Genomic DNA, 56,764 nt, shown 5'->3' with positions numbered 1-56,764 from the left:
GCCGAGACGACCCCGTTGTCCGCCCTGTTCTTCGCGGACATCTGCCGCCAGGCCGGCCTGCCCAAGGGCGTCGTGAACATCCTCACCGGTTACGGGGACGCGGGCGCGGCGCTCGTCGAGCACCAGGACGTCGACAAGGTGGCGTTCACCGGCTCCACGGCGGTCGGCAAGCGGATCGCCCGCTCGGTCGCCGGCACCTCCAAGAAGGTGACCCTCGAACTGGGCGGCAAGGGCGCCAACATCGTCTTCGACGACGCCCCGGTCGACCAGGCCGTCGAGGGCATCGTCACGGGCATCTTCTTCAACCAGGGCCAGGTCTGCTGCGCCGGCTCGCGGCTGCTCGTGCAGGAGTCGATCCGGGACGAGCTGCTGGACGCGCTCAAGCGGCGGCTGTCCACGCTCCGGCTCGGCGACCCGCTGGACAAGAACACCGACATCGGCGCGATCAACTCCGCCGAGCAGCTCGCCCGGATCACCGCGCTCACCGAGACGGGCGAGGCCGAGGGCGCCGAACGCTGGACCGCCCCCTGCGAACTGCCCACCGCCGGCTACTGGTTCGCGCCGACGCTGTTCACGAACGTCACCCAGGCGCACACCATCGCGCGCGACGAGATCTTCGGCCCGGTGCTGTCCGTGCTGACGTTCCGCACCCCCGACGAGGCGGTCGCCAAGGCCAACAACAGCCAGTACGGCCTGTCGGCGGGCATCTGGACGGAGAAGGGCTCCCGCATCCTCGCGGTGGCGAACAAGCTCCGGGCGGGCGTCGTCTGGGCCAACACGTTCAACAAGTTCGACCCGACCTCGCCGTTCGGCGGCTACAAGGAGTCGGGCTTCGGCCGCGAGGGCGGTCGTCACGGCCTGGAGGCGTACCTCGATGTCCGATAACCGTCCGAACCGTCTGAGCGTGTTCAAGACCTACAAGCTGTACGTCGGGGGCAAGTTCCCCCGCTCCGAGAGCGGCCGGGTGTACGAGGTGACGGACTCGAAGGGCAAGTGGCTGGCGAACGCCCCCCAGTCCTCCCGCAAGGACGCGCGGGACGCGGTCGTGGCCGCCCGCAAGGCGTTCGGCGGCTGGTCGGGCGCGACCGCGTACAACCGCGGCCAGGTCCTCTACCGCGTCGCGGAGATGCTGGAGGGCCGCCGGGACCAGTTCGTCCGCGAAGTGGCGGAGGCGGAGGGCCTGTCGAAGTCCAGGGCGGCGGCGGTCGTGGACGCGACGGTCGACCGCTGGGTCTGGTACGCGGGCTGGACCGACAAGATCGGCCAGGTCGTGGGCGGGGCGAACCCGGTCGCGGGCCCGTTCTTCAACCTGTCGACGCCCGAACCGACCGGAGTGGTCGCGGTCCTGGCGCCGCAGGAGTCCTCTTTCCTGGGGCTGGTCTCGGTGCTCGCCCCGGTGATCGCGACCGGCAACACCGCGGTCGTCGTCGCCTCGGCCGCGTCCCCGCTGCCCGCCCTGTCCCTGGGCGAGGCGCTGGCCACCTCCGACGTGCCGGGCGGCGTGGTGAACATCCTGTCCGGCAGGACGGCGGAGATCGCGACGCCGCTCGCCTCCCACCAGGACGTCAACGCCATCGACCTCACGGGCGCGGACCCGGCCCTGGCGAAGGAGCTGGAGGTCGCGGCGGCGGACAACCTGAAGCGCGTGCTGCGTCCACAGCCTGTGGACGGGGAGGGCGCCCCCGACTGGTCGGCCGATCCGGGCACCCACCGGCTGACGGCCTTCCTGGAGACCAAGACGGTCTGGCACCCGACGGGCGCGCTGGGCGTGTCGGGCTCCTCGTACTGAGCCGGGGCCGGGCCGAGGCCCGGCACTGCGCACCGCGGTGCTCCGGCAGCACGGCGGCGGCCCGCTCCCCGGAAGTCCGGGGAGCGGGCCGCCGCCGTCTCCGCGCGCCGACGTCAGCCGTTCAGGAGACCCGCCGCCTGCCCTGCCACCGGCAGGTCCTTCACCGTCCCCCCGCTGGTCAGCGGGTCGGTGACGACGCCCGTGGTGAGCGGCTTGAAGTCGGCGATCTGCGTGCCGACGGTGTTGTCCAGCGGGTCCGTGCCGGTACCCGCCAGCGGGTCGAGCCGCAGCTGCGTGACCGGCGCGATGCCGCTCCGAAGCGGCTGTTCGACCGCTCCGGTCACCGCGCTGCCCGCCGCCTCGACGCCGGTGTCGGCACCCGTGGCCGGTACGAGGGGCAGCGGAGCCGCCTGGGCCGCCGCGCCTCCCGCGCCCAGCGCGGCGCCCGCTGCGGTGATGGTCAGACCCGCCCTCAGCAGGGCGTGGCGCCGGGAGGTGTTCAGTGCGTGACGTGCCATGAGTTCCCACCTGATCGATACGGCCGAGTAAGCAATTGATTGCGTAGCGTAGTTGAGGTGTGATGCTCGATACCAACACGACCACCGGGGGATCCCCTGCCCGGGTCAATGCCTCACACTCGTGTCCTGTGAATTCCCAACCGATCCCGACTCGTGTCGTGCTGCTCACCGGACCGTCCGGCTCCGGCAAGTCCCACCTCGCCGCCCGCACCGAACTGCCGGTGCTGCGGCTGGACGACTTCTACAAGGAGGGCGACGACCCCACGCTGCCGCTCGTTCCCGGCAGCACGGACATCGACTGGGACTCCGTACGGTCCTGGGACGCCGACGCGGCGGTCGCGGCGATCCAGGAGCTGTGCCGCACCGGACGCACGGACGTCCCGGTGTACGACATCTCCACGAGCTCCCGGGTCGGCCGGGAGACCCTCCACATGGCGCGCACACCGCTGTTCGTGGCCGAGGGGATCTTCGCGGCGGACATAGTCGAGCGCTGCCAGGAGCTCGGTGTGCTCGCGGACGCGCTGTGCCTGCGCGGCCGCCCGACGACGACGTTCCGCCGCCGGCTGCTGCGGGACCTGCGGGAGAGCCGCAAGTCCGTGCCGTTCCTGCTGCGGCGCGGCTGGCGGCTGATGCGGGCGGAGCGGCGGATCGTGGCCCGGCAGGCGGCACTGGGCGCCCACCCCTGCAACAAGGAGGAGGCGTTGGGGCGGCTGGCGGCCGCGGCGGCCGGCCGCTGCCGCCGCACCCCCACGGCACGCGGAACGGTGTGACGGCCGACGCCCCGCACGGTCGTACCCCGCGCACACCCCCACAGGCCACGCCCGCGCACACCGTCACGGGCGACGCCCGCGCACACCGTCACGGGCGACGCGCCCCGCACACCCCCATGCGCGACGACCCACCCCTCACACACGCCGACGGGGGCGGACAGGCCCCCCAGCCCGTCCGCCCCCGCGGTGTTTCCCTTCCCCCTGTACTGCGCCGCCTCCCCCGAAGCGGCGCCCCCGTGGTTCCCCCGTTCCCCCCGCCCTCAGGCCACCAACTCGCCGAAGGACTCCTGCTGGTCACGGCCGAAGCTGAGGACCTCGTCCTCGCGCAGCCGGCGGAGCGACCGCCAGATGCTGGACTTCACCGTGCCGACACTGATGCCGAGTATGGACGCGATCTCCGGGTCGGTGCGGCCCTCGTAGTAACGCAGGACCAGCATCGTGCGCTGGAGTTCGGGCAGCCGGGCCAGCGCCTGCCACAGCACGGCGCGCAGCTCCGTGCCGCGCATCGCGTCCGTGTCGCCGGGCGTCTCCGGCAACTCCTCGGTCGGGTACTCGTTGAGCTTGCGCCTGCGCCAGGCGCTGATGTGCAGATTGGTCATGGTGCGGCGCAGATAGCCACCGACCGCCGCCTTGTCGCTGATCCGGTCCCAGGCGCGGTACGTCGAGAAGAGGGCGCTCTGCAGCAGGTCCTCGGCCTCGAACCGGTCGCCGGTCAGGTGATAGGCGGTCGCGTACAGGGAGGCGCGGCGCTCCCGGACGTAGGCCGTGAACGCCGTGTCGACGTCCTCGGCCCGTGCCGGTGCCTTCCGCTCCCCCGTGACCTCCCCGTACGCGGTTTCCCCGTGCTTCCCCCCCACGGACGCGTCGACCACCGCCATCCAGGGCCGTCGGCCCTGGTCGGCGGACGCGGACGACGACGTGTGCGAACGCCCGGCGCCGCGGGCGCACCCCCGTGCTCCCCCGTGTTCCCGGCCCCGTTCCAGCAGGGCCGTGCCCGCTTTGGCACCGGACTTCTCGGCGCTCCGGCCGACATCGTGGAGACGCGTGACAACTGCGCTTGCGGTGATGCTGTGAGTTGCGTTCATCTCGCGCCCCCCATCGGTGGAGTCCGGCCGTTCCGTGTGCCAACGAGCTTGCCGGGGCAGTTTCATCACGCTGTCCCCCGACTGTCACAGCCGTGTCACAGGGCCTGTCGTCGTCGCGTGACCCGCCCGGCGGGTGTACGTGTGGGCGCCGGCGGTCGAACTGAGGCTCCACCATGGGCCAGAATGACCATCGTGCCTTTCCTGTTGCTGATCGAGGACGACGATTCCATCCGCACGGCCCTCGAACTCTCGCTGTCACGCCAGGGCCACCGTGTGGCCACCGCGGCGACGGGAGAGGACGGCCTCAAACTGCTGCGCGAGCAGCGACCGGACCTGATCGTGCTGGACGTGATGCTGCCCGGTATCGACGGCTTCGAGGTGTGCCGTCGCATCCGGCGCACCGACCAGCTGCCGATCATCCTGCTGACGGCGCGCAGCGACGACATCGATGTGGTGGTCGGACTGGAGTCCGGTGCCGACGACTACGTGGTGAAGCCGGTGCAGGGCCGGGTGCTCGACGCCCGCATCCGGGCGGTGCTGCGCCGGGGCGAGCGCGAGTCCACCGACTCCGCGGTCTTCGGGAACCTGGTGATCGACCGGTCCGCGATGACCGTGACGAAGAACGGCGAGGACCTCCAGCTCACGCCGACCGAGCTGCGGCTCCTGCTGGAGCTGAGCCGTCGGCCGGGCCAGGCCCTGTCGCGGCAGCAGTTGCTGCGGCTGGTCTGGGAGCACGACTACCTGGGCGACTCCCGGCTGGTGGACGCCTGTGTGCAGCGGCTGCGCGCCAAGGTGGAGGACGTGCCGTCGTCGCCGACCCTGATCCGTACGGTTCGGGGCGTGGGCTACCGACTGGACTCGCCTCAGTGAGCGGTGTCGCCGAACGGAGCCTGCTCGCGGGGCTGCGCTGGACGAGCCTGCGTCTGCGCCTCGTCGTCGTGTTCGGACTGGTGGCGCTGACCGCCGCGGTGTCGGCCTCGGGCATCGCCTACTGGCTGAACCGCGAGGCGGTGCTGACGCGTACCCAGGACGCGGCGCTCGGGGACTTCCGGCAGGAGATGCAGAACCGGGCGGCGTCGCTGCCGCTGCGGCCGACCAAGGACGATCTGCAGAACGCCGCCGTCCAGATGGCGAGCAGTTCGCCCGGGTACAGCGTGCTGCTGGTCGACGAGCGCGACGCCGGCAAGCCCATCGTCGGCAACTCCGACCTGGACACGTTCACGCTCGACAACGTCCCGACGCCGCTGCAGAAGGCGGTGACCGAGGAACAGAAGGTGGGCGCGGACAACACGTACGAATACCACCTGTTCTGGCAGCGGACCAGCATCCGCGGCACGCCGTACCTGGTGGGCGGTACGAGGCTGACCGGCGGCGGCCCGACCGGTTACATGCTGAAGTCGCTGGACCAGGAGCGGCAGGACCTGAACTCCCTCGCCTGGTCGCTGGGGATCGCCACCGCGCTCGCGCTGATCGGTTCGGCCCTGCTGGCGCAGGCGGCGGCGACGACCGTGCTGCGGCCCGTGCAGCGGCTCGGCGACGCCGCACGCAAGCTCGGCGAGGGCAAGCTCGACACCCGGCTCGTGGTGTCCGGCACCGACGAACTCGCGGATCTCTCCCGGACGTTCAACAGAACCGCCGACGCGCTGGAGAAGCGGGTCGCGGACATGAGCGCGCGGGAGGAGGCCAGTCGACGGTTCGTCGCGGACATGTCGCACGAACTGCGTACCCCGCTCACGGCACTGACCGCCGTCACCGAAGTGCTGGAGGACGAGGCGGACGGTCTCGACCCGATGATCGCGCCCGCGGTGCATCTGGTGGTGAGCGAGACGCGGCGCCTCAACAACCTGGTGGAGAACCTGATGGAGGTCACCCGCTTCGACGCGGGTACGGCCCGGCTCGTGCTCGACACGGTCGACGTCTCCGACCAGGTCACCGCCTGCGTCGACGCGCGTGCCTGGCTGGACGCGGTGGACCTGGACGCCGAGCGCGGCATCATGGCCCGGCTCGATCCGCGTCGGCTCGACGTGATCCTGGCGAACCTGATCGGCAACGCGCTCAAGCACGGCGGCTCGCCGGTACGGGTCGCGGTGCGGACCGAGGGCGACGAACTCGTCATCGAGGTCCGCGACCACGGCCCCGGCATTCCCGAAGACGTCCTGCCGCACGTCTTCGACCGTTTCTACAAGGCCAGCGCCTCGCGCCCGCGCTCCGACGGCAGCGGTCTCGGTCTGTCGATCGCGATGGAGAACGCGCACGTCCACGGTGGCGACATCACGGCCTCGAACTCGCCGGACGGCGACGGCGCGGTGTTCGTCCTGCGGCTGCCGCGCGACGCCGAGTCGCTCACCCGTTCCGGGACCGAGGGGGCCGACGGCACCGGCGGGGACGACACGAGGTGCTCGGACGAGGAGGACGACGCGACGTGATGGGCAGCAACCACCGTGCACGCCGTTCGGGGGCGGCGCTGGCCGGGGCCGCGCTCACGGCCGTGCTGGCCGCGGGCTGCGGGATCAGGACCACGTCCGTGCCGGTGGACGCCGGTCCCGCGCCGTCCCGCGTCCCGTGCTCGATACCCGCGCAGGACGTGACCGCGCAGGCCCTCCAAGGCATACCCATGCAGATCCATCTGGTCTGCTCCTCGCAGCTGGCCACGGTGGACCGCACCGTCCAGGTCGACGAGGCGACCACGGACCGGACCCGCGTCGCGCGGGCGCTCCTGGAGGAGTTGCGGCGCAGACCGTCCGACGACGAGCGACGGGCCGGGTTCACCACGGCCGTCCCGGAGAAGCTGCGGATAGGCGCGGCGCGCGTCGGCGACCCCCAAGGCACGCTGCGGCTGGGCGAACAGCCGGAGGACCTGCCGACCGAGGCACTCGCACAGATCGTGTGCACGTTCGCGGAGAGCACGACGCTCGCGCCGAACGGCACGGTGGTCCTGGGCGGCCCCGGGAAGTACCCGGCGCGCGGCTACCTCTGCACCGCGGAGACGAAGGCCAGGCCGCAGACGGAGACGCCGCTGACGGCCCCCACGGACGCGGGCACCGGCCAGGGTCAGGGCCAGGGCACGGGCGCGAGTACGGAGACGGACACCGACGCGGGAGCGGGGACGGGGACGGGCGACTGAGCCGGGGCCCGGAACCGATCCCACCGCCCGACGCGTCTAGGGGGGCGTGCGTCAAGGTTCGGACAGCCAGACTGTCATCCGTTTCCGCGCGGCCGGGATCGTTCTCCTCCTCGCGCATCTGCTGTTCGTCGCGTGGCTGACCCTGCGTCCGCTCGATGTGCCGTGGATGACCGCTTCGAATCTGCGACCACTCGCCGGCATCAGAGCCGACCTCTCCCTCGGCCCGGTCGAGGCCGCCCGCCGGATCGGCGAGGGGCTGCTGCTGCTCGCCCCGCTCGGCGTCCTGCTGCCCATGGCCGGGGGCCGGCTGTTCGTCTCCCCGTGGGCCTCGATGGCCCGTACGGTCGCCGCCGGAGCACTGATCTCGCTGGGCATCGAGCTGGCGCAGACCGGGGTGCCCGGACAGCGGGTCGACGTGGACTCGCTGCTGCTGAACACCATCGGCGTGGCGCTCGCCCACCTGCTGGTGGTGCCCATGTGCCGGGCGCGGCTGCGACGCAGGAAGCGGCGGCGGACGAAGCCCGTTACGCGCACGGCGGACGAGACGACTCAGGGCTCGACCCCGACGATTCCCAGGGTCGGAATGGCACCGTAGAGCGACGTTTTGCCCCCGTTCGCCGAGCGACGATGGACGCATCGGGAGCACGACGGAACTGCTCCCCACCAACGGTTCGCGAAGGAGCCCACCATGGCCGCACTTGCCCGCCCCCGAGACGGACGCATGATCGGCGGAGTGTGCGCTGCGCTGGCACGGCGCTTCGGCACCTCCGCGGGAACCATGCGGGTGATCTTCCTGCTGTCCTGTCTGCTGCCGGGGCCGCAGTTCCTGCTGTACCTGGCGCTGTGGGTGCTGTTCCCCTCCGAGGAGGAGTCGTCGGCCACTGCCTGGTGACCCCGTAGCAGGACTCCGCAGTACAGGCGGCGGCACCCGGGACGGTACGCACGACACGAACGACACGCCTTTGACACGACACACCTGTGGGGCGGGCAGCCGAATCCGGAAGCCCGCCCCACAGGCGTGTGCCACACGTGCCCGTTACGGGATCAGCCGAGCGGGATGCCGCCGGTCGAGAGGCCGCCGGTCTTCGCGCCACCCGCCGGCAGGCCGCCGAGGAGGCCCTTGACCGGGGTGGTGACATCGCCGACGAGCTTCTGCTGGCCGGTGCCGAGGAGCTTGGTGGCGGTCTCCTCGACCGGTCCGGGCTTGGCGGCGGCACCGAGAGCGGAACCGGCGACCGGAAGCGCGGTGGCCGCGGCGTCGGTCGGCAGCACTGCGGCGGAGGCGGTCCCCGCGGTGACGGCGGCGAAAGCGGCACCGAGCGCGGCGACACCGAGGGTCCTGGCAGCAGAATGCTTCATGGGGAGTTCATCCTTGGGGAGGGGGACTGAGCGACTCTGGACGAGCAGTTCTGAAAAGTAGTCAGCTCGCCACCCCTCCCGCAAACATCCCGCGCAGCGAAAACGGCCGGTGAATTCCGCGCGCCCGCACGGACCGGCCGTCTTCGAAACCGCGTATATCACTCCCCCGGAGAGGAAGAAGCGCTGGTCGCGGCGGTCTGCTGGAAAAGCCACTCCGACTTGAGCTCGGCGTAGCCGGGCTTGATCACATCATTGATCATCGCCAGACGTTCATCAAAAGGAATGAACGCGGACTTCATCGCGTTGACGGAAAACCATTGCATGTCGTCGAGCGTGTATCCGAAGACCTCGCTCAGCTTCTCGAATTCATGGCTCATGGTCGTGCCGCTCATCAGCCGGTTGTCCGTGTTCACGGTGGCACGGAAATGAAGCTTCCGGAGCAGCCCGATGGGGTGCTCGGCGTACGAGGCGGCGGCCCCGGTCTGGAGGTTGGAGGTCGGGCACAGCTCCAGCGGGATGCGCTTGTCCCGTACGTACGAGGCGAGGCGGCCGAGCGTCACACTGCCGTCCTCGGCGACCTGGATGTCGTCGATGATGCGGACGCCGTGGCCGAGCCGGTCGGCGCCGCACCACTGGATGGCCTGCCAGATCGACGGCAGACCGAACGCCTCGCCCGCGTGGATGGTGAAGTGGTTGTTCTCGCGCTTGAGGTACTCGAACGCGTCGAGGTGCCGGGTGGGCGGGAAGCCCGCCTCGGCTCCCGCGATGTCGAAGCCGACGACGCCCTGGTCGCGGTAGCGGTTGGCGAGTTCGGCGATCTCCAGGGAGCGGGCGGCGTGCCGCATCGCGGTGAGGAGCGCGCCGACGCGGATGCGGTGGCCGTCCCGGCGAGCGCGCCGCTCGCCCTCGCGGAACCCCTCGTTGACCGCCTCGACGACCTCTTCGAGCGTCAGACCGGCCTCCAGGTGCTGCTCGGGGGCGTACCGCACCTCGGCGTACACCACACCGTCCGCGGCGAGGTCCTCGGCGCACTCGGCGGCCACCCGGACCAGCGCCTCGCGGGTCTGCATGACGGCGCAGGTGTGCGCGAACGTCTCCAGGTAGCGTTCCAGCGACCCGGAGTCCGCCGCCTCGCGGAACCAGACGCCGAGCTTGTCCGGCTCGGTCTCGGGCAGTCCGGCGTATCCGCTCGCGAGGGCGAGATCGACGATCGTTCCGGGGCGCAGACCACCGTCGAGGTGATCGTGGAGAAGGACCTTGGGGGCACGCCGGATCTGATCCCGGCCGGGCACGTGCGGGGTGGGACTCATCATTCGGGCACTCTAGCTCCTACGCGCGTAGAATGTCGCTCGTCGATACGTAACAGTGACCGCGAAGACGGGTGGAGTACACCCGTCCTTCTGACACTGTTCTGTCATGGCACAGCGCGCGCTCCCCCTACCCGCCGCGAGACTGGGACGGGCCGTCGGCACGGCCGGAGCACCGACCGCGGTCAGCGGCGTGGTCCTGCTGCTCCCGGACGGCGAACCCGCCTCGCACCGCCGCCCTTCCCTCTTCTCGTACGCCTTCCAGCTCCCCCTGGCCCGGACCCTGGCCCGCGCCGGCCGCACGGACGGCCTCGCCGTCCACGTGGTCCACTACCGCTGCCGCGGCTGGAACACGACCGACGCCCGGCTCGCGGCGGACGCCGAATGGGCGGCGGACGAAGTCGTACGCCGCTACGGCGACGTCCCCGTCTGCCTCGCCGGCCACGGAATGGGCGGCCGGGCCGCCCTCCGCGCGGGCGGCCACACGGCGGTCAACTCCGTTCTGGCGATGGCCCCCTGGCTCCCCCCGAACACGACGGACGAACCGAATCCGGAACCAGAACCGGTCAAGCACCTGCTCGGCCGACGGGTCCTGCTCGTCCACGGCACGAACGACGCCCGTACCGACCCCGAACTCTCCTTCCACCTGGCCGCACGCGCGAAGAAGACCAACCGCGACACCTGCCGCTTCGAGGTCCACTCCGACGGCCACTCCCTGCGCCAGCACCGCGCCGAAGTCACGGCCCTGGCCACGAACTTCATCCGCGGCTCGCTCCTCGGCCACCCCTACGCCCGCCCCGTCGCCGACGCCCTCGCGGCCCCACCGCCACTGGGCCTGCGGATGCCCCTGGCGGCGGGGTTCGGGAAGTCGCTGCGAGGGTGAGGGCTCCCGCTGCGGCGACACCCCGTCTGCCCGGCGCCCGGGGAGCCTCATCATGAGTTCAACGCCCGGCGAGCCGCACTGACGAGGTTCTGCGCGTCAGCGCCGTACATGGCGGATTCTCGAAGTGTCTTCCAGGTCCGCAGGTAGGTGTCCACGCTGGATTCGTCGTCGATCCACAGCTCCGCGTGCCAGTTCTCGACGACCACCTCGCGGTCGTCGTAGATCCAGAAGGCGGTGGCCGGGGGGATCCTGAGGGGGGCGGACAGAGGGATGATCCCCAGCTGCACCGTGTCGAGGCCGATGGCTCCGGCGAGGCGGTCGAGCTGGGCGGCGAGCACGGATGGCGGGCAGACGAGGGCATGCAGGGCGGCTTCCCACAGGATGAGGTGAAATCGCTTCGAGGAGTCGTACAGCGCCTGTTGCCGCATCATGCGGGACCGGACCGCTCCCTCGGTGTCACGTGGCGACCTCTGCAGTTCTGCGTACCTCGTGAAGATCGACCGGGCGTAGTCCGGTGTCTGGAGAATCCCGAAGATCATGGAGCATTCCCAGCCACGGAAGACGGAGGCGTCGGCATGAGCGCACAGGTGGGTGTCCTGGACGGGCTTGTGCCCTGAGGCAAGCTGCCGCCGCCATGACCGGATGTGGGACTCGAAGCCCCGGAGGCGTGCGAGCAGCTCGTCGTACGCCTCGGGCCGGCCGGTTGCGTTCGCCCACTTGCGCAGATCATCGGGCGTCGGAGTCTGCCTGCCGTTCTCCAGCCTGCTGACCTTGGACTTGTTCCACCCATGCCGCGGGGCAGGGTTCACGGAGATCAACGCCCAGGTGCTCGACGCTCCCCAGCTTGGGCACATTGGGACACTCCTTTTCCGCGGGCTCGTTCCGTGACTGAACGTCGGTGGTGGTTCTCGTAGACGCCGAGATTCAAAGGACCATCCCCGCACGCGCGGGGAGCACCCAGGCAGCCCGGAGAAGAAGCTGACGGTGGAGGGACCATCCCCGCACGCGCGGGGAGCACGACTGGCAGGTGACGGGGACCGGGTCGGGCGGGGGACCATCCCCGCACGCGCGGGGAGCACTCGGAGGATGACGCGGGCCGTAACTGGGCCCAGGGACCATCCCCGCACGCGCGGGGAGCACAACCCTTCACTACCCTTCACTATGGTTGCAAAGGGACCATCCCCGCACGCGCGGGGAGCACACCGAGATTCCCGAAGAGAGGCAGGCAGCGGCGGGACCATCCCCGCACGCGCGGGGAGCACAGTTCCTGACCTGCCAGTTTAGGTGGCGGGACGGCCGATTTTACTCACTTCCTTGAATCGCGACATTGCGACCAAAAACCCATCTGTCCCACCGATTCGTCACTCCTTCAGCTTGCACGAAGCTCATGCGGCAAAGCGGCCAAGCGTCATGGAGACTACTCGGCAACTGCCAGCGCAGTCGTGAGCGGTCCGGAGCCTTGGGAGGTCCCCACCGCCGACGGAGGCGATGCGGGGGCTACGGCAGGTCGACGACCATCACGCCGCGCAGCTGGCGGTGGAGGCGGGAGGCGAGCATGCCGGGGAGACGGGGGCTGCTGTACGGGGAGAGTACGTCGTTCTCGGAGGTGTGCCATCCAGTGTCGGCGAGTTGGTAGAGGGTGCCCGAGACGCCGTAGAGCTGGGGCTTGCGTACGCGCAGTACGGCGTACTCGGCACGGCGGAGGAACGGGCACTGCCGTACGGACACGCGGGCGTGCTCGACGCACAGGGGCGGCATGGAGGTGATGGACCTCTCGGGCCAGGTCCGCGGCGAGTCCGGGCGTCGCCAGTCGAGGAACAGCCATCCCTGTTCGTTTCGGTCGGCCGGTTCGCCGCAGACCTGGCACAACAGGCGTTCCATGCAACGGCGTTGCCGACTTGTATGCATGGAGGCGTACACAGGGCGCCCCACCGGGGACTCCGACATGCGAACCCACAGGTTTCCGTGATGGTCCCGGTCGCCCTGGCGAGGCTTCCGATAGGCGAGTTGGGGTCCGCGCGCAGCGAAATCGACCTTCAACTCCGATACGGAAACGGTCAGTTCGTCACTACGCAAAGCAACGAACGGGGTCAGCAATGCCACGGCTTTCCTGATCTTCTGTCGGTGGTCGGCGGGCGCCGATCTTCTCTCTACGGTCTTCGGGCTACGCCTACGGGGCGGAGCGCACCCGACTGCCGCCGTCTTCACGACATGCCGTCTTCACGACATGGGGCAGCCGGGCGGGGCGATGAGGGACTGCACGTTGATCAACGCGTCCGCCTTTCGGGTGAAATCCGGTATGAGCAAGGGGCGGGCCGTGAGCCTGTACCAACACGCCCCGTCCCGAACGACGAACTCGAACTCGCCTCCCGAGGCGATCCGGTCAAGCGCCTCGCCCCGGCACTTGTCGTCGGCGGCCCAGGCGCGCAGCTCGGCCGGTGCGTCGCGTTCGGCCGGGGGCACCGCTCGTAATGCTGCTCGGGGAATCCACGGGGCGCCGGGGTCCGGGTCCAGTCCGTTCGCCAGTCGTTCGGCCTGGCCTCGCAGCCAACGGAGGGCGAGCCGCGGGGACGCGACGAGCGCTCCCCCGAGATGGACGGTCGTCCGCGCGTCACCCGCGTACACCTCTGCAAGGACCGGCGCTGTCACAGCAGTTCGCCACGGCTGCGACGATTGGCGCGGGTGATCTCGGCGCGCAGTCGCTCTATCGGGTCGGCGGGGCGGACGCGGGCGGGCTCGGCTTCCCACTCGGCGCCGCCACCGACCGGCCGCAACGACCAGTACGGGCCGGCGGTTCCACGGAACTCCCCCACCCGCACACCATGCGAGGTATCCACCATGAGCGTGCCGAGGGCCGGGAGTTGTGGGGGTTCCTGTCCGCTGCTCGGGGGGCCGCTCTTTGCAGGCACGACCGCTCCTCTCTGTAGCGCTTCCACTACGGGAGCGCTCAGCATCGGCCTACAGTGAGCAGGTATTCAACGTCCCGTTCAGGGAGGGCACATTGGTAAACCGCAATGAGCTAAACCCGGAGGCGAGCCCGGAAGCAGCCTTTGGCGCACGGTTACGCAGCTCACGGGAGGAGCGCGGCTGGAGGCAGGACGACCTCGGTGAGCGAATCGGGTATTCCGGGCGGCATGTCTCGGGAGTTGAAAATAGGCGTAAGTCGCCAACCCGCAAGTTCGCGACCGCCGTTGATGCCGCGTTCGGAATCGAAGGAACGGCCGACACATTCGAACGCGCCTGGCGTGAGATCCGGCACGGTGTGCTGCTTCAAGGTTTTCCTGAGTACGTCGGGCTTGAGGGCCGGGCGGCGGAGATCAAGCTCTTTGAGTCGGGCCTGATACCTGGCCCGCTTCAGACGCGCGAGTACGCCCAAGCCCTGGCCGACAGCGCCGTTGAGTTGGGTGCCATCACACGTGAACAGGCGGATGAACGGGTGTCGTTCCTCATGGAGCGACAAACGGCGCTGGTACGCACCTTGCCGCCCTTGGTGGTCGCGGTGCTGGACGAAAGCTGCATCCACAGACCTATCGGCAGCCCCGCAGTCATGGACGCACAGTTGCAACACCTGATCGACTTCGCCGCGCAGCCGAACACCATGCTCCAGCTTGCCCCTTACAGCCTTGGCGAGCGTCGCCCCTTCGACCGGCTGGTGAACCTGCTGACCCTTCAGGACCGATCCGTGGTCTCCTACGTCGAGTCACAGACACAGGGACATCTGGACCGCGAACTGCCGTCCGTGTTGCCGCTGGTGAGGGCCTACCATCAGTTGCAGGCCGTATCTCTGTCACAGACAGCTTCCGTGGACCTGATTCACGAGCTACGAAAGGGCACCCCGTGACAACCGACTCCGCGTCCCTCTTTTGGGTCAAATCCTCCTACAGCAACAACGGCGGTTCCTGTGTCGAGTGGGCCCCGCGCAGCACGTCCACCACCGGGATGGTTCCCGTTCGCGACTCGAAAGACCCGCGCGGCCCGGTGCTGTCCGTCCCTGCCCACGCTTTCGCATCGTTCGTGGCGGGTGTCAAGGCCGGAGAGTTCGGCACGGACTGACCACCCGATCCCGTACGCACCGATCTCGACCACGGTGACAGCCCCGCCACACCCCCGGTTCGGGAGGAACGGCGGGGCTTTGCTCATGCTGCGCGGCCGTACGTCGCGGGGCGGCACGAGCCGTGTCGTCAAACCCGCCTGTTGTGCGACGCCCCTCCTGTGGCACGTGCCCGCCGTCAGTCCGGCAGCAGGTGTCCCCGGCGCGACAGCAGGAAGCGTTTGAACGCCGCCACGGGCGGGGTGTCCGGGTGGCCGTCGAGCCAGGCGACCCCGATCTCGCGGGCCGCCCTCGGGGCCGTCACCGTCAGTTCGACGACGCCGGGGCGGGCCACCGCGGGCGGGGGCAGCAGGGCCACGCCGAGGCCGGCCGCGACGAGGCCGCGCAGGGTCTCCGCCTCCTCGCCCTCGAAGGCGACCCGGGGCCTGAAGCCCGCCTGGGCGCACAGGTCGTCGGTGATCCGGCGCAGGCCGTAGCCCGGTTCGAGGGTCACGAACTTCTCGTCGGCGGCCTCCGCGAGGCGGATGCGGCGGCGGGTGGCGAGGCGGTGGTCCTCGGGGACGACGAGGCGCAGCCGCTGTTCGTCGAGGCGGCGGGCCACCAGGTCGGGGGCGTCCGGGACGGGTGAGGTGAGGCAGAGGTCGAGGCCGCCGGACCGGAGGCGTTCGATCATCGCCTCGCCGTAGTTCTGGACGAGCTGGAAACGTACGCCGGGGTGGTCGGCGCGGAAGGCGCGGAGCAGGGCGGGCACGGTCTCGGAGCCCATGGTGTGCAGGAAGCCGAAGGCGACCTTGCCGGTGGCCGGGTCGGCGTCGGCCCGTACCGAGTCGGCGGCCTTCTCGACCTCGGACAGGGCCCGCTCGACGGAGGCCAGGAAGGTGCGGCCCGCGGGAGTGAGCGCGACGGTACGGCCCTTGCGGGCGAACAGGGCGACCCCCAGGTCCTGTTCGAGCCTGACCATCGACCGCGAGAGCGTCGACTGCGGCACGCCCAGCTCGTGCGCGGCACGGGTGACGTGCTCGTGGCGGGCCACCGCCGCGAAGTGGGCGAGGCGTGGTGCGAGGACGGCCCGAATGTCTTCTTCGTAACTGCTGGGTGACAGCCGTGGCTGTGAGCTGGGTTCATGCACCATGGGATTAATTATGTCCGTTTCATGCATTGGACGCATGAAACGGTGGGCCCTACGTTCGAAGCATGCCTCCTGCCAGTACCGGGGCGGCCACGATCACCGTGGTCGCCTCGCCCCAGCCGTCCCCCGCCGCCGACGCCCCCGTACCCGCCGCCGCGACCGCCGTCGCGGGGCCTGCGGCCACGGCCGGTCCCGCCGAACCGGACCGCCTCGAACCCGGCCGCCCCGGCTATCGCCGGATGAGCTTCGCCCTCTTCGCCGCGGGTGTCGCGACCTTCGCGCTCCTCTACTCCACGCAGGCCCTGCTGCCCGCCGTCTCCGCCTCGCTGGGCGCCACGGCCGGGCAGGCCAGCTGGACGGTCTCCGCCGCGACGGGCGCGCTGGCGCTGTGCGTGCTGCCGCTGAGCGCGCTCTCCGAGCGGTTCGGGCGGCGGCAGATGATGACCGCGTCGCTGACGGTCGCCGTACTGGTCGGGCTGCTCGTGCCCTTCGCCCCCTCGCTGGGCTGGCTCGTCGCACTGCGCGCCGTACAGGGCGCGGCACTGGCCGGGCTGCCCGCCTCCGCGATGGCGTACCTGGCGGAGGAGGTGCGGCCCAAGGCGCTGGTGGCCGCGATCGGACTGTTCGTGGCGGGCAACAGCATCGGCGGCATGAGCGGCCGGATCCTCACCGGCTGGATCGCCCAGCTGTGGGGCTGGCGGGCGGCGCTCGGCGCGGTCGGGCTGCTCGCCGCGGCCTGCGCGGTCGCGTTCCACTTCATGATCCCCAAGGCGCGGCACTTCACCCCGGGTTCGCTGAACCCGAAGGCCGTGGCGCGGACGGTGCGCGGGCATCTCGCCGATCCGCTGCTGCGTCGGCTGTACGCGATCGGCGCGCTGTTCATGACGGTGTTCGGCGCGGTCTACACCGTGATCGGCTACCGGCTGGTGGCGGAGCCGTTCAACCTTCCGCAGGGTGTCGTCGGCTCGATCTTCCTCGTCTACCTCGTCGGTACGGTCTCCTCCGCCGCGGCCGGAAAGCTGGTCGCCCGGCTCGGCCGCCGGGGCGCGCTGTATCTGGCCGTCTCCACGACCGCCGCCGGACTGCTGTTCTCGCTCGCCGACGACGTGGCCCTCGTGCTCCTCGGACTGGTGCTGATCACGGCGGGCTTCTTCGCCGGACACGCGGTCGCTTCCTCGGCCGTGAGCCGTACGGCGACGAAGGGCCGGGCCCAGGCCTCGGCGCTCTACCAGTCCGCGTACTACCTGGGGTCCAGCGCGGGCGGCACGCTCGGCGCGGTCGCCTTCCACGCCGCCGGCTGGTCCGGAACGGTCTCACTGGGGCTGCTCGCGGTTCTCGGCGTCGTCACGGTCACGCTGTACGGGTCGCGGGCCGCACGGCGTCGACCGGGTCCCGGCAGCGTGCCCGCAGCACCGACGGCGACGTCCGTAAGCCCCCGGCACGGCACCTGACCAGGCACGTCGGCACCTGTATCGAACTGAGACATTCGGCGCACAACCAACCACTCCTCGACGCGCGTCTAGTGCTGTGGCCGGAAGCACCTGTCTGAGCGCGAAGAGGAGTTCGGCGGCATGAGAGTCGCAGGGAAAGCACGAGGGGTCCGGACGCGGCGCGTACTCGCGGTGTCCGTGGCCGGTCTGACGGCGGTGCCCGCCGTCGTCCTGGGCACCGGCGGATCCGCGCAGGCCGCGTCCTGCACGGCATCCACCGGGCCGTACCAGAAGCAGGTCGAGAAGTACCTGCACCGGCCGGTCGACGGCAAGCAGTCGGCCGCCGACTGCAAGGCGATCCGGTCGTTCCAGAACACCTACGGGGTCACCCCCGCGATCGGTTACGCCGGTACGGTCACCTGGCGCACGATGAAGACCCTCACCGCCCAGAAGGCGGCCGGCAAGACCCCGAACAAGGACAAGAAGTGCCCCACGAACAAGGGGCGCATCGCGTGTGTGGACCTGACCCGGCAGCTGAGCTGGATCCAGGACGGCGGGAAGCTGAAGTTCGGTCCGGTGCCGGTGCGGACCGGGCGGGACGGGTACGAGACCCGTACCGGGCTGAAGAAGGTCTACTGGCGGCACATCGACCACGTCTCGACGATCTACCACGTGTCGATGCCGTACTCCCAGTTCTTCGACGGCGGGCAGGCGTTCCACTCGGTCGGTCTGAAGATGTGGAACAACCCGGGGTCGCACGGCTGCGTCAACATGCGGGACGCCGACGCGAAGGCGTACTGGAAGCTGCTGAAGAACGGCGACGACGTGTACGTGTACGGGCGCAAGCCCGGCACCTGAGCCCATCGGCCCCTGACCGCTTCCGCACCTGAGCCCGTCGGCACCCGCCCGATTCCGCACCCGGGCCCGCCGGCACCCGAGTCCGTCCGCACCGCGTCGTCCTCGCCGTCCCGTACGCGGTGCGCCGGGGCGGGCACGGCTTGGCCTCTTCCCACCCCCGTTGTCAGTGGGCTCCGATAGCGTCCGAAGTACCGAAGTGATCGGTGTCACAGGGCAACAGGGGTGGAGCGATGAGTGATCTGACGGTGCCGGCGGGGACGGCGGACATCGACAGCCTGCTGGAGGGACACCGGATCGAGCTGACCGGCTACTGCTACCGGATGCTCGGCTCGGCCTTCGAGGCGGAGGACACCGTACAGGACACATTGGTGCGCGCCTGGCGCAACTTCGAGAAGTTCGAGGGGCGTTCGTCGCTGCGCTCCTGGCTGTACCGCATCGCCACCAACGTCTGCCTGGACATGCTGAACGCGGGCAGCAAGCGCGCCCGGCCGGTCGACCTGTCGGGCCCGACACCGCTCGCCGACGCGGCGCTCAACCCGCTGCCGGAGAACACCTGGCTGGAGCCGATGCCGGACGGGCGGATCCTGCCGTCGGTCGACGACCCGGCGGAGGCCGCGGTGGCGCGCGAGTCGGTGCGGCTCGCGTTCGTCGCGGCGTTGCAGCATCTGCCGCCCAAGCAGCGGGCCGTGCTGATCCTGCGCGAGGTACTGGCCTGGAGGGCGAGCGAGGTCGCCGAGCTGCTCGACACCTCGGTCGCCTCGGTGAACAGCGCCCTCCAGCGGGCGCGTGCCACGCTCTCGGAGCACGCGGGCAAGCCCGTCGACACCGCGAACCCGCTCGACGAGGAGCAGCGCAAACTCCTCGAACGGTACGTCGCCGCCTTCGAGGAGTACGACATGGCGGCGCTGACCGCGCTGCTCCACGAGGACGCCGTGATGACCATGCCGCCGTTCGACCTCTGGCTCCGGGGGCACGCCGACATCACCGGCTTCATGCAGACCATCGGCGCGGCCTGCGCGGGCTCGCGACTGGTGGCGACGGAGGCGAACGGCACCCCGGCGTTCGCGCACTACAAGCCGAATCCGGACGGCCCGGGGTTCGTGCCGTGGGCGGTGCAGGTCATCGACATCTCGGAGGGCTCCATCACGGGGATGCACTGTTTCCTGGACACGCCCCGCTGGTTCCCGCTGTTCGGGCTGCCGGACCGGGTGGACGCCGACGCGGTGTGAGACCCGGCCCACGCGGCATGGGACGCGGCCGACGCGGCATGGGACGCGGTGCACGGAAACGGGCTCGTGGCGGGCTGGGTGGTGCCGGTGGCCGGGGGCTGGGCGCCACGCAGCGGCTCGGCGGGCCCTCCGCCACCTACGGCCCCTCGCCGGGTGCGCCCCGGGTCCCGGACCTCGCCCCCCGTACGTCACGGCTCCGGCCCCGGCGCCCGGGCCCCCGGTCCGGAGCCGCGGCCTTCGGGGGGCGGCCCGCCTGCCCCGGGCCCCGGCCCGCGGTCCCCACGTTCCGCCCCGTGGTTCACGTCCAGCACACCGGACAGCCCCAACAGGTCGAGCAGGGCGAGCAGTTCGGGGGGTGCGTTGCGCAGGCGCAGGCGCTTGCCGCCCGCCCGCAGGGCGACGAGTCCCAGGCGTGCCACGGCCTCGACCAGGACCAGGTCCACGCGCGCGACACCGCCCACATCGCAGTCCACCCGGTCGTCCGGGACACGTACGGCACCCTCGGCGTCGTACAGCAGGGACTCCAGCTCGGCGCAGAGTCCCGGTACCGCGACCCGCGTGACGCGGCCGGTGACGACGAGCACCTTCGGGGTCATCGATTCCACGTCGGACAGACCGGTCCCGCGGCCGAAACTCATCGCTTCCGTTTTCCGTCCGCTCGGCGCCGTGTGGCCTCATCACCGCCCCGTGGCGGGCCGCACCCCGCCCTCCGGGTCCCGTTCGGTGCCCGCAAGCGCTCCGTCAGCGAACAACTTGCGTCAACTACGTTTATCTATACGCCACCTGTGAACCTGTGCGATCAATTCCCCCTCTAGCTACACGACCGGTCTGTACCAGCGGTCCGACGGTTCGGCCTTTTGCCGCCCGGCTGTTCAGCCTTGAGCTGCTCGGTTGTTCGGCTGCCACGGCCGTGCCGTCGGACCGACTGACCAGTGGCCCTCGTGGGCCGCCTGATTCTCCAGGGGGAGAGTTGCGCAAACACGTGAGAAGCGCGTGTGTCTCGACCATCGCCGCGGCCGCCGCCGTGGCCCTCGCGGCGGGTATGACCACCCCGGCCGCGGCCCAGCCGACGCCCGCCCGGTCGGCGGGCACCGCCGCCGGGGCGACGCACGAGCTGACGCTCATCACCGGCGACCGCGTCACGGTGGACGCCAAGGGCCGGGTGCTGCGGTTCCTGCCCGCGAAGGGGCGTGAACACATACCCGTGCAGCGGCAGATGCGCGACGGGCACACCCTGCTCGTCCCCGCCGACGCCCACCGGCTGATCAACTCCGGGAAGCTGGACCGCCGGCTGTTCGACATCACCGAGCTGAACCGCGCGGAGATCCGCAAGGCCCAGAAGTCCGGCCTGAAGCTGATCGTCTCCTACCGGGGCGCGCGGGCGTCGGCCGCGAAGGCCGAGGTCCACGATGCGGGCGCCACCCGGGTCGGCCGGACCCTGAACTCGCTGAACGCCGAGTCGGTGACCACGCCGGTGGACGACGCCCAGGAGATCTGGCAGGCGCTCACCAGCAAGCCGTCGCGCGGTGTCCAGCGCACCACGGCCGCGGGGATCGACCGGGTCTGGCTGGACGGCGTACGCAGGGCGAGCCTCGACAAGAGCGTCCCGCAGATCGGCACCCCGGCCGCCTGGAAGGCGGGCTACACCGGCAAGGGCGTCAAGATCGCCGTCCTGGACACCGGTGTGGACGACACCCACCCGGACCTCAAGGGCCAGGTCCTGGAGGCGAAGAACTTCTCCACCTCGTCCGACGCCAAGGACCGGTACGGCCACGGCACGCACGTGGCGTCGATCGCCACCGGTACGGGCGCCAAGTCCGGCGGGAAGTTCAAGGGCGTGGCCCCGGACGCCAAGCTGCTCGCGGGCAAGGTGCTCGACGACAACGGCTTCGGCGACGACTCCGGCATCCTGGCGGGCATGGAGTGGGCGGTCGCGCAGGGCGCGGACGTCGTCAACCTGAGCCTCGGCGGCGGGGACACCCCGGAGGTCGACCCGCTCGAAGCGGCCGTCAACAAGCTGTCGGCCGACAAGGGCGTGCTGTTCGCCATCGCGGCGGGCAACGAGGGCGACGACCCCGGTACGGTCGGCTCCCCGGGCAGCGCGGACGCCGCGCTGACCGTCGGCGCGGTCGACGACAAGGACCAGCTGGCCGACTTCTCCAGCCGCGGCCCGCGCGTCGGCGACGGTGCGATCAAGCCCGACGTCACCGCTCCCGGCGTGGACATCACGGCCGCCGCCGCCCCCGGTTCCGTCATCGACCGGGAAGAGGGCCAGAACCCGGCCGGCTACCTGACGATCTCCGGTACGTCGATGGCGACCCCGCACGTCGCGGGTGCCGCGGCGCTCCTCAAGCAGCAGCACCCGGACTGGAAGTACACCGAGCTCAAGGGGGCCCTCACGGCCTCGACGAAGCCGGGCGCGTACACCCCGTTCCAGCAGGGTTCGGGCCGGATCGCCGTCGACCGGGCGATCGCCCAGACCGTCGTCGCCGACCCGGTGTCGCTGAACTTCGGCGTGCAGCAGTGGCCGCACACCGACGACACCCCGGTCACCAAGCAGATCACGTACCGCAACCTGGGGACGACGGACGTCACCCTCGACCTCGCGGTCACCGCCACCGGGCCGAAGGGCGAGCCCGCCCCGGCCGGCTTCTTCACCCTCGGCAAGGACAAGGTCACCGTCCCCGCGGGCGGCACCGTCGACGTGCCGCTGACCGTGGACACCCGGCTCGGCGGCAACGCCGACGGCAGCTACTCGGCGTACGTCGTCGGGACCGGCGGCGGCCAGACCGTCCGCACCGCCGCCGCGGTCGAGCGCGAGATCGAGTCGTACGACCTCACCCTCAAGGTCATCGGACGCGACGGCAAGCCCGCCACGTTCTACGAGAACGACCTGGCCGGACTCTCCGGCCCGGCGTTCGGCACCTGGCTCCACCCGACGGGCGAGAACGGCACGGCGAAGGTGCGCGTGCCCAAGGGCGGCTACATGCTCAACACGGCTGTCCACACCGACCCGGAGGACAGCACCAAGGGCACCGACTGGCTGACCCAGCCGAAGCTGGACATCAGCAAGAACACCAGCGTCACCCTCGACGCGCGCACGACGAAGCCGGTGGAGATCACTCTGCCCGTCACCGGCACGAAGGACCTGCTGGCCGCGCCTGAGCTCCAGTTCAACACCGAGCAGACCGGCTACGGCTACGGCTGGTACCTGAAGTCGTACAAGGGTCTGCGCACCGCGCACCTGGGCCCGAAGGTGACGGACGGCTCGCTCTCCCAGCAGTGGATCGGTACGTGGACCAAGGGGGCCGCGACCCGGTACGACATCGCGGTCGGCGGGCCGGTGACCCAGGCCGCGACCGGGTACAAGCGGAAGTTCACCGCCGGTCAGATGGCCAAGGTGAACCTCGCTCTCGGCTCGTCCGTCAAGGGCAAGACCGGTGCGGTCGGGGCATGGGGCCTGCTCCCCGGTTCGTCCGGCTCCTGGGGAGACTTGTCCACGCACAAGATCCCCGGCATCGTCACCGCGTACGTGTCCACCGCCGACAAGGTGAAGTGGTCCTTCGACTTCCTGCAGGAAGGCGGGGTGGACCCGGACGGCTACCCGGACATCGAGTCCAACTACACGCTCGGCGACCCGCAGACCTTCAAGGCGGGCGGCACGTACACCAAGAAGGCCAACACCGCGGTGTTCGGCCCCGCGCTCGGCACCGACCTGGGGCTCCTCCGCGACGGCGACGAAATCGGCGGGCAGGTGCTGCTGACGGCCGACGGAAGCGGCAACCTCGGGGCGCAGTCCTACAGTTCGGTCAAGACCGTGCTGTACCGCAACGGCAAGAAGCTCGTCCAGAACGAGAACCCGCTGGAGGGCGAGCCCATCTCCGTGCCGTCCGGCGCGGCCGACTACCGGCTGACCACCTCCGTGCGGGTCTCCCCCAAGGTGTCGGCCGTCTCCAGCCGTGTCGACGCCAGTTGGACCTTCCGGTCGAAGAAGACCGGTGCCCCGACCGCGCTGCCGGTCTCCACGGTCCGCTTCACGCCCAATGTGACGCTGGACGGCAAGGTCACCGCGGGCAAGACCGCCTCCGTGCCGGTGCAGGTCCAGGGCACGGCCGCCGGTAAGAACCTCAAGTCTCTTACGGTGTACGTCAGTTACGACGGCGGCAAGACCTGGAAGAAGACCGCGGTCAAGTCGGGCAAGCTCTCGGTGAAGAACCCGGCCAAGGGGAAGTCCATCTCCTACAAGGCCGACGTCGTCGACAAGAAGGGCAACAAGTCCTCGGTGGCGATCTACAACGCCTACTTCGGCAAGTAGGAACGACCGGTACACGGGAACGGCCCGTCCGGGCGGAGGAATCCGTCCGGACGGGCCGTTGCCGTTCCCCGGACGGGAGTGGGGTCCCGTCCGGTGGTCCGGGGCGCGATGCGCGCGCCTGCGCGTTACGCGATGCGCTCGCGCACGACCGGCGTCGGGGTGAAGTCGGTGCCCTCGGGGGCGATGTCGTACGCGCCGGGCAGGGCCTTCAGGGCGTACTCGAACTTCTCGGGCGTGTCGGTGTGCAGGGTCAGCAGCGGCTGCCCGGCCGTGACCGGGTCGCCGGGCCTGGCGTGCAGTTCGACGCCCGCGCCCGCCTGCACCGCGTCCTCCTTGCGGGCCCGGCCGGCGCCGAGCCGCCAGGCGGCCACGCCGATGTCGTACGCGTCCAGCCGGGTCAGCACGCCGGTGGCCGGGGCCGTGACCACGTGCCGCTCGCGGGCGACCGGGAGCGCGGCGTCCGGGTCGCCGCCCTGGGCGGAGATCATGCGGCGCCAGACGTCCATTGCCGAGCCGTCGGCGAGGGCCTTCTCCGGGTCGGCGTCCTCCAGTCCGGCCGCGTCCAGCATCTCGCGGGCGAGGGCCAGGGTGAGGTCCACGACGTCCTTCGGGCCGCCGCCCGCCAGCACCTCGACGGACTCGCGCACCTCCAGGGCGTTGCCCGCGGTCAGGCCGAGCGGGGTGGCCATGTCGGTGAGCAGGGCGACCGTCCGCACGCCGCTGTCGGTGCCCAGCGCGACCATGGTGGAGGCCAGTTCGCGGGCGTCCTCGATGGTCTTCATGAACGCGCCGGAGCCCACCTTGACGTCCAGGACGAGTGCGCCGGTGCCCTCGGCGATCTTCTTGGACATGATCGAGCTGGCGATCAGCGGGATGGCCTCGACGGTGCCGGTGACGTCGCGCAGCGCGTACAGCTTCTTGTCGGCGGGGGCGAGCCCGTCACCGGCGGCACAGATCACCGCGCCGGTGGTGTCCAGCACGTTCAGCATCTCCTCGTTCGTGAGGTGCGCGCGCCAGCCGGGGATGGACTCCAGCTTGTCGAGCGTGCCGCCGGTGTGGCCGAGACCCCGGCCGCTGAGCTGCGGCACGGCGGCGCCGCACGCGGCGACCAGCGGGGCGAGCGGCAGCGTGATCTTGTCGCCGACGCCGCCGGTGGAGTGCTTGTCGGTGGTGGGCCGGGAGAGCGACGCGAAGTCCATGCGCTCGCCGGAGGCGATCATCGCGGCGGTCCAGCGGGCGATCTCGGCGCGGTTCATGCCGTTCAGCAGGATCGCCATGGCCAGCGCGGACATCTGCTCGTCGGCGACCTCACCGCGCGTGTACGCGTCGATGACCCAGTCGATCTGTTCGGGGCTCAGCTCGCCCCGGTCGCGCTTGGTGCGGATGACGGAGATGGCGTCCATGTCCTGGGAGTCCTTCCGGCCTGTACGTACGTGCGCAAGAGTCCCGTATGACTCTACGCGCATAGAGGGTGGCGGCGGGGATGGCCCTGTCCGTGGCCCTCCCGACGCACGGGAGGGCCACGGCGGCCCCGTGCCGCCGGTTACGACCTCGCCCACGATCGTCAGCGGCGTCGCACTGCCAATCGTGAGCGAGGTCGTTACGGCTTCAAATGCCCCGGTCCAAACGCCTGCGGCAGCATCTCGTCGAGCGTGCGCAGCCCGTCCGGCGTCTGAAGGACCAGCTCCGGCCCGCCGAACTCGTACAGCAACTGCCTGCACCTGCCGCACGGCACCAGGATCTCGCCCGCCCCGTCCACGCAGGTGAAGTGGGTCAGCCGCCCGCCGCCGGTGACGTGGAGCTGCGAGACCAGTCCGCACTCGGCACACAGCCCGATGCCGTACGAGGCGTTCTCGACGTTGCAGCCGGACACGATCCGCCCGTCGTCGACGAGCGCGGCGGCCCCGACCGGGTAGTGCGAGTAGGGGACGTACGCACGCGTCATGGCGGACCGTGCGGCGCTGCGCAGCGCCGCCCAGTCGACCTCGGCGGGGACGGTCACTTGCCTTGGCCCTTCCGGTAGACCAGCCCGTCCGCCTTCGGCATCCGCAGCCGTTGTGCCGAGAGCGAGAGGACCAGGAGCGTGGTGACGTACGGGGCGGCGTCGACGAACTGGCTCGGGACCTGGTCGGTCAGCGCGTACCAGGTGAAGAGCAGTGCCGAGACGGCAGCCGAGACGACCGCGGCCACGTACTTCTTACGGTACAGCTGCCAGAACAGCACGACGATCAGCAGGATGGCGAGCAGCAGGAGCATGGCGTGGACGTTCTCGGCGCCGCCGCGCAGCTTGAGGCTGTCGGTGAAGCCGAAGAGTCCGGCTCCCAGCGCCAGGCCGCCCGGCATCCAGTTGCCGAAGATCATCGCGGCGAGACCGATGTAGCCGCGGCCGCCGGTCTGGCCCTCCTGGTAGATGCCGGTGGAGACGATCGCGAGGAAGGCCCCGGCGAGTCCGGCCAGACCGCCCGAGACGACGACGGCGATGTACTTGTACTTGTAGACGTTGACGCCGAGCGACTCGGCGGCGACCGGGCTCTCGCCGCAGGAACGCAGCCGCAGGCCGAACGAGGTGCGCCACAGCACCCACCAGGTGCCGGGGACCAGCAGCAGGGCGACAACGGTCAGCCAGGACAGGTTGGTGATCAGACCGCCGGCCATCCCGGCGATGTCGGAGACCAGGAACCAGTGCCTCTGCTGGAGGTCGAGCAGCCAGTCCGACAGCCCCGGAACGGTGATCCGGTCGATCGCGTCGATCCGCGGGGACTGCTTGGAGGAACCTCCCTCGACGCCGTCGAAGGCGAAGTTGGAGAGGTAGCGGGTGAGGCCGACGGCAAGGATGTTGATGGCCACGCCGGAGACGATGTGGTTCACGCCGAAGGTGACGGTGATGATCGCGTGGAGGAGTCCGCCGAGGGCCCCGCCGAGGATGCCGAACAGCACACCCACCCAGGGACCCCATTGGAAACCGGCCCAGGCACCGAACCAGGTGCCGAGGACCATCATGCCTTCGAGGCCGATGTTGACGACGCCCGCGCGCTCGGCCCACAGACCGCCGAGCCCGGCCAGCCCGATCGGGACGGCGAGTTCCAGGGCGCCCGCGACCTGGCCGACGGAGGTCACGTCGTTGGCGCCGCTGATCAGCCGGACCAGCGAGACCAGGGCCAGGGCGCCCGCGATGATCAGCAGGACGACCGGCAGGGAGAGCTTGCGGCGGCCGCCGCTCTTCTTCGGGGCTACGCTCGCGGCGGAGACTTCGGTGGCGCTCACAGTGCGGCCTCCTTCTCGGTCGTGAGGGCGTGCCCTGCGGCGAGTTCCTCGCCGACCTTCTGCTGCTGGCGGCGGGTTGCGTAACGGCGGACCAGCTCATAGCTGACGACGACCGAGATGACGATCAGGCCCTGCATGATCGTGGCGATCTCCTTCTCGTACCCGAACTGGTCAAGGGAGGAGGAGGTCTTGTCCAGGAAGGCGATCAGCAGGGCGCTGAAGGCGATGCCGAGCGGGTTGTTCCGGCCGAGCAGGGCGATGGTGATGCCCGTGAAGCCGATTCCGGTCGGGAAGTCGAGGCTGTAGGTATGGGTGTCGCCGAGGAGCGTCGGCATGCCGGCCAGACCGGCCACCGCCCCGGATATCAGCATCGAGGTGAGGACCATCCTCTTGGCGTCCACGCCGGACGCCTGCGCGGCGCTCTCGCTCTCGCCGGTGGCCCGCAGGTCGAAGCCGAACCGGGTGCGGTTCAGCACGAACCAGTAGACGATGCCGAGGGCCGCCGCGACGAAGGTGAAGCCGTAGATCTCGCCCGCCTCGTCGCCCAGGGACAGGCCGGGGAACCAGCCGGACTCCGGGATGTCGCCCGTGGTCAGGTTGTTGGACCCGGCCGGCTGCACACCGAAGTTCTTCGGCAGGATCAGCCAGGCGACCAGCGCGGTGGCGATGGAGTTGAGCATGATCGTCGAGACGACCTCGCTGACCCCGCGGGTGGTCTTCAGGAAGCCCGCGATACCGGCCCAGAAGGCGCCGACCAGCACGGCGACAATCACGATGAGCGCGAGGTGGAGCGGCCCCGGCAGATCGACGGAGGCGCCGACCAGCGCGGCCGCCATCGCGGCGAGACGGTACTGGCCGTCCACGCCGATGTTGAAGAGGTTCATCCGGAAGCCGACCGCGACCGCGAGGGCGGCGAGGTAGTACGTACCGGCCTGGTTGATGATCAGTACCTGGACGTCCGCGTACGTCGCCGAGTCGAACATCAGCTGGTAGGGCTCGAAGGGGTCCTTCCCCGAGACGAGCAGCACCACCGTGGTGAGCGCGAAGGCCACGACCAGGGCGAGGACCGGGCCCGCGAAGCCCAGGACCAGCCGGTCCTTGTCGAATTTCTTCATCAGGACTCGTCCTCCGGTGCTGCCTCGAGATGACCGGTGGCGGCGCCGGTCATGGCCGAGCCAAGTTCCTCCGGGGTGATGGTGGCGGGATCGGCGTCGGCGACCAGCCGGCCGCGGTACATGACACGCAGGGTGTCGGACAGTCCGATCAGTTCGTCCAGGTCCGCCGAGATGAGCAGGACGGCGAGTCCCTCGCGGCGGGCCGCGCGGATCTGGTCCCAGATCTGCGCCTGTGCCCCGACGTCCACCCCGCGGGTGGGGTGCGCGGCGATCAGCAGCTTCGGTTCGTGGCTCATCTCGCGGCCGACGATCAGCTTCTGCTGGTTGCCACCGGAGAGGGAGGCCGCGGTGACGTCGATGCCGGGGGTGCGGACGTCGTACTCGCGCACGATCCGCTCGGTGTCGGCGCGGGCCGCCTTGATGTCCAGCAGGCCGCCCCGGCTGTTGGGCTTCTCGGTGACGTGGCCGAGGATCCGGTTCTCCCAGAGCGGGGCGTCCAGCAGGAGGCCGTGACGGTGGCGGTCCTCGGGGACGTATCCGATGCCGCTCTCCCGCCGCTTGCGGGTGGGGGTGTGCGAGATGTCCTCGCCGTCGAGCGTGATCAGTCCGCGGTCGGGGGCTCGCATCCCGATCAGTGTCTCGATCAGCTCGGTCTGGCCGTTGCCCTCGACACCGGCGATGCCCAGGACCTCGCCCTTGCGGATGGTGAAGTCGATGCCGGCCAGCACGTCACGCGTCGCGCCGTCCGGGTCGGTCGCGCCGAGCGCGAGGTTCTCGACCCGGAGCATCGGGACGTCCGTCACCGTGGACTCGCGGGTCTCGGGCGAGGGCAGTTCGCTGCCGACCATCAGCTCGGCCAGCTGCTTGGTGGTGGTCGTGGCCGGGTCGGCGGTGCCGACCGTCGTGCCGCGGCGGATCACCGTGATGTCGTCGGCGACCGACAGCACCTCGCCCAGCTTGTGCGAGATGAAGATGACGGTGAGGCCCTCGGCCTTCAGCTCACGCAGGTTGTCGAAGAGCGCGTCGACCTCCTGCGGCACGAGGACGGCCGTCGGCTCGTCCAGGATGAGGATGCGCGCGCCCCGGTAGAGGACCTTGAGGATCTCCACGCGCTGGCGGTCGGCGACGCCCAGGTCCTCGACGAGGGCGTCGGGCCTGATGCCCAGACCGTACGCGTCCGATATCTCCATGATCTTCCGGCGCGCGGCGGAGCCGATGCCGTGCAGCTTCTCGCCGCCGAGGACCACGTTCTCCAGCACGGTGAAGTTGTCGGCGAGCATGAAGTGCTGGTGCACCATGCCGATGCCGCGGCCGATGGCGTCGGCAGGACTGCCGAACACCGCCTCGGCCCCATCGATCTTGATCGTCCCCTCGTCCGGTTTCTGCATGCCGTAGAGGATCTTCATCAGGGTGGACTTGCCGGCACCGTTCTCGCCGACGAGGGCGTGAACCGTGCCCTTGCGGACGGTGATGTCGATGTCGCGGTTGGCGACGACGCCCGGAAAGCGCTTGGTGATGCCGTGCAGTTCCACGGCGGGGGGACTACTGGACGCGTTGATGACGCACTCTCCTCGGCCGGACAGGAGCGGGGACATGGGGGGACAGGGGCGGGCTGAAGCTATCGCGGCAAGGGGTGATCTACGCGCGTAGTGCTCCCGAATCGTGAGACTCCGACGTGCGACGAAACCGAAAACCCGGCTTCGTGGCCCGTACGGAGCGGACTCGGGGTCCCCGCGAGAAGGACGGGTCCGGTGCGGAGGGAACGCCGCACCGGACCCGTCCGCGTAAAGCGCCCGCGGGCCCGGAGCGGCGATGGGGGCACGCGCTCCGGGCTCACGACGGACCGGTCGTAGACAAAGGCCGTTACGGGGCGGTCTTGACGGTGATCTTGCCTTCGACGATGGCCTTCTTCGCCTTGTCGACCGCGGCGGTGACGTCGGCCATCTTCGTGAAGGCCGGGTTGGAGTCGGCCAGACCGACGCCGTCCTTGTCCAGGCCGTAGCGGACCTCACCGGTCTGCGGCTTGCCGTCCTTGACCGACTTGATCAGGTCGAAGACGGACTCCGGCACGTCCTTGGTGACCGAGGTCAGGATCTGGTCCTTGTAAGCGGCCAGGCCCTTCTGGTTGTACTGGTCGGAGTCGACGCCGATGGCCCACTTGCCCGCCTTCGCGGTGGCCTCGATGGACCCGGAGCCGGCCAGACCGGCCGCCGAGTAGATGACGTCGGCCTTCTTGTCGAGCTGACCCTGGGCGGCGGCCTTGCCAAGGTCGGGCTTGGAGAAGCCGTCGTAATTCGGCGGCTGGGTCAGGTACTGCGACAGGACCTTCACCGACGGGTCGGTGTCCTTCACACCCTGCTCGAAGCCCGCCTGGAACTTCTTGATCAGCGGGGTCTCCACACCGCCGATGAAGCCGACCGTCTTGGACTTGGTCACCTTGGCCGCCGCGACACCGGCGAGGTACGAGCCCTGCTCCTCGTTGAAGACCATGTTGGCGATGTTCTTGCCGGTCTTCGAGGAGTCGTCAATGATGCCGAAGGTGGTCTTCGGGAACTTCGCCGCGACCTTCTCGATGGCGGGCGCGTACGCGAAGCCGACGCCGATCACCGGGTTGTTGCCGGCGCGGGCCAGCGTGGTGAGACGCTGCACCTTGTCGGCGTCCGCCTCGCCGTCCGACGGCTCGGCCTCGGTGCCCTTGAAGCCGAGCTCCTTCTCCGCCTTGGCCAGGCCGGCGTAGGCGGCGTCGTTGAACGACTGGTCGCCGCGTCCACCGACGTCGTACGCGATGGCGGCCTTGGCTTCCTTGGAGTCGGAACCGGCGTCCGACGAGGACTTGCCACCGCACGCGGAGGCAGTGAGCGCGAGGGTCGCGGTGACGGCACACGCAGCGGTGATCTTGGATACCCGGCGCAAGGGAAGGCTCCTTCAAACCTGACCGAAGCGCCTCTTCCGGCGCTGGTTTCGCGGCGATCGTAACGCGCGTAGATGTCAGATAAGGCCCCGTACGGAAGCCGTTATCGGATCGTCGCGAACGGGGGGTGACACCTTCGGTCACGGATGGTTGCCGTGCAGCAACGCGGAGGCAGTGAAGAGCTCCACGGCGACCGTGATGGCCCGTTCGTCGGCGTCGAAATCGCCGCGATGCAGGTCGAGCCGGGCACTGTCGCCGGGGGTGCGGACACCGAGGCGGGCCATGGAGCCGGGGACGTGCTCCAGGTACCAGGAGAAGTCCTCGCCGCCCAGGCTCTGCTCGGTGCTCTCGATCGCGTCGGCGCCGCGGCGCGCGGTCATCGCGGCGGCGAGCAGATCGGTGACGGACGCGTCGTTCACGACGGGCGGGACGCCGCGGACATAGTTGATCAAGGTCTTGGCGCCGTACATCCCGGCGACCTCGTCGACCGCCGCGTGCACCAGGTCGGGCGCCTCGCGCCAGGCGGCCAGCTCCAGGCAGCGCACGGTGCCGGAGAGCTCGGCGTGCTGCGGGATCACGTTGCAGGCGTGCCCGACATGCAGCCGTCCCCAGGTGACGGCGAGTCCGGCGCGGGCGTCGACGCGGCGGGACAGCAGCGCGGGCACCTCGGTGGCGACCTTGGCGGCGGCGGTGACCAGGTCGGTGGTCAGGTGCGGCCGGGCGGTGTGCCCGCCGGGGCCGTCGAGGCCGATCTCCAGCCGGTCGCAGGCGGAGGTGATCGCGCCGACCTTCAGCCCGACCCGCCCCACGTCCACCCTCGGGTCGCAGTGCACGGCGATGATCCGGCCGACGCCCTCCAGTGCCCCGGACGCGATGGCGTCGGGCGCCCCGCCGGGCAGCACCTCCTCGGCCGGCTGGAAGATCAGGCGCACGGGGTTCGGGAGCAGCCCCTCGCGGTCGAGCTCGGCGAGCACGAGCCCGGCGCCGAGGACCGAGACGGTGTGGACGTCGTGTCCGCAGGCGTGGGCCCGGTCGGGGACGGTGGAGCGGTACGGGACCCCCGACTTGGTGTCCGGGATCGGCAGGGCGTCGATGTCCGCGCGCAGGGCGAGCATCGGCCGGGTGGAGTCGTCCCGCGTGCCCACGTCGCAGACGAGTCCGGTCCCGGTGGAGAGGACCCGGGGCCGCAGCCCGGCCTTCTCCAGCCGGGCCTTGATGGCCGCGGTGGTGCGGAACTCCTGGTTGCCCAGCTCGGGGTGCATGTGCAGGTCGCGCCGGAAGGCGATCAACTCGGCGCGCAGGGTGTCGGACAGGGTGCCGGGGAGGGGGTCGCCAGAGGTCGTGGGAACAGCATCGGACGCGCGGGACATCAAGTGGTTCACCCGGTGAAGGGTACGTCTCTTCCCCCTTCAACTGACCATGAAACAAGAAAAGTTCAGCCACACAGACGAATAAATGACCGGGTCGCTGCGTGTGAGCTGACGACGAGGTGGGTAAACTCGCGCATTTCGATCGCCGGGCGCACGCGGGGCGCAAGACGGGCCCGTTCGAGTGAACGGGCCCGCGCCCCTCACCTCGTCCCTCTCACGCTCCTCCTCCGCCTCGCCTCCCTCACCTCCGTGCGTCGGACAGCGCACGCCGCACCGGCAGCAGTGCGAGCCCGAGGCACAGCCCGCCGACCGGCAGCAGGTCCAGGCTCACCGCCATCAGCACCGTCGCGACCAGCACCAGCGGCGGGGTCCGCCCCGGCACCAGGTCCGGGCGGAAGAGGGCGAGCAGGGCGACGAGGGCCAGCAGGCCGAGCCAGAACAGCATCGGCACCACGGCGTAGACGAGCGGCACCACCCCGGGCACGTCCTGCACCCTCTCGAACAGTTCGCTCATGGCGTCCTCGTCCGCCGCGAGGAACCCGACGACCAGGTCGATCCCCGCCTGCACCGCGACCGCCGCCGCACCGGCCAGCCCGATCAGGGCCGCCGCCCCGACCGCCACTCCCCTGCCGCCCAGTACGCCCGCCGCCCTCCACAGCCCCAAGAAGACCGGCACGAACGCCAACACCCCGGCCAGGAACAGCAGATGGGCCGCCGACCACCACACCCCGGGCCCGTAGTCGTCGAGCCCCCGCCCGACGAGTCGCACCACCCCGTACGCCGCCATCAGGACGGGTCCGGCGATCAGGGCCGCACCGACGAAAGGAATATGACGGCCTGTCACTTCACTTCGTTCCATGGGCCGATACTCGCTCCGGGCCGCCCCCTCCCACCATCAGGGATGGACCCCAACAAACCCTGAGCGCGGGCCGCTCCGAGCTCGGGGTGGCACCTTCCCGCCACACCTCCGGCATGGGTGCGCGGACACCGGTTCCTCCGCCCGCCCCGGACCGGCAGCGGGAGCCGAAGAAGAGGGCCGACAGGCGGGCCCGGCGGAGGGAAGACCGACGGAAGGGGCGGCAGAATCGGGCCATCACGCCTCACACCAACCCGAATCGGCGAGAGTTATGTGATTTCGGACTAAAAATTACATTTCAGCCGCTCTGTTCATCGCGATGCCTTCCGCAGGCAACCAACCACACCTTCTCCCCATCATCCTTCACGATCGGTCACATTCACCAGGAGTGGAAACGGTCGCCGACGGGTACGGCGCCGGGACTCCCGCGTCGGCCGGTCGCCCATGTCCGCGTGCGGGGCACCAGGCCCGGCGTCCAGGTCTCGGAGCGTGTCTGTGTCGAAGGTGTCCCGTAGAGCGGCGTTGGCTGCGTTCGGAATCGGTGCTGCCGCTCTTGCCGGATGCCGGGCGCAGGACGGAACCACCCCGGCCACACACGTCAGCAACAGCCCCTCGGTGCCGCGCAGTCGTGCGGTCCCGAAGGAATGGAACAGGCTGCGGGGCGGCACGAAGAAGGTCTCCGACACCGTCGGCCAGATCCAGGGCTACGCGTCGAAGACCTCCGTCGGCCGCGGGGAGTCGATCGACTTCCACCTGTCGTCGCACCGCAGCCAGACGTGCACGGTGGCCGTCCACCGCGTGGGGCACTACGACGGAACGGGCACCCGGCATCTGCTGACCAGCGACCCGGTGCCCGTGCACCCGCGGCCCAGGCCGGCCGCCGAGGGCGACGCCCGGCTCATCGCCTGCGACTGGCCGGCCTCGTGGACGCTGCGCGTACCGGGGTCGTGGGGGTCGGGGATCTACGTGGCGGTCTTCACGACCGAGGACGGGTACGGCAGTTGCACGCCTTTCGTCGTACGCGACACCGAGCGCCGCTCCGACATCCTGATGGTCGTCCCCTTCACCACGTACCAGGCGTACAACCTCTGGCCCTACGACGGACGCACCGGAAAGAACCTGTACCGCGGCTACAGCCCCGAAGGCGTGTGGGGCGCACCCGAGGACCGCGCGTTCAAGGTCTCCTTCGACCGGCCCTACCCGCAGTCCGGTACGCCGCACTGGTTCGAGCTGGACACCAGCGCGGCGCGGTGGGCGGAGAGCGCCGGTTACGACATCACGTATGCCAGCAGCGTGGACCTGCACGAGGGCCGGGTCGACCCCTCGAAGCACCGCGTGATGATGTTCTCCGGACACGACGAGTACTGGTCCAGGGAGATGCGCGACTGCGCCGAGCGCGCCGTCTCCGCCGGAACCCATCTCGCGTTCCTCACCGCCAACAACATCTACTTCCAGATCCGCGTCGAGGACGCCGACGGCGGCGGTCCGAACCGTGTGGTGACCTGCTACAAGGAGACCACCGACCCCGAACCGGGGCCGGGCGGGCCCACGGTGCGGTGGCGCGAGCTCGGTACGAAGCACCGGCACGCGGAGCAGAGGCTGCTCGGCGTCCAGTACAACGGCATACTCAAGACGCCCGCGCCCCTGGTCGTCCGGGAGAGCGGCCACTGGTTCTGGTCGGGCACCGGTCTGCGGGACGGCGACAGGATCCCGGATCTGATCGCCGTCGAGGCCGACGGCTTCGATCCGGCCATGCCCCGGCCCGCGGGCACCACGCAGACGCTGCTCTCCGCGTCCCCCTACGACGACCGGCTGGGCCGGGGCCATACCGTGCAGAACACCAGCCTGTGCGTCGACGAGCGGGGCACGCAGGTCTTCGTCGCCGGAACGTTCTACTGGCCGCTGGCGCTCTACGAGCCCGGCTTCGTGAACCCGCACGTGCAGCGCGCCACCCACAACCTGCTGTCCCGCATGCTGGCGCGCCGGAACGCCTGAGGGCACGGGCGCGCGCCGCGTCCCCGACGAACCGCCCGGGGCACCCCGTGATGGTGCCCCGGGGCACGGTCCGATCACGCGCGGCTGTCCCGCGCCGATTCCCGTCGGGCCCGCGTCGGGCCGCTCTCACGCCTCCCCGACCGCCGTCGCCCGCCAGGGCGCCAGGCGTTGTACGTCGCGGGCGGTCTCCGTGACCCCGGTCAGGAAGCCGTGGGCGCGGGGGGAGGCGGTGTCGCGGAGCCATTCCGGGGCTATGTCGCAGACCGCGACCCTGGCCTCCGTGCCCGTCAGGGCGATCGGCAGGGTGTGGACGACCGTGGAGGGGAAGCTCAGGACGGTGCGGCCGATGGGGCCGCGGCGGGCGATGAGTTCGAGGGGGAGGTCGGGGCGGACGATCTCCAGGCCGGTGGCCGCCTCCAGGGCATGGAGCTTCTCGGCGGACTCGCGGCGGTGGGCGAAGTAGCGGGCGGCCCGGTGGGTGCGGGCCAGGGAGGCGACGATCTCCAGGTAGCGGTCCTGGTCGACCACGCCGGTCTCGACGAGGGAGGTGCCGACCATGTCCGCGCCCTTGGTGAGCCGCGGCGGGCCGAAGCGGGCGCGGGTCCAGGCGAAGGTGTTGGGGGTGACGGTGACGCCGGGCGGGGCCTCGACCGGCATCGCCGTGAAGACCTCGACGGTACGCGTCGCGGAGGGGGTGAAGCGGCTGCGGGCGCGGGCCGTGACCGGGGCCAGGACCAGTTCGCGCGGGCCCGAGCTGCCCTTGCGGTGCCAGCGCACCAGGCGTTCGCCGCGGGCGAGCTGGGCGACGAACTCCATGGTGGCCGTGCCGTCGTCGACCACCGTGAGGCGGCGGGCGCGGACCATGGTCAGCAGGAACTGGACGTAACGGGAGAACGGGTCCCCTATGACGATCCGGTCCGCGCCGCGCAGCAGTCCGGTCAGGGCGCGCAGGGTCTTCAGGGGCGCGCCCGCACCGCCGCGCGCCTCCTGCCATCGGACGTTGACGCCCTCGTCGCGGGCCAGCTCCGCCATCCGGCGCAGCTGGCCGCGCGACATCGGGTCGACCGGGGGGAGGACGACGACCGTGACGTCCGCCAGGACGTGGTCGTCGCCTCCCTCTGCGTAGGCCCACTCCAGGACGTTCAGGAGCTGGACCGGGCTCTCGACGAAGGCGAGGTTCACCGGTCGGCCCGTCAGACCGCGACCGGCTCGGCGGCCGGGGCGGCCTCGTTCTCGGCGACGACGCCCGCGACCCGGCGGAGCTTCTTCATCGGGCCGAGCTCGGACTCGTACACCTTCTTGACACCGTCGCCGAGCGACGCCTCGATGGTGCGGATGTCGCGCACCAGGCGGCTGAGGCCCTGCGGCTCGACGGAGGCGGCCTGGTCGGAGCCCCACATGGCGCGGTCGAGGGTGATGTGGCGCTCGACGAACACGGCGCCGAGGGCGACGGCGGCGAGGGTCGTCTGGAGGCCGGTCTCGTGGCCGCTGTAGCCGATCGGGACGTTGGGGTACTCCTGCTGGAGGGTGTTGATGACCCGCAGGTTCAGCTCCTCGGCCTTGGCCGGGTACGTCGAAGTGGCGTGGCAGAGAAGGATGTTCTCCGAGCCGAGGACCTCGACCGCGTGCCGGATCTGCTTCGGGGTCGACATGCCGGTGGAGAGGATGACGGTGCGGCCGGTGGCCCGCAGGGCGCGCAGCAACTCGTCGTCGGTGAGGGAGGCCGAGGCGACCTTGTGGGCGGGCACGTCGAACTTCTCCAGGAAGGCGACGGCCTCGGTGTCCCACGGGGAGGCGAACCAGTCGATGCCGCGCCGGGCGCAGTGCTCGGAGATGGCCCGGTACTCGTCCTCGCCGAACTCGACGCGGTGGCGGTAGTCGATGTACGTCATGCGGCCCCAGGGGGTGTCGCGCTCGATGTCCCACTGGTCGCGCGGGGTGCAGATCTCCGGGGTGCGCTTCTGGAACTTGACGGCGTCGCAGCCGGCGTCGGCGGCCACGTCGATCAGGGCGAGGGCGTTGTCGAGGTCACCGTTGTGGTTGATGCCGATCTCACCGGTGACGTAGACGGGGCGGCCGGGGCCCGCGGTGCGGGTGCCGAGGGTGCGCAGGCGGGAGGTGCTCATGAGGTGTGTTTCCTTAACTCGGGGTGTGGGTCTTGGGGGGACCCGGGATCACTTGGGGGACTCGGTGGGGTTCGTGAGGGTGGGGCCCAGCAGCCAGGCGGCGATCTCGCGGATCGCGCCGGAGCCGCCCGGCGTGGTGGTGACGGCACGCGCCGCGGCGCGCACCGAGTCGTGGGCGCTCGCGACGGCGACGGGCCAGCCGGCGAGTGCGAAGCACGGCAGGTCGTTGACGTCGTTGCCCACGTAGAGGACACGTTCGGGGGCGATGGACTGTTCGTCGCACCACTGCTTGAGGGCCAGGTCCTTGCGGTCGATGCCGTGCAGGACCGGGATGCGGAGCTTGTGGGCGCGGGCCGCGACGACCGGGTTCTGCTCCGTGGAGAGGATCAGGAGCGGCAGCCCGGCCTTGCGCAGGGCCGCGATGCCCAGGCCGTCGCCGCGGTGGACGGCGACGATCTCGCGTCCGTCGGCGTCGATGAGGACCCGGTCGTCGGTCTGGGTGCCGTCGAAGTCGAGGACGACCGCGTCGACGTCGGCGAGGGTGGGCAGCGGGGAGGGGTCCAGCAGCGGCGCGAGCGCGCGGGCGCGGGCCAGGTCGTGCGGGTCGTCGATCTCCAGGACCCGCTCGGGGTCGGTGCGCACCAGGGCGGTGTGGCCGAAGAAGCGGTGGCGGTGGGCGCGGAACCCGGCGACGTCCATGGCGTACGCGGCGCCGGTCTCCAGCAGGTCCTCGGGGCGGTCCTGGCGCATCTGGCGGACGGACTTGTCGTGGTTGACGCCGTGGTTGCCGTCTTCCAGGGCGCTGCCGTCGCGCCAGAGGAAGCCGTGGAAGGGGGCGACCGTGACCGCCGTGTCGGCTCCCTCGCGGGCGACCGCGGCGGCGACGCCGTCGATGTCCTCCCGTACGGCGAAGGGGCTGGTGCACTGGACCAGCAGCACCACGTCGGCGGCACGGTCGCGCATCGCCTCGTACGCGTCCAGGGCGTGCAGCACCGCGTCCTCACTGCTCGCCCGGTCCCCCGCGATGGCCGCGGGGCGCCGCACGATGTGCAGCCGCTCCGGGGTGCCGGAGGTGTCACCGGCAGCGCGGGCGGCGTCCGCGACGGCCGCGTCGTCGGTCGTCACGACGACGTCCGTGACCTCGTGGGAGGCCAGGCAGGCGCGTACGGCGCGGGCGACCAGCGGTACGCCGCCGACCTGGGCGAGGTTCTTGGCCGGGACGCCCTTGGATCCCCCGCGGGCGGGGATCACGGCGAGCACGGTGGGCGGCGTCATCGCTGCTCCTGGAGTCGGGGTCGGTGGGTGGTGGGGCCGGTGGACGGGTGGGTACGGGGCGGCGGGTCCGGCCGCGGTGGCGGCGGGTCCGGGGATGGTCGGCGAGGCTGCTCCGGAAGCGCCGTTGCCGGACGCGACGGTGGTGGGGCCGGGGGCCCCGGGCGCGGCGGTCACAGCTCGCCCATCCGCCGGATGACGGGTGCGACCCGCTGGACGCCCTGCCGGTACGCGCCCCGCGCCGCCTCCCGTACCGCCTCGCGGACCGCGCCGCGCAGCCCGCCGGTCTCGCGCGGCCGCTGCGTGCCCGGCAGCGGGCGGCCGTCGGGGCCCAGGTGGTGGCGGGCGAGGATGCCGGGGAGGTAGCCGGGGGCGGTGGCGGGCGTGTAGTACGGGGCGATCGCGGGCAGCCGGCCGACGGCGAGCAGGTCCTCCACGCGGGCGCGGGCGGCGTCGTAGGCGGTGGCGTACGTACCGTCGGCGGCGACCCCCTGGCGGGCCAGCCATCCGGCGGCGGGCTCCGGGCGGTGGCCGCCGTCCAGGTGGTCCCAGGAGGTGAGCAGGCCCGAGCCGATGAAGTGGTGGTTGCCGAGGGCCTCGCGGACGCCGAGGTCGGTGAGGACCGCGGTCGGGATGCGCCGGTGCAGGGACTCCAGAGCGGCCGTCGAGGAGACCGTGACCAGCAGGTCGGCGCCGTCCAGGACCTCGCCCATGTGTCCGTACACCAGACGGAGGTTGGGCGGCGGTCCGCCGGGGATCCTCTCCGCGAGCCGCTGGTAGGGGATTTCCTCGATGTGCGTGGTGTGCTCGCCCGGCTTGGACCGCAGCTTCAGCAGCACCTCGCGGTCCGGGTGCAGCCGGGCGTGCTCGACGAGCCGGCGCAGCAGGTACGTGCGTTCGGCGCGGGAGGCCGGAACGGAGGGCTGGGCGGCGAAGACGACGGTGTCGCGGCCCTCCTTCGGGCGGTACGGCTCGCCGCCGAGGAACGGCAGGGCGGCCTCCGTGACGGCCGAGGCGTCGGCGCCGACCCCCTCGTACACCGTGCGGAAACGCTCCGCGTCGTGGCGGGAGTTGGCGAGCACGACGTCCGCGCCGTGCCGCAGCAGCAGCCCGTCGGCGAGCTTCTCGTAGACGACGCCGACGTAGCCGGTGACGACCAACGGCCGGGCCGCCGGTCCCAGCGCGGCCAGCCCGTGCAGCATCGCCTGGACGGCTCCCCCGACGAGGGCGAGGACGAGGACGTCGTACCCCTCGTCCCGTACCTCGTGCAGGAACTCGACGGCCGTGACCTCGCGCACCCGGTCGGACGCTATGCCGACGTCTCCGACCTCGGCGAGCTGGCGCGGGGTCGGGGTGGACCGGCCGCGCAGCAGCAGTCCGCTGATCTCGACGCGCTGCGCCGGACCACCCCGGTCGCCGGCGGTGAGACGGCGCGCGGTGAGCGCGCCCCATTTCCACCGGGTGTCGGAGTCGGCGAGCACGGCTACCCGGAGGGCGGTCGTCTTATCGGTACGTGGAGCCACGCCCCAGAACTTAGGAAGGCATTTCGATTCGCGGCCCAACGCGACCACAACAGCTGGTTAACAGCCCGCCGACGATCGGCGAATCACCCTCACAAAAACCCCGCACCGGGCAAGCAATCGATCCGGTTCATCATTTCGACATTCTTCGTTCACCTGTCGTCCTTTCCGGGGCCAAGGCAAATGACGACCCCGCACCTAGCGTGTGGCAGGTGGTCAAGCTCTCCGTCATCGTGCCGTTCTACAACGTGCAGGCATATGCTTCCGATACCTTGCGAAGCCTGCGGGCCAATGCCCGCGAGGATTTCGAATTCATCCTGGTCGACGACTGTTCGACCGACGGGACGCCGGAGATCCTCGCGCGCGCGGAGCGCGAGATCCCGGGTGCCGTCCTGGTCAGACACGAGACGAACGGGGGCCTGGCCACCGCCCGCAACACCGGGATCGACGCGGCTCGGGGCGAGTACCTCACCTTCCTCGACGGCGACGACTGGGTGGTTCCCGGGTACTACGAGCGGCTGCTCGCCGCCGTCACCGGGCTGGGCTGCGACTTCGTCCGTACGGACCATGTGCAGTTCACGGACCGGACGCGCACGGTCCACCAGGTCCCGCACGGCGTGCGCGACACCGTCATGCGGCCGCGCGACGTGATCCTGCCGGCCGACCGGTCGACGCCCGTGGACTACGCGTACGCCTGGGCCGGCGCCTATCACCGCCGGCTCGTCGAGTCGGGGCTGCTCCGTTTCCGGGACGGGTTGCGCACCGCCGAGGACCGGCCCTGGATCTGGCGTCTGCACCGCGAGGCCGAGTCCTTCGCGGTGGTCGGGCTCCAGGGGGTCTTCTACCGCCGCGGGGTGGCGTCCTCGCTCACGCAGATCGGCGACGTGCGACAGCTCGACTTCATCCGGGCCTTCGACCAGGTGCTCGAAGAAACGGCACAGGATCCGGAGGCCGACCGGCTGCTGCCGAAGGCCGTACGGACCTATTGCGCGGTCATGGCACATCACCTGGAATCCATCGAAAGGTTCGAACCAGCAGTGGCACGGAAATTGCGCACCCTGAGCGCGGCCTCTCTGCGGCGCATGCCCCAGGACATTCTCGCGGACACGCTGAATTCGCTGGGCGACCGCCGTGCGGACCGGCTGCGCCGGGTACGCCGCCGCTCCGTGTCGCGGGAGGTCGCGGCCTGATGTCCGGTACGTACACGGCACCGGTCGGCCGGTCCACCACCCAGATCTTCTCCGCGTGCACGCAGTACGCCGCCGCGACGGTCGTCGCCGCGTTGCGTGCGGGCCTGTTCGGTCCCCGGTCCGAACACCGTCGCATTCTCGTCGTGAGCGACACCTCCGCCTCTCCCGAACTGGGCACACCGCTCCACCGCAGGCCCGGTTTCGAGAAACTGGAGTCCGAATTCGACGACGTGTATTCCTGGAACGAATTCATCCGTCCGTTCCACCCCGCCGGATGGTCGCCCAGGGAGCAGGACGCCTCGCTGTGGCAGCGGGCCGTGCGCAGGGAGTGGCATCTCGGGGACGGGCCCGTCGAGATCGCCTGCGAGTCCATCCAGGCCAACCCCGCCCAGGCCCTCGCCGTGGTCTTCGGCGACAGCCCCGTGCACATCTACGCCGACGGCCTGATGAGCTACGGCCCGACCCGCAGCAGGCTCGACCAGCTGCTCGGCACCCGCATCCGCAGGCTGCTCCATCTGGACCTGGTGCCGGGCCTGCGGCCGCTGCTGCTCACCGAATTCGGCGTCGGGTCCGAGGTCGTACCGACCGATGTCTTCCTGGAGGTGCTGGACGAACTGGCCGGATCTGCGGCCCTCGACGCCTCGCTGGATGCCACGTTCGGCGCCTCTCCCACCTCCTCGGGACCGGCATCGGCACCGGCCCTGCTGCTCGGTCAGTACCTCTCCACGCTGGGCATCCTCACACCCCAGCAGGAGGAGGAGCTGCACGCGCGGATGCTGCGCGGCGCCGTCGCCCTCGGTCACACCCGGGTCGTCTTCAAGCCGCACCCCAGCGCACCGGCCCACTGGGCGCGGCTGCTGGAGCTGGAGGCGGAACGGCTCGGCGCCGACCTGACCGTGCTGGACAGTCCCGTCCTCGCCGAGACGCTGTTCGGGACCATGCGGCCGGCCCTGGTCGTCGGCTGCTTCTCCACCGCGCTGCTGACCGCCGCGTCGTTCTACGGGCTCCCGGTGGCCCGCGTCGGCACCGACACCGTGCTGGAACGGCTCGCTCCGTACCAGAACAGCAACCGCATCCCGCTGACGATCGTCGACGCGCTGCTGCCCGACCTGGAGGATCCGTCCGCCGTCACCGGCTGGTCGCCGCCCTCCGCCGACGAGGTCCGGGGGAAGCCGACCGGGCTGATCAGCGCGGTCGGCTACGCCATGCAGCCGCAGCTCCAGGCCGGGCTGCGGCCCGAGGCCGAGCGCTACCTGAGCCGGTACCGGGACGACATCCGGCGCTACTTCAAGCGGCGCCGGCTGACCGCGCTGGGCCTGCCGGGCGCCGTCCCCCAGCAGCTCGCGTTCATCCCGCGCAACGCGACGGTCCGCCGCCTCGCCCGCAAGGCCCGCACGCTGAGGCGAGCGGCGACGGGCTGACGGGGACCGCCCGAGCACGCCTGAGGGCGGCGGCTGTACGGCCGCCCTCAGGCGTGCTCGGGCGTGGCCCGTGGTCCACTCCCCGCACGCCCCGGACGCGCCTCGCGAGAACGACGACGCAAGGACACCCAGACTTCATCCGATCACCATCATCCGGTGGTGGGCCGCGCGTATCGCACGGGCGTGCGTTCCCACCCATGTCCTCCCTGTTGCGCAATCGCCTGACGAAGCGCGCCCTGCGGCCCGCGCTCAATCTGCTCGACCACCGCATCCAGGTGCAGGTGGACCGCGCCTCCGGACAACTGCGCCGCGAGATCGCCTCGTTGCGCGCGGAATCCGACGAGGGGCGGCGGCTCCAGTACGCCCTGGGGCTGCTGCTCGACGGCACGGGGCGCGGTTCGCGTCGCATCCCGCCCGCCCATGAGATGAACCAACTGGTGCGGGAGATCGCCGACTTGTGCGGGGACGAGACCCACGCCGAGCGCGGGGCCGTCGTCGCCTTCCGTACGCTCGTGGCACTGGAGGCGTGCTCCCCCGTACCGGGCCTCGATGCCCGCGACGATCAGCCGCAGCCCGTCCTCGAAGCGCTCGTCGCAGTCCCCGTCACACGCTGCTGAACGACAGCTTCGCCGCGAACCCGAGGAACAGCAGCCCCGCCGCCGAGGTCGCGCCCGCCGACAGCCTCCTGCGGCGGCGGAACGCGGCGGACAGGCGGGTGCCGCCGAATATCAGCATCGTCAGATAGAGGACGCTGGCTATCTGCAACAGCGTGCCCAGCAGCAGGAACGACAGCGCCGGGTACGCGTATCCGGGGTCGACGAACTGCACGAAGAAGGAGACCAGGAACAGGATCGCCTTCGGGTTGAAGAGGCTGACCACCAGAGCCCGGCGGTAGGGCCGCTCCATCGCCCCGGCGGCCTCCGCCCCCGCGCTCTCCTCCGTCAGCTCGGCCATCCGCCGGTGCCGTTCGCGCCACATCGCCACAGCCGACCGCAGCATGCCGATGGCCAGCCAGGTCAGATAGCCCGCACCGGCGAACTTGACGACGGCGAACAGCACCGGTGTGGTCCGCAACAGCGACGAGGCACCCAGCGCGGACAGCGTCATCAGCACGGTGTCCCCGGTCCACACCCCGGCCGCCGCCACGTATCCGGTGCGCACCCCGCGCCGGGCGGCGACGGACAGCACGTACAGCGAATTCGGTCCCGGCAGCAGCACGATCACTGCCAGACCGGCGAGATAGGTAGGAAGGTCGGTGACACCCAGCATGAACGGAGTGTCGCACGTGGGTACGACACTCCGTCCAGACGGAAGAGGTGAATTCTCGGAGAGGCGGTGAATTCCCGGAGAGAGGGGCCTCAGAACGCGTCCGTCGGCACGTACGCCCCCCACACCTCCCGCAGCGCGTTGCAGACCTCGCCGACGGTGGCCCGCGCCCTGAGCGCGTCCTTCATCGGGTACAGGACGTTGTCCGTGCCCGTCGCCGCCTTCCGCAGCTCGGTCAACGCCGCGTCCACCGCGCCCTGGTCGCGCTCCGCGCGGAGCTTCGCGAGGCGGGCCGCCTGCTCCGCCTCGATCGCCGGGTCGACGCGCAGCGGCTCGTACGGCTCCTCCTCGTCGAGCTGGAAGCGGTTGACACCGACCACCACGCGCTCGGCACTGTCGGTCTCCTGAGCGATCCGGTACGCATTGCGCTCGATCTCGTTCTTCTGGAAGCCGTGCTCGATCGCCTGCACCGCGCCGCCCAGGTCCTCGACCTTTCGCATCAGCTCCAGGGCGGCCGTCTCGACGTCGTCCGTCATCCTCTCCACGACATACGAACCGGCGAACGGGTCGACGGTCGCGGTGACGTCCGTCTCGTACGCCAGGACCTGCTGGGTGCGCAGCGCGAGGCGGGCGGACTTGTCGGTCGGCAGGGCGATCGCCTCGTCGAAGGAGTTGGTGTGCAGCGACTGGGTGCCGCCGAGGACCGCCGCCAGGCCCTGGACCGCGACACGCACCAGGTTGACCTCGGGCTGCTGGGCCGTCAACTGCACCCCGGCCGTCTGGGTGTGGAAGCGCAGCATCAGCGACTTGGGGTTCTTCGCGCCGAACTCCTCCTTCATCACCCGGGCCCAGATCCGGCGGGCGGCGCGGAACTTCGCGACCTCTTCGAGGATCGTCGTACGGGAGACGAAGAAGAAGGAGAGACGGGGCGCGAAGTCGTCGACGTCCATGCCCGCGGCGACGGCGGTGCGGACGTACTCGATGCCGTCGGCGAGCGTGAACGCGATCTCCTGCGCGGGCGAGGCACCGGCCTCCGCCATGTGGTACCCGGAGATCGAGATGGTGTTCCACTTCGGGATCTCGGCCCGGCAGTACTTGAAGATGTCCGCGATCAGGCGGAGCGAGGGGCCGGGCGGGAAGATGTACGTGCCGCGCGCGATGTACTCCTTGAGCACGTCGTTCTGGATCGTGCCCGTCAGCTTCTCGGCGCCGACGCCCTGCTCCTCCGCGACCAGTTGGTACAGGAGCAGCAGCAGGGCGGCCGGGGCGTTGATCGTCATGGACGTGGACACCTTGTCCAGCGGGATGCCGTCGAACAGGACCCGCATGTCGTCGACCGAGTCGATCGCGACCCCGACCTTGCCGACCTCGCCGGACGCGATGGGCGCGTCGGAGTCGTGGCCCATCTGGGTGGGGAGGTCGAAGGCGACGGAGAGCCCCATGGTGCCGTTGGCGATCAGCTGCTTGTACCGGGCGTTGGACTCGGTGGCCGTGCCGAAGCCCGCGTACTGCCGCATCGTCCACGGGCGGCCGGTGTACATCGTCGGGTAGACCCCGCGCGTGAAGGGGTACGAGCCCGGCTCCCCCAGCTTCTCCGCGGGGTCCCAGCCGTCGAGTGCGTCCGGTCCGTACACCGGCTCGATCGGCAGTCCCGACTCCGACTCACGCGTCATCTGCTGTGCCTCCCGCTGAAGCTGCTTCACCAAGCCGCTTGTCGACCACAAGCTACTTACCGGTAATGAGGGGGTTCCCGCGACGGACTGTATCGGCGGGCACGAGGCCGATGGAGGGGCGGACGCTGGGACCTTGCTCACAGCACCCGCCCGGCCCGGGGGCCGCCGTGACCGCTTCCCCCCATCATGCGCGGGTTGCCCCGTCATGTGCGGGCTTTGACAACCGGGAGGGCGGGAATCCGCCCCTGAGGGCTGCCCGGTAATCCATGGTGGATCAGCGCGCGGCGTCCGATGTGGCGCATCGCAGGGCGGAGGGGCGTCGGCATACCGGACGTATGCGGACATTCCGACAAAGCGGCGAGGTGCCACAGCCGTCGTCGCGCGCCCGCCGGGGCTCACGGGACAGCCCTTGGGGACACTGGAACAACCCGGAGGAGCAGGGGGCCGAGATGATACGCAGCACCACGGCAGACGCGTCGCGGGGCGGGGCACCGCTCGGGTCGCCGGACACCGCACCGCCCACCGCGCGGACGGGCGGCAGAGGCCGGGCGGGGCACGGGAGACGGAGCTGGGCAGGGGCCACGGCCAAGGCGACTCTGGCCGTGCTCGCCGCGGCCGTCGCGACCGCCGGCTGCGAGGCGCCGGCCGCCGACGGCTCGGCGCCGCCACCGGCGCCGCCCGGGTCCACGCCGAGCGACGACGCCAAGCCCGTCGCGCGGCGGTCGGCCTCCCCGGACGCGTCGCCCACGCCCCCGAAGGCCGCGCCCTCGTCGGCCTCCCCGACGGCCACCGCGACCGCCGGGCCGACCGCCGCACCCGAGCCGTCGACAAAACCGGACCCGCAGGGCACGCCACTGATCGCGAGCGGCACCCAGGGGGACCGGGTGCGCGAGCTCCAGGCCCGACTGCGGCAGATCGGTCACTTCGACCGCTCCCCCACCGGCTACTACGGCACGGTCACGGCCACCGCCGTGCGGTCCTTCCAGACCAAGCGCGGCCTGGCCGCCACCGGCGAGACGGACACCGTCACCTGGCAGCGACTGCTGGACATGACGCGCCCGCCGACGGCGACCGAACTGCGCCCGCCGACCACCCTGCCCGTCACCAAGCCGGACAAGCGCTGCATGACGGGCCGGGTGCTGTGCATCAGCAAGAACAGCCGCTCGCTGTCCTGGATGGTCGACGGCCGGGTCGTCTCGTCGATGGACGTCCGCTTCGGCTCCCAGTACACGCCGACCCGCGAGGGCACCTTCTCCGTCTTCTGGAAGTCCCGGCACCACGTGTCGACGATCTATCACACGGCCATGCCGTACGCGATGTTCTTCAGCGGCGGCCAGGCGGTGCACTACTCGGCGGACTTCGCGGCCCGCGGCTACGCCGGAGCCTCGCACGGCTGCGTCAACGTCCGCGACGAGCAGAAGATCGCCGCGTTGTTCGCCCAGGTGAAGGAGGGGGACAAGGTCGTCGTCCACGGCTGAGGGCCGTAGTCCTCGGCCGGAAGCGGGGTGGCGCGGGCGGGACAGGGGGAACATGTCCCACCCGCGCCGATGCGCTGAGCCACAGGTACGGGGGGAACCTCGGCTCGTCGCGCTGCCGATGACCAGTCGGCATTCAGTACTGCGTCACGGTCTCGAAAAACGTCACACCTGATGGTGGGCGGCGCTGCCGCAGCCCCGTGCGCACGGCCCGCGACCCGAGGAGTCGGCCGCCGGGCCATCCGCCGCCCGGTACGCCGAGGACGAAATCGCGGACGGGATCGCGGACGGCGAGGGGGACGGTGCCGGGTACGGCGAGGCGGCGGGCGGTGCCACGTAGGGCGAGGCGGACGGTGACGCGGGCCGCCGCGGCGTCGGGGTCACGGACGGCCGCTTCGGAGCGGTGGTGAACCGGGCCGCCGGGAAGGCTTGGTTCCGCCCGTTCCCCTCGCCCCGCCCGTTCCCCTCGCCCCGCTCGTTCGCGACACCCTGGCCCTGGCTCTGACCGTCGTCGTCGCTGTCCTCGCCGGTGCGGTCGCCGTCGCCCGACCCGCCCTGCCCGTCCTGATCACCCTGCCCGTTCCGCCCTTTTTCCTCCTTGGCGAGTATCCGGTCGCAGAACCGCTCCAGGTTCCGGGCACCCTTCGCCATCGCCTCCAGGGCGCGTCTGCCGTCGTCGTCCAGGTCGCCGTCGCGGTAGTCCCGGCACGCCCGCTTCGCCTCGGCGTACCAGCGGCTGGAGGTCCCCTTCCCCGGCTTCTCGGACGCCTTGCCGTGCGGGGAATCATCCGGCCCGCGGCCGGTCGTCCGGCCATCGCCGCTGCCGGGGTCGGCGTCCTCACCGCTCCTGTCGGCGTCCCGGTCGTCGGGGGCGGAGGAACCGGTCCGGGGCGCGGAGGGCGGCGCGTCCGGGGAGACCGGCGGATCGGCAGGCGGGTGCGTGCCGGTGATGTCCTGTGAGCCGACCGCATCGGGAGACGCGTCGGCCGACACGGAACTCGCGGGCGCGGGGGCGTGGCCGCCGAACGGCCCGGGGAGCATGCCCGCGCTCGCGGCCATCGCCACCCCGCCGAGCGCGCAGCCCGCGAAGGAGGCGACCAGGCCGAACCGCACGGGTCTGTTCCGGCGCGGGGAACGGGAGCGGGCACGGCCGCGGCCCGCCGCCGGGGAGCCCGCGGCCGACGGGGCGGTCGAAGCGGGTGTGCCGGTGGCGGAGTGGATACGGACGGGGTCGAGCACGCCGACCGTGACCGGTTCGCCCGCCTCCTCCGCGTGCCCGGTGACCTCGGCGTGCTCCGACGTCTCCGCGCTCGTGGCGAGATCGCCCGCGTTCGTGGGCACGGAAGGCGCGGAGTGCGCGGCGGCGCGGAAGGCGGCGAGCGCCGCGGCCTCGCCCGGCAGTTCGCCGGTGGCCGGGCGGGCGGTCCGGGCGACGGTCTCCAGTGCCGCCGCCAGCTCCTGCGCCTCCGTAGCCTGGTGACCGTCGAGGGAAGCGACCGGTTCGCCGCGAAGCAGGTGCTCCGCCGCGTCCTCGTCAAGCCATTCGTACCGCTCGTCGGCCATCACATGTCCTTCTGCGTCCAAGGACGCGTATGCGTCACACCGGCCGGGGCCGCCAGCCCCTGGTGTGCGGGACGCTGGGCGGGCACGGCACCGAGCTCCGTCGTCCGGCCCGTCGCGCCCTGGTCCGCCGGATCGTCCGCGCGAACGCGGTCCGCCTGTTCCGCTCCTCCCGCTCCTCCTGCTTCTCCGTCGCCCTCGACTCCCACGCCGTTCACACCGCTCGCACCATTCACACGCAGCAGCTCGGCCAGCCGCTTCAGCCCCCGGTGCGCGGCGGTGCGCACCGCTCCCGGCCGCTTGCCCAGCGTCTGCGCCGCGCTCTTGGCGTCCAGTCCGACGACCACGCGCAGCACCACGGCCTCGGCCTGGTCCTGCGGCAGCTGGGCGATGAGCGACATCGTGCTGCCGGTGGCCAGGGCCTCCATCGCCTCGTCGGCGGTGTCGGACGCGGCCGGCCTGTCCGAGAGCTCCGATTCGTCGCCGCCTATGGCGGGACGCCTGCCGCGCATCCGCAGATGGTCCAGGGCGCGGTTGCGGGCTATGCGCGCCGCCCAGCCTCGGAACCGGTCCGCGTCGCCGCTGAAGCGGCCGAGGTCGCGGGCTATCTGCAGCCACGCCTCGGACGCCACGTCCTCGGCGTCCGACTCCCCCACGAGTGTCCGTATGTAGCCGAGCAAGCGCGGCTGCACGGCGCGGTACACGGTACGGAAGGCATCTTCGTCCCCGCCCTGCGCCGCGAGTACGGCTGCAGTCAGCTCGGCGTCGTCCCCCAGCACTCCCTCAACCTGCCCTGCTGTCTTGAATAGCAGCTGGTCATCACTGCCGTGTCACCCTGCGCGACTCAGCACGCTACGACCTTACGCGTGAGTACGTCCACGGCTTGTACAACCTGCAACATTCCTCGGACAGAGTGCGGTGTGACAGAAATCGCCGCGGCGGCGCTGAGTGGAATACGGGGTCGTCCTACGGCCCCGTGGAAGACGACCGGGGCCTCTCCTGTGGGGGGTGGCGGCCCCGGTCGTCGCCCCATTTGACCCCTCTGACCAGGTAATATGCGGGTCACGGACCGTCTGCATAACCAACGCGTGACCAACGCAGCCGCCAGAGCGCCCGAGGTGACACGCTGCCCAGTCCTCGCTCCGGGCCTCCCGGCTCCGCCCTCCTATCTGGTGGGCCGTGGCTCACGGCGGGGGTCACTGCGGCGATCCACACTCCCCGCAGCCGTAGGCGCCGGTCTCTCTGTGCGGGCACCGCGCCCCGGGTGGCTACGCGTGCGTCAGTTCTCTGTGGCCGAAGTCTCAAGGCCCGTGGGGCCTCCGGGGTTCGCGAGGGGACGGGCCGCGTAAGCGATCCGGACGACGCCGTCACCGTGCCGGCTCGTGGAGGCTTCGACGCCGAAGACCTCGCGCATCACGTCGGGAGTGAGGACGTCGAGTACGGAGCCGACGGCCACCGCCCTCCCGCGGTCAAGGACGACGATCAGGTCGCAGAGCCGGGCGGCCAAGTCCAGGTCGTGCAGGACGGCCAGGGTACTCACTCCGGTCGAACGGATCAGGTCGAGCAGTTCGAACCGGGCGCGGATGTCGAGGTGGTTGGTCAATTCATCCAGGACCAGCAGGCGGGGCCCCTGCGCCAGGGCTCGGGCAAGCAGGACTCGTTGGCGTTCGCCCCCGGACAAGGACGCGTACTCCCTGTCGGCGAAGTGGCTGATCCCGCAGCGGTCGATCGCCTCGGCGACGGAACGCCGGTCGTCCGGGCCCTCGCGACCGATCAGCCCGTGGTGAGGTGTGCGGCCCAGCGCCACGATCTCGGTCACCGACAGGCCCCCCGTGCTGCCGGCCGGGTCCTGGAGGACTGCGGCGGTTCGGCGGGCGGCGGCACGGGGCGCGAGGCGCCAGACGTCGTCCTCTCCAACCCTGACGACACCCTGGGTGGGGCGGAGCGACCGGTAGATCGCGCGGAGCAGGGTGGACTTGCCGCTGCCGTTGGGGCCGACGAGGCCGACGACCTCACCGGGGCCGACTTCCAGGTCGACCCCGTGCAGGACAGGGGTCCCCTCCAGTGCGACGTGTACCTGGTCGACGGTGAGCTTCATACGGTGTCCAAGCCCTTGTTACGGCGCAACAGCCAGACGAAGAACGGGGCGCCGAGCAGGGCGGTGAGGATGCCGAGCGGCAGTTCGTTCGGTCGGATGAGGGTACGGGAGAGGAGGTCGACGAGCACGAGGTAGACGGCTCCGAGCAGCGCGGTGAGCGGGAGAAGTCGCCGGTGGTCCGCTCCGACGGTGAGGCGTACGAGGTGCGGGATCATCAGTCCGACGAAGCCGATGCCGCCGGCCACCGCGATGACCGAACCGGTGAGCAGCGCGGTGATGACCAGCAGGACGGCGCGCAGCCGGTTGACGTCCACGCCGAGTGCGGTGGCTGATTCGTCGCCGGCCAGGACGGCGTTGAGCCGCCGTCCGAACAGGCCGAGCAGGGCGGTGCAGCTCAGGACGATCGTCGCGACCACGGGCAGCTGTTCCCACTGGGCTCCGGCGACGCTGCCCAGCATCCAGAACATCACCGTGCGCAGTTCGGTGGGCGTCGCCCAGAGCTGCACGAAGCTGGTCGCGGAGAGCAGGACGTAGCCGACCGCCACGCCCGCGAGGACGAGGCGGGTGGGTGCCAGGCGTCCGCGACGCCGTCCCAGGGCGAAGACCGCCGTTCCGGTGGCGAGAGCGCCGAGGAACGCGGCGCCCGCAACCCCCACTCCGCCGATGCCGATCCCGCCCAAGGTGATGACCAGAACCGCGCCGAAGGAGGCTCCGTAGGAGAAGCCGAGCACGGTGGAGTCGGCCAGGGGGTTGGCGACCAGGGTCTGGAGGACGGCGCCGGCCACCGCGAGGCCGGCGCCCGCGAGGGCCGCGAGGAGGACGCGGGGCGTGCGGAAGCTCCACACGATCTGGTCCAGCGCGGGGTCGGCGACCGCATCATGGCCCGTCAGGTGATGGGCCACGATGCTCCAGACGTCCGCCACCGGTACGGTGACCGCGCCGATGCTGATCGCCGTGATCACGGCGGCGAGCAGTGCGGCGAGCAGGACGAGGACACCGAGGGAGAGGCGCAGTCCGGTCAGAGAGCGTCGGGGTGGAGCGTCTTGGCGATCTTCTCCACGGCCACGTCGTTGCTGGGGCCGAGGTAGATCGAGTCGGACAGCACCACGTACGCGTCGTTCTTCGCCGCCGACCACTGGGGGAACTCCTTGAGCAGCTTCTTGGCGTAGGCCGTCGGGTCGGGGTCGTTGTAGCTGATGACGACGAGGGCGTCCACGTCGGCGGCGGCCACCTTCTCCTTGCTCAGGTCCGCGAAGGAGGTCTTGGAGGCCGACTCGAAGGCGTTGGTGCCCCCGGCCTTGGCGAGGATGTCGTTGTAGATGCCCTTGGCGACGACAGAGCTGAAGTCGTTGCCGCCCATCGTCATGTTGGAGAAGAGGACCAGGACGTTGGGCTTCTTCTCGTCCTTGACCTTCTCCACGACCTCCGCGATGCGCTTGTCGGACTCGGCGATCAGCCTCTCGGCGCGGTCGCTGACGCCGAAGATTTTGCCCATGTCGCGGAGCAGGGCCCGGCTGTCCTCGATCGTCATCCTGGACGTGTCCTGGTCGCAGCCCTGCGGTGAGATGTAGGTGTTGGCGCCCACGTCCTTGAGCTGGTCGCGGGTGGCGAAGCCGTTCTTGGCGTCGAAGCCGTACGCGGTGGTGGACAGGACCAGGTCGGGACGTTGGCCGAGCATCGCCTCGCGGGGGATGTCGAAGGCGTCGTTGAGCTTGATGTCGCCCTTGGGCAGGGCCTTGATCGCGTCAGCGCGGCCGGGCACTTCGGACATGCCGTAGCTCTGCTGGTTGACGACGATGCGGTCCTCAAGCCCCAGGGCCAGGAGCGTGGAGACCTCGGCGACGGAGGCGCCGTTCATGACGACCACTCTGCCGGGTGCCTTGGTGAAGGTCTGCTTCACCCCGCAGTTTTCCAGCGTGACCGGGTAGCCGGCGGCCGAGGACGCGGCGGGCTGCTTGGTCTCCGCCGCCGTCTCGCCCGTCGGGCCCCCGCATCCGGCGGTCGCGGCTCCGACGACGGCTATCACTCCGAGGGCGGCGAACCGCTTGGTGGACATGTGTGCTCCTAGTGTGAGGCCGGCTGTCGGCCAGGGTTCGTATCAAGAGTCGGGCGGCGCCCGGAGCGAGTTCCCAAAGGTCGTGGCGAATCCGGAGCCGACGGTGCGGGCAGTGCTCCGGTAGCCACGCAGTGATCCAGCTGGCGGAAGAAGGCGGCCCGGTCGGTGGCCGGATGGACGGACGGCAGCGGGCCATCGGCCGACGCCAGGCTCTCCCGCACGTTGTCGGCCCGTACGGTCGCGAGCCCGAGGTTCCCGTCCGGCCCGTCCGGACCCTGCGGCAGGGAGTCGAAGAAGGCGAGGACCGCTGCGGCGTCCCCCGTGTTCGGGGGGATCCGCTCTCGCCAGACGTCCAGTGGAAGGGTCTCGATCTCGTAGCCGTACTCGCGCAGCCAGCGGTGCAGGTCCTTCTGGCGCACCGGAGTTCCGGCGTGGTGGTGGACCACGGCGTGGGGGCGGCGTCTGCCGGGTCCGGTCGCCACGATCTCGGCCGCGACCCGGTCGGCGGGGATCCAGGACTCCTCCGGAAAGAGGTCGGGCACGATGCCCGCAGGCACTCCGGCGCGCAGGACGGTCCACAGGAAGTCCTGGCGGTTCACCGTGCCCGCCGCGATCGGGCCGACGACGCGGCCGAGCCGGTGGACCGTGACGGGCAGGCCGCGCTCGGCGGCCCGTTCGAGGAGGCGTTCGGACGCCCACTTCGTCTGCTGGTAGCCGTAGCGCAGTCCTTCGTGCGCGGTGAGGAACGTCTCCTCGAACTCCTCGCTCAGAGCGCGCGGTGGGCCGACCGAGAGCGTGGAGACGTAGTGCACCGGGATGCCGCGCGGGGCCGCCAGACGCAGCAGGCAGCGGGTGGATTCGGTGTTGGCCGGGCGGAGGGCGGTGTAGTCGCGGACGACACTGACCGCCGCGCCGTTGTGGACGATGGCGTCGACGGTGGACCCGAGTTCGCTCCACTGGTCCTCCGTCATGCCTAGTTGCGGCAGGGACAGGTCTGCTGGGAGAGCGGTGACGCGATGGTGCTCCTCCGGTGGCAGCGCCAGGCCGGCCGCTTCCAGAGCGGCGTGGACGCGCGCCAGAGCCTCCTCGGGGCTCTGGCCCCGGACGGCGCACACCACCTCCGCCTCCGTCGACCGCAGAAGCCGTGCGAGGAGGTGGGTGCCCACGAATCCTGTGGCTCCGGTGAGCAGGAACCGCCGGGGTGGCCAGGAGGCCGTCCCTGCTCCGGGGCGGATCTCCAGGGCGAGCTCGGTGTCGGCCGCCAGGGAGGACGGCAGCACGGAGTCGGCCGGGCTGTCGGACACAGGTGTTCCGGCCCCGAGGAAGACGGCGAGGGCGGCGGGAGTGGCGTACTGGAAGAGCGACGCGACCTTCACCTCCCTGCCCAGCTCCGTGGCCAGGCGGTTGGCGGCCTGGATGGCCTGGAGGGACTGAGCTCCGCGTTCGAAGACGTCGTCGTGCGCGGTGAGGTCGTCGGCCGCGAGTACCTGGCGCCACACGCCGGTGACGGTGGCCTCCAGCGTGAGGGCTCGCCCGGTGTCCTCGGCACCGTCAGGGAGCGCGGGGAGTTGGGAGAGCAGTGCGGCACGGTCCGTCTTGCCCGACGCGGTGCGGGGCAGGCGGGTCAGGAACGTGAGCGAGGCGGGGATCAGCGGTCCGGGCAGCCGGGCGCGGAGGTGGTCGCGGACCGCTGACGCTGGTGGTCTCGGTCCGGCGGGAACGAGGTGGGCGGTGACCCTGCGGGTGCCGTCGGGCAGCACCTGACCGACCACGGCCGCGTCGCTGATTCCGGGGTGGGAGAGCAGGGCGCTCTCCACTTCGGCAGGCTGGACACGGTGACCGCTGATCTTGAACTCGTCGTCCGCGCGGCCGAGATGACGCAGGAGTCCGTCCTCGCCCAGCTCCACCAGGTCGCCCGTTCGGTACGCGCGTGGAGAGCCGGGCAGCCGCTTCAGCGGGACGAAGCGCTCCGCGGTCTCCTGTGGCCGGTCGCGGTAGCCGTTGGCGAGGGCGGGGCCCAGCAGACAGAGCTCCCCGTCGACAACGGCCGCCCGGCTGCCGGGCAGGGGGCGGCCCACCGGGGTGTCGTCGGCTGCGAGAGCCGTGTCGTGCAGATCGGCCACCGTGGCGACGACCGTCCCCTCGGTCGGCCCGTAGGTGTTGAGAAGCCGGACATCCGTGCCGACCGCCTTGCGCCAGCGGGCGGCCCTCTCTCGTAGTGCGGCCTCGCCGCCGATGACGACGGTGTGCACCGTGCTTGGCAGTGCGCCGGCCCCGGTGGACAGGGCATAGGCCAACTCGTGCCAGTACGCGGTCGGCAGGTCGAGCACGCTGATGCCCAGGCGATCACACTCGGCCAGGAAGTGCGGGATCGAGTCCGTCATGTCCTGCGGCCTGATGACCAGCGTGGCGCCGGTGCACAGGGTCAGGAAGATTTCCTCGATGCTGGTGTCGAAGTGCAGGGGGGCGAACTGCAGGACGCGGTCGGTGCGGCCCAGGCCGTAGCGGAGTCCGGCCCCTGCGACGAAGTGGGCCAGTGCTCCGTGTCCGACCTCGACGCCCTTGGGCTCTCCTGTGGTGCCGGAGGTGTGGATGACGTAGGCGAGTTCCCCGAACTCCGGTGCGGACATGGGCGGGTGCGTCGATGTGGTGTGCGGCTCGGCATCGACCAGCAGCACGGCGTGGTCCGGGAAGAGAGGCGCGTACGACGCTGTGGTGAGGACCAGGTCGGGCGCGGCGGAAGTGAGCAGCGCGGTGGTGCGGTCTGCCGGGGCGTTCGGGTCGAGGGGGCAGTAGACGGCACCCGCGGCCATGATGCCGAGCAGGGCGGTGACAGCCGCGATGCCGCGGGGCAGTACGACGGCCACCAGGTCGCCGCGGCGCACTCCATGGCCGGCGAGCAGGTGAGCGGTCCGGCGTGCCTCGCCGAAGAGTTCGGCGTAGCCGATGCTTCGGCCGCTCTCCTCCACGGCCACCGCGCTGCCGCGTCGCGCCGCGTGGTCGGCGATGAGGGCGAGCACCGGGCGGGGTGGCGCGGGGAGCGGGTCTCCCTCCAGTACGTGGACCGGCGTGGAGTGTGCCGCGAGCGAGGCGGAGGGCAGGGCGTTGAACGGGCGGTCTGGTTCCGCGACGGCTTCCGTCAGCAGGTCGAACAGGGCGCGCCGGTGACCGGCGACCTCGGCGGCGGTGTACAGGTCGGGGTTCGCGTCCACGGCGAAGCGCAGAGATGTGCCTTCGGAGCGGTCGTACACGTTGAACGCCAGGTCGTCGACGGGTCCGGCCGAGACGTTGTGCACCGTGCTGCGATGTCCGGCGAACCGCAGGTCATAGGCGAACGGCATGATGTTGACGCCCGGGCCGGAGAGCCGCCTCCCCGCGCCCACCAGCCGCAGGTCGCGCCGGATCTGCTCGTAGCGGTAGCGCTGGTGAGGCAGGGCCGAGCGCACCTCGCGGGAGACCGCAGCGACCAGCGCCCGCAGACTGTCGTCCGCGCCGACGGCCAGTCGCAGCGGCAGGACGTTGCGGACCATGGCGGGCACGCGCAGGGACACGGAGCCGAAGCGGCCCATCGCGGGGACGCTCAGCACGATCTCCGGTGCTCCGGTGGCGCGGTGGAGGTGGGCGGCGGTGATGGCGAGAAGGACCTCCGACCAGGACACCGACAGGGCACGGGCCGTGGCCCGCAGCGCCGCTGTGGTCCCGGCGTCGAGATCTCCCTCGTCCCGGAGAAAGGAGGCAGTCGGCAGAGC

General features: G+C 70.9%; 50 protein-coding genes and 1 CRISPR repeat array (2 of these 51 cut by a window edge). Of the genes, 20 read left to right on the top strand and 30 right to left on the bottom strand.

The features are described 5' to 3' along the window. A protein-coding gene (locus AMK22_RS03030; protein WP_073781648.1) for an aldehyde dehydrogenase family protein crosses the window boundary here: on the top strand, positions 1 to 885 show its 3' portion. The gene continues 585 nt to the left of window position 1, outside the view; 885 of the gene's 1,470 nt are visible here — the last part of the coding sequence; its start codon lies off the left edge, out of view; its stop codon occupies positions 883 to 885. Beyond that, positions 875 to 1,789, top strand: coding sequence for an aldehyde dehydrogenase family protein (locus AMK22_RS03025; RefSeq protein ID WP_073781647.1), 915 nt, complete (start codon positions 875 to 877; stop codon positions 1,787 to 1,789). The genes AMK22_RS03030 and AMK22_RS03025 overlap by 11 nt, the downstream gene beginning before the upstream one ends. Positions 1,790 to 1,902: 113 nt before the next feature. On the opposite strand, the gene AMK22_RS03020 is transcribed toward AMK22_RS03025, so the two are convergent. Continuing rightward, positions 1,903 to 2,307, bottom strand: coding sequence for a hypothetical protein (locus tag AMK22_RS03020; RefSeq protein WP_073781646.1), 405 nt, complete (start codon positions 2,305 to 2,307; stop codon positions 1,903 to 1,905). 62 nt (positions 2,308 to 2,369) lie between these two features. Here AMK22_RS03020 and AMK22_RS03015 point away from each other — a divergent pair, with 62 nt between their 5' ends. Continuing rightward, complete coding sequence (locus tag AMK22_RS03015) at positions 2,370 to 3,077, top strand: uridine kinase family protein (RefSeq protein ID WP_073781645.1); 708 nt, start codon at positions 2,370 to 2,372, stop codon at positions 3,075 to 3,077. A 260-nt stretch (positions 3,078 to 3,337) separates the two neighbouring features. Here AMK22_RS03015 and AMK22_RS03010 read toward each other — a convergent pair whose 3' ends face one another. Further along, a complete protein-coding gene (locus AMK22_RS03010) occupies positions 3,338 to 4,162 on the bottom strand; it encodes a SigE family RNA polymerase sigma factor (RefSeq protein WP_073781644.1) in 825 nt (274 codons plus the stop codon). Positions 4,163 to 4,354: 192 nt separating this feature from the next. Between AMK22_RS03010 and afsQ1 the strand changes: the two genes are divergently transcribed. The 5 genes from afsQ1 (at position 4,355) to AMK22_RS02985 (ending at position 8,178) form a co-directional block, all read left to right on the top strand. Further along, complete coding sequence (afsQ1, locus tag AMK22_RS03005) at positions 4,355 to 5,032, top strand: two-component system response regulator AfsQ1 (RefSeq protein ID WP_199883123.1); 678 nt, start codon at positions 4,355 to 4,357, stop codon at positions 5,030 to 5,032. After that, positions 5,029 to 6,588, top strand: a complete 1,560-nt coding sequence (locus tag AMK22_RS03000) for a sensor histidine kinase (protein ID WP_073781642.1) — start codon at positions 5,029 to 5,031, stop codon at positions 6,586 to 6,588. The genes afsQ1 and AMK22_RS03000 overlap by 4 nt, the downstream gene beginning before the upstream one ends. Continuing rightward, positions 6,588 to 7,286 (top strand): hypothetical protein, encoded by a 699-nt coding sequence (locus tag AMK22_RS02995; RefSeq protein WP_073781641.1) that lies wholly within the window; start codon positions 6,588 to 6,590, stop codon positions 7,284 to 7,286. The genes AMK22_RS03000 and AMK22_RS02995 overlap by 1 nt, the downstream gene beginning before the upstream one ends. Positions 7,287 to 7,332: 46 nt before the next feature. Beyond that, positions 7,333 to 7,881, top strand: a complete 549-nt coding sequence (locus AMK22_RS02990) for a VanZ family protein (RefSeq protein WP_073781640.1) — start codon at positions 7,333 to 7,335, stop codon at positions 7,879 to 7,881. A gap of 93 nt (positions 7,882 to 7,974) precedes the next feature. After that, positions 7,975 to 8,178, top strand: a complete 204-nt coding sequence (locus tag AMK22_RS02985; RefSeq protein WP_073781639.1) for a PspC domain-containing protein — start codon at positions 7,975 to 7,977, stop codon at positions 8,176 to 8,178. 152 nt (positions 8,179 to 8,330) lie between these two features. Here the strand turns inward: AMK22_RS02985 and AMK22_RS02980 are convergent, their stop codons facing one another. Beyond that, positions 8,331 to 8,645 (bottom strand): hypothetical protein, encoded by a 315-nt coding sequence (locus tag AMK22_RS02980; RefSeq protein ID WP_073781638.1) that lies wholly within the window; start codon positions 8,643 to 8,645, stop codon positions 8,331 to 8,333. Between the two features lie 158 nt (positions 8,646 to 8,803). Further along, the gene (locus tag AMK22_RS02975) at positions 8,804 to 9,958 is read right to left on the bottom strand and encodes an adenosine deaminase (protein ID WP_073781637.1); all 1,155 of its coding nucleotides are present in this window, start codon (positions 9,956 to 9,958) and stop codon (positions 8,804 to 8,806) included. A 103-nt stretch (positions 9,959 to 10,061) separates the two neighbouring features. On the opposite strand from AMK22_RS02975, the gene AMK22_RS02970 reads away from it, so the two are divergent. Then, on the top strand, positions 10,062 to 10,835 hold the full coding sequence (locus AMK22_RS02970) for an alpha/beta hydrolase family protein (RefSeq protein ID WP_073781636.1): 774 nt from the start codon (positions 10,062 to 10,064) through the stop codon (positions 10,833 to 10,835). A 50-nt stretch (positions 10,836 to 10,885) separates the two neighbouring features. On the opposite strand, the gene AMK22_RS02965 is transcribed toward AMK22_RS02970, so the two are convergent. From AMK22_RS02965 to AMK22_RS02950, 4 genes are all read right to left on the bottom strand, one after another. After that, on the bottom strand, positions 10,886 to 11,689 hold the full coding sequence (locus AMK22_RS02965; RefSeq protein ID WP_073781635.1) for a helix-turn-helix domain-containing protein: 804 nt from the start codon (positions 11,687 to 11,689) through the stop codon (positions 10,886 to 10,888). Between the two features lie 74 nt (positions 11,690 to 11,763). Beyond that, positions 11,764 to 12,097: a CRISPR direct-repeat array (repeat unit 29 nt; unit sequence GGGACCATCCCCGCACGCGCGGGGAGCAC). Positions 12,098 to 12,332: 235 nt separating this feature from the next. After that, positions 12,333 to 12,716: a hypothetical protein gene (locus AMK22_RS37250; RefSeq protein WP_143203517.1), complete on the bottom strand. Its 384-nt coding sequence runs from the start codon at positions 12,714 to 12,716 to the stop codon at positions 12,333 to 12,335. A 339-nt stretch (positions 12,717 to 13,055) separates the two neighbouring features. After that, positions 13,056 to 13,484: a hypothetical protein gene (locus AMK22_RS37245; protein WP_242433812.1), complete on the bottom strand. Its 429-nt coding sequence runs from the start codon at positions 13,482 to 13,484 to the stop codon at positions 13,056 to 13,058. Then, a complete protein-coding gene (locus tag AMK22_RS02950) occupies positions 13,481 to 13,744 on the bottom strand; it encodes a hypothetical protein (RefSeq protein ID WP_107430456.1) in 264 nt (87 codons plus the stop codon). Before AMK22_RS02950 ends, AMK22_RS37245 begins: the two co-directional genes overlap by 4 nt. A 92-nt stretch (positions 13,745 to 13,836) precedes the next feature. Here AMK22_RS02950 and AMK22_RS02945 point away from each other — a divergent pair, with 92 nt between their 5' ends. Continuing rightward, a complete protein-coding gene (locus AMK22_RS02945) occupies positions 13,837 to 14,676 on the top strand; it encodes a helix-turn-helix domain-containing protein (protein WP_073781632.1) in 840 nt (279 codons plus the stop codon). Next, positions 14,673 to 14,888 carry a DUF397 domain-containing protein gene (locus AMK22_RS02940; RefSeq protein ID WP_073781631.1) on the top strand — a complete coding sequence of 72 codons (216 nt, stop codon included), beginning with the start codon at positions 14,673 to 14,675 and terminating at the stop codon, positions 14,886 to 14,888. Before AMK22_RS02945 ends, AMK22_RS02940 begins: the two co-directional genes overlap by 4 nt. A 176-nt stretch (positions 14,889 to 15,064) precedes the next feature. On the opposite strand, the gene AMK22_RS02935 is transcribed toward AMK22_RS02940, so the two are convergent. Then, positions 15,065 to 16,018, bottom strand: a complete 954-nt coding sequence (locus tag AMK22_RS02935) for a LysR family transcriptional regulator (RefSeq protein WP_073781630.1) — start codon at positions 16,016 to 16,018, stop codon at positions 15,065 to 15,067. 62 nt (positions 16,019 to 16,080) lie between these two features. On the opposite strand from AMK22_RS02935, the gene AMK22_RS02930 reads away from it, so the two are divergent. The 3 genes from AMK22_RS02930 to AMK22_RS02920 all read left to right on the top strand — a co-directional run bounded on the left by AMK22_RS02930 (position 16,081) and on the right by AMK22_RS02920 (position 19,532). Continuing rightward, positions 16,081 to 17,466: an MFS transporter gene (locus tag AMK22_RS02930; protein WP_073781629.1), complete on the top strand. Its 1,386-nt coding sequence runs from the start codon at positions 16,081 to 16,083 to the stop codon at positions 17,464 to 17,466. A 120-nt stretch (positions 17,467 to 17,586) separates the two neighbouring features. Then, positions 17,587 to 18,303: a L,D-transpeptidase gene (locus tag AMK22_RS02925; RefSeq protein WP_073781628.1), complete on the top strand. Its 717-nt coding sequence runs from the start codon at positions 17,587 to 17,589 to the stop codon at positions 18,301 to 18,303. Between the two features lie 230 nt (positions 18,304 to 18,533). Further along, positions 18,534 to 19,532, top strand: coding sequence for a sigma-70 family RNA polymerase sigma factor (locus tag AMK22_RS02920; protein ID WP_073781627.1), 999 nt, complete (start codon positions 18,534 to 18,536; stop codon positions 19,530 to 19,532). 188 nt (positions 19,533 to 19,720) lie between these two features. Here the strand turns inward: AMK22_RS02920 and AMK22_RS02915 are convergent, their stop codons facing one another. Next, positions 19,721 to 20,170, bottom strand: a complete 450-nt coding sequence (locus tag AMK22_RS02915; RefSeq protein ID WP_073781626.1) for an STAS domain-containing protein — start codon at positions 20,168 to 20,170, stop codon at positions 19,721 to 19,723. A gap of 344 nt (positions 20,171 to 20,514) precedes the next feature. Here AMK22_RS02915 and AMK22_RS02910 point away from each other — a divergent pair, with 344 nt between their 5' ends. Beyond that, a complete protein-coding gene (locus AMK22_RS02910) occupies positions 20,515 to 23,847 on the top strand; it encodes a S8 family peptidase (protein ID WP_443333264.1) in 3,333 nt (1,110 codons plus the stop codon). A 125-nt stretch (positions 23,848 to 23,972) separates the two neighbouring features. Here the strand turns inward: AMK22_RS02910 and AMK22_RS02905 are convergent, their stop codons facing one another. The 8 genes from AMK22_RS02905 to AMK22_RS02870 all read right to left on the bottom strand — a co-directional run bounded on the left by AMK22_RS02905 (position 23,973) and on the right by AMK22_RS02870 (position 33,366). Then, on the bottom strand, positions 23,973 to 25,250 hold the full coding sequence (locus AMK22_RS02905) for a thymidine phosphorylase (RefSeq protein ID WP_073781625.1): 1,278 nt from the start codon (positions 25,248 to 25,250) through the stop codon (positions 23,973 to 23,975). Positions 25,251 to 25,447: 197 nt separating this feature from the next. After that, positions 25,448 to 25,849: a cytidine deaminase gene (locus AMK22_RS02900; RefSeq protein WP_073781624.1), complete on the bottom strand. Its 402-nt coding sequence runs from the start codon at positions 25,847 to 25,849 to the stop codon at positions 25,448 to 25,450. Continuing rightward, a complete protein-coding gene (locus AMK22_RS02895) occupies positions 25,846 to 27,111 on the bottom strand; it encodes an ABC transporter permease (RefSeq protein ID WP_073781623.1) in 1,266 nt (421 codons plus the stop codon). Before AMK22_RS02895 ends, AMK22_RS02900 begins: the two co-directional genes overlap by 4 nt. Further along, positions 27,108 to 28,226: an ABC transporter permease gene (locus AMK22_RS02890; protein WP_073781622.1), complete on the bottom strand. Its 1,119-nt coding sequence runs from the start codon at positions 28,224 to 28,226 to the stop codon at positions 27,108 to 27,110. Before AMK22_RS02890 ends, AMK22_RS02895 begins: the two co-directional genes overlap by 4 nt. Next, positions 28,226 to 29,821 (bottom strand): ABC transporter ATP-binding protein, encoded by a 1,596-nt coding sequence (locus AMK22_RS02885; protein ID WP_079185895.1) that lies wholly within the window; start codon positions 29,819 to 29,821, stop codon positions 28,226 to 28,228. Before AMK22_RS02885 ends, AMK22_RS02890 begins: the two co-directional genes overlap by 1 nt. 268 nt (positions 29,822 to 30,089) lie before the next feature. Then, positions 30,090 to 31,139 carry a BMP family lipoprotein gene (locus tag AMK22_RS02880; protein ID WP_073781620.1) on the bottom strand — a complete coding sequence of 350 codons (1,050 nt, stop codon included), beginning with the start codon at positions 31,137 to 31,139 and terminating at the stop codon, positions 30,090 to 30,092. Positions 31,140 to 31,277: 138 nt separating this feature from the next. Continuing rightward, the gene (locus tag AMK22_RS02875) at positions 31,278 to 32,507 is read right to left on the bottom strand and encodes an amidohydrolase (protein ID WP_199883121.1); all 1,230 of its coding nucleotides are present in this window, start codon (positions 32,505 to 32,507) and stop codon (positions 31,278 to 31,280) included. Positions 32,508 to 32,748: 241 nt separating this feature from the next. Continuing rightward, positions 32,749 to 33,366, bottom strand: coding sequence for a hypothetical protein (locus AMK22_RS02870; RefSeq protein WP_073781619.1), 618 nt, complete (start codon positions 33,364 to 33,366; stop codon positions 32,749 to 32,751). Positions 33,367 to 33,978: 612 nt separating this feature from the next. Here AMK22_RS02870 and AMK22_RS02865 point away from each other — a divergent pair. Beyond that, positions 33,979 to 35,358 (top strand): N,N-dimethylformamidase beta subunit family domain-containing protein, encoded by a 1,380-nt coding sequence (locus AMK22_RS02865; RefSeq protein ID WP_242433811.1) that lies wholly within the window; start codon positions 33,979 to 33,981, stop codon positions 35,356 to 35,358. 126 nt (positions 35,359 to 35,484) lie between these two features. On the opposite strand, the gene AMK22_RS02860 is transcribed toward AMK22_RS02865, so the two are convergent. The 4 genes from AMK22_RS02860 to AMK22_RS02845 form a co-directional block, all read right to left on the bottom strand. Then, positions 35,485 to 36,540: a hypothetical protein gene (locus tag AMK22_RS02860; protein WP_073781618.1), complete on the bottom strand. Its 1,056-nt coding sequence runs from the start codon at positions 36,538 to 36,540 to the stop codon at positions 35,485 to 35,487. An 11-nt stretch (positions 36,541 to 36,551) separates the two neighbouring features. Next, positions 36,552 to 37,484: an N-acetylneuraminate synthase family protein gene (locus AMK22_RS02855; protein ID WP_073781617.1), complete on the bottom strand. Its 933-nt coding sequence runs from the start codon at positions 37,482 to 37,484 to the stop codon at positions 36,552 to 36,554. A 48-nt stretch (positions 37,485 to 37,532) separates the two neighbouring features. Continuing rightward, entirely contained in the window at positions 37,533 to 38,759 is a 1,227-nt protein-coding gene (locus tag AMK22_RS02850; protein ID WP_073781616.1) for an acylneuraminate cytidylyltransferase, read from the bottom strand. A 170-nt stretch (positions 38,760 to 38,929) separates the two neighbouring features. After that, positions 38,930 to 40,279: a DUF6716 putative glycosyltransferase gene (locus AMK22_RS02845; protein ID WP_073781615.1), complete on the bottom strand. Its 1,350-nt coding sequence runs from the start codon at positions 40,277 to 40,279 to the stop codon at positions 38,930 to 38,932. Positions 40,280 to 40,488: 209 nt separating this feature from the next. On the opposite strand from AMK22_RS02845, the gene AMK22_RS02840 reads away from it, so the two are divergent. The 3 genes from AMK22_RS02840 (at position 40,489) to AMK22_RS02830 (ending at position 43,504) form a co-directional block, all read left to right on the top strand. Beyond that, a complete protein-coding gene (locus AMK22_RS02840) occupies positions 40,489 to 41,466 on the top strand; it encodes a glycosyltransferase family 2 protein (protein WP_073781962.1) in 978 nt (325 codons plus the stop codon). Beyond that, a complete protein-coding gene (locus AMK22_RS02835; protein WP_073781614.1) occupies positions 41,466 to 42,887 on the top strand; it encodes a polysialyltransferase family glycosyltransferase in 1,422 nt (473 codons plus the stop codon). The genes AMK22_RS02840 and AMK22_RS02835 overlap by 1 nt, the downstream gene beginning before the upstream one ends. Positions 42,888 to 43,084: 197 nt before the next feature. Next, positions 43,085 to 43,504 carry a hypothetical protein gene (locus AMK22_RS02830; RefSeq protein WP_073781613.1) on the top strand — a complete coding sequence of 140 codons (420 nt, stop codon included), beginning with the start codon at positions 43,085 to 43,087 and terminating at the stop codon, positions 43,502 to 43,504. Here AMK22_RS02830 and leuE read toward each other — a convergent pair. Both leuE and AMK22_RS02820 read right to left on the bottom strand, forming a co-directional pair. Then, positions 43,491 to 44,156, bottom strand: coding sequence for a leucine efflux protein LeuE (gene leuE / locus AMK22_RS02825; RefSeq protein WP_073781612.1), 666 nt, complete (start codon positions 44,154 to 44,156; stop codon positions 43,491 to 43,493). The genes AMK22_RS02830 and leuE overlap by 14 nt on opposite strands. A gap of 89 nt (positions 44,157 to 44,245) precedes the next feature. Beyond that, positions 44,246 to 45,826, bottom strand: coding sequence for an acyl-CoA mutase large subunit family protein (locus tag AMK22_RS02820; RefSeq protein WP_073781611.1), 1,581 nt, complete (start codon positions 45,824 to 45,826; stop codon positions 44,246 to 44,248). A 449-nt stretch (positions 45,827 to 46,275) separates the two neighbouring features. On the opposite strand from AMK22_RS02820, the gene AMK22_RS02815 reads away from it, so the two are divergent. Continuing rightward, positions 46,276 to 47,304: a L,D-transpeptidase family protein gene (locus AMK22_RS02815; RefSeq protein WP_079185893.1), complete on the top strand. Its 1,029-nt coding sequence runs from the start codon at positions 46,276 to 46,278 to the stop codon at positions 47,302 to 47,304. 162 nt (positions 47,305 to 47,466) lie between these two features. Here the strand turns inward: AMK22_RS02815 and AMK22_RS02810 are convergent, their stop codons facing one another. The 6 genes from AMK22_RS02810 to AMK22_RS02785 all read right to left on the bottom strand — a co-directional run. Further along, positions 47,467 to 48,864: a hypothetical protein gene (locus AMK22_RS02810; protein ID WP_073781610.1), complete on the bottom strand. Its 1,398-nt coding sequence runs from the start codon at positions 48,862 to 48,864 to the stop codon at positions 47,467 to 47,469. Continuing rightward, entirely contained in the window at positions 48,864 to 49,640 is a 777-nt protein-coding gene (locus AMK22_RS02805) for an RNA polymerase sigma factor (protein WP_073781609.1), read from the bottom strand. Before AMK22_RS02805 ends, AMK22_RS02810 begins: the two co-directional genes overlap by 1 nt. A gap of 500 nt (positions 49,641 to 50,140) precedes the next feature. Next, positions 50,141 to 50,959: an ABC transporter ATP-binding protein gene (locus AMK22_RS02800; protein WP_073781608.1), complete on the bottom strand. Its 819-nt coding sequence runs from the start codon at positions 50,957 to 50,959 to the stop codon at positions 50,141 to 50,143. Further along, positions 50,956 to 51,921, bottom strand: coding sequence for a FecCD family ABC transporter permease (locus tag AMK22_RS02795; RefSeq protein ID WP_073781607.1), 966 nt, complete (start codon positions 51,919 to 51,921; stop codon positions 50,956 to 50,958). The genes AMK22_RS02800 and AMK22_RS02795 overlap by 4 nt, the downstream gene beginning before the upstream one ends. A gap of 56 nt (positions 51,922 to 51,977) precedes the next feature. Next, a complete protein-coding gene (locus tag AMK22_RS02790; protein WP_073781606.1) occupies positions 51,978 to 53,015 on the bottom strand; it encodes an ABC transporter substrate-binding protein in 1,038 nt (345 codons plus the stop codon). A gap of 8 nt (positions 53,016 to 53,023) precedes the next feature. Beyond that, a protein-coding gene (locus AMK22_RS02785) for a non-ribosomal peptide synthetase (RefSeq protein ID WP_073781605.1) crosses the window boundary here: on the bottom strand, positions 53,024 to 56,764 show its 3' portion. It continues 657 nt past the right edge of the window; only the last 3,741 of its 4,398 coding nucleotides appear in the window; its start codon lies beyond the right edge, outside the window; the stop codon is at positions 53,024 to 53,026.

It is taken from the genome of Streptomyces sp. CB01580 (genome assembly GCF_001905795.1).
Lineage (GTDB): Bacteria > Actinomycetota > Actinomycetes > Streptomycetales > Streptomycetaceae > Streptomyces.
This window is presented reverse-complemented; position numbering and strand designations above follow the sequence as displayed.

What these genes read in the sequence shown, in the direction of transcription:
- AMK22_RS03025 (WP_073781647.1), top strand. Translation starts at nt 875, where the DNA reads ATGTCCGATAACCGTCCGAACCGTCTGAGCGTGTTCAAGACCTACAAG.
- AMK22_RS03020 (WP_073781646.1), bottom strand. Translation starts at nt 2,307, where the DNA reads ATGGCACGTCACGCACTGAACACCTCCCGGCGCCACGCCCTGCTGAGG.
- AMK22_RS03015 (WP_073781645.1), top strand. Translation starts at nt 2,370, where the DNA reads ATGCTCGATACCAACACGACCACCGGGGGATCCCCTGCCCGGGTCAAT.
- AMK22_RS03010 (WP_073781644.1), bottom strand. Translation starts at nt 4,162, where the DNA reads ATGAACGCAACTCACAGCATCACCGCAAGCGCAGTTGTCACGCGTCTC.
- AMK22_RS02995 (WP_073781641.1), top strand. Translation starts at nt 6,588, where the DNA reads ATGGGCAGCAACCACCGTGCACGCCGTTCGGGGGCGGCGCTGGCCGGG.
- AMK22_RS02985 (WP_073781639.1), top strand. Translation starts at nt 7,975, where the DNA reads ATGGCCGCACTTGCCCGCCCCCGAGACGGACGCATGATCGGCGGAGTG.
- AMK22_RS02980 (WP_073781638.1), bottom strand. Translation starts at nt 8,645, where the DNA reads ATGAAGCATTCTGCTGCCAGGACCCTCGGTGTCGCCGCGCTCGGTGCC.
- AMK22_RS02975 (WP_073781637.1), bottom strand. Translation starts at nt 9,958, where the DNA reads ATGATGAGTCCCACCCCGCACGTGCCCGGCCGGGATCAGATCCGGCGT.
- AMK22_RS02970 (WP_073781636.1), top strand. Translation starts at nt 10,062, where the DNA reads ATGGCACAGCGCGCGCTCCCCCTACCCGCCGCGAGACTGGGACGGGCC.
- AMK22_RS02965 (WP_073781635.1), bottom strand. Translation starts at nt 11,689, where the DNA reads ATGTGCCCAAGCTGGGGAGCGTCGAGCACCTGGGCGTTGATCTCCGTG.
- AMK22_RS37250 (WP_143203517.1), bottom strand. Translation starts at nt 12,716, where the DNA reads ATGGAACGCCTGTTGTGCCAGGTCTGCGGCGAACCGGCCGACCGAAAC.
- AMK22_RS02935 (WP_073781630.1), bottom strand. Translation starts at nt 16,018, where the DNA reads ATGGTGCATGAACCCAGCTCACAGCCACGGCTGTCACCCAGCAGTTAC.
- AMK22_RS02930 (WP_073781629.1), top strand. Translation starts at nt 16,081, where the DNA reads ATGCCTCCTGCCAGTACCGGGGCGGCCACGATCACCGTGGTCGCCTCG.
- AMK22_RS02925 (WP_073781628.1), top strand. Translation starts at nt 17,587, where the DNA reads ATGAGAGTCGCAGGGAAAGCACGAGGGGTCCGGACGCGGCGCGTACTC.
- AMK22_RS02920 (WP_073781627.1), top strand. Translation starts at nt 18,534, where the DNA reads ATGAGTGATCTGACGGTGCCGGCGGGGACGGCGGACATCGACAGCCTG.
- AMK22_RS02915 (WP_073781626.1), bottom strand. Translation starts at nt 20,170, where the DNA reads ATGAGTTTCGGCCGCGGGACCGGTCTGTCCGACGTGGAATCGATGACC.
- AMK22_RS02905 (WP_073781625.1), bottom strand. Translation starts at nt 25,250, where the DNA reads ATGGACGCCATCTCCGTCATCCGCACCAAGCGCGACCGGGGCGAGCTG.
- AMK22_RS02890 (WP_073781622.1), bottom strand. Translation starts at nt 28,226, where the DNA reads ATGAAGAAATTCGACAAGGACCGGCTGGTCCTGGGCTTCGCGGGCCCG.
- AMK22_RS02885 (WP_079185895.1), bottom strand. Translation starts at nt 29,821, where the DNA reads ATGTCCCCGCTCCTGTCCGGCCGAGGAGAGTGCGTCATCAACGCGTCC.
- AMK22_RS02875 (WP_199883121.1), bottom strand. Translation starts at nt 32,507, where the DNA reads ATGTCCCGCGCGTCCGATGCTGTTCCCACGACCTCTGGCGACCCCCTC.
- AMK22_RS02870 (WP_073781619.1), bottom strand. Translation starts at nt 33,366, where the DNA reads ATGGAACGAAGTGAAGTGACAGGCCGTCATATTCCTTTCGTCGGTGCG.
- AMK22_RS02855 (WP_073781617.1), bottom strand. Translation starts at nt 37,484, where the DNA reads ATGAGCACCTCCCGCCTGCGCACCCTCGGCACCCGCACCGCGGGCCCC.
- AMK22_RS02850 (WP_073781616.1), bottom strand. Translation starts at nt 38,759, where the DNA reads ATGACGCCGCCCACCGTGCTCGCCGTGATCCCCGCCCGCGGGGGATCC.
- AMK22_RS02835 (WP_073781614.1), top strand. Translation starts at nt 41,466, where the DNA reads ATGTCCGGTACGTACACGGCACCGGTCGGCCGGTCCACCACCCAGATC.
- AMK22_RS02830 (WP_073781613.1), top strand. Translation starts at nt 43,085, where the DNA reads ATGTCCTCCCTGTTGCGCAATCGCCTGACGAAGCGCGCCCTGCGGCCC.
- leuE (WP_073781612.1), bottom strand. Translation starts at nt 44,156, where the DNA reads ATGCTGGGTGTCACCGACCTTCCTACCTATCTCGCCGGTCTGGCAGTG.
- AMK22_RS02820 (WP_073781611.1), bottom strand. Translation starts at nt 45,826, where the DNA reads ATGACGCGTGAGTCGGAGTCGGGACTGCCGATCGAGCCGGTGTACGGA.
- AMK22_RS02815 (WP_079185893.1), top strand. Translation starts at nt 46,276, where the DNA reads ATGATACGCAGCACCACGGCAGACGCGTCGCGGGGCGGGGCACCGCTC.
- AMK22_RS02810 (WP_073781610.1), bottom strand. Translation starts at nt 48,864, where the DNA reads ATGGCCGACGAGCGGTACGAATGGCTTGACGAGGACGCGGCGGAGCAC.
- AMK22_RS02800 (WP_073781608.1), bottom strand. Translation starts at nt 50,959, where the DNA reads ATGAAGCTCACCGTCGACCAGGTACACGTCGCACTGGAGGGGACCCCT.
- AMK22_RS02790 (WP_073781606.1), bottom strand. Translation starts at nt 53,015, where the DNA reads ATGTCCACCAAGCGGTTCGCCGCCCTCGGAGTGATAGCCGTCGTCGGA.